42 protein-coding genes (2 of these 42 cut by a window edge) are annotated in these 57,671 nt (G+C 41.6%); 30 read left to right on the top strand and 12 right to left on the bottom strand.

Annotated features, from left to right (window positions below):
* Together xrtN and ACFS6H_RS07045 are read right to left on the bottom strand one after the other, a co-directional pair.
* On the bottom strand, positions 1-1,157 hold the 5' portion of the coding sequence (gene xrtN / locus ACFS6H_RS07050) for an exosortase N (RefSeq protein ID WP_386097235.1). Its footprint begins 187 nt before the window's first position; only the first 1,157 of its 1,344 coding nucleotides appear in the window; its start codon is at positions 1,155-1,157; its stop codon lies off the left edge, out of view.
* 74 nt (positions 1,158-1,231) lie between these two features.
* A complete protein-coding gene (locus ACFS6H_RS07045; protein ID WP_386096656.1) occupies positions 1,232-3,736 on the bottom strand; it encodes an XrtN system VIT domain-containing protein in 2,505 nt (834 codons plus the stop codon).
* Between the two features lie 208 nt (positions 3,737-3,944).
* On the opposite strand from ACFS6H_RS07045, the gene ACFS6H_RS07040 reads away from it, so the two are divergent.
* The 9 genes from ACFS6H_RS07040 to ACFS6H_RS07000 all read left to right on the top strand — a co-directional run bounded on the left by ACFS6H_RS07040 (position 3,945) and on the right by ACFS6H_RS07000 (position 11,776).
* Positions 3,945-4,547: a hypothetical protein gene (locus tag ACFS6H_RS07040; RefSeq protein ID WP_386096654.1), complete on the top strand. Its 603-nt coding sequence runs from the start codon at positions 3,945-3,947 to the stop codon at positions 4,545-4,547.
* 37 nt (positions 4,548-4,584) lie between these two features.
* Positions 4,585-4,731 (top strand): hypothetical protein, encoded by a 147-nt coding sequence (locus ACFS6H_RS07035; protein WP_386096652.1) that lies wholly within the window; start codon positions 4,585-4,587, stop codon positions 4,729-4,731.
* Positions 4,732-5,134: 403 nt separating this feature from the next.
* Positions 5,135-5,491 (top strand): 30S ribosomal protein S6, encoded by a 357-nt coding sequence (gene rpsF / locus ACFS6H_RS07030; RefSeq protein ID WP_386096650.1) that lies wholly within the window; start codon positions 5,135-5,137, stop codon positions 5,489-5,491.
* A gap of 3 nt (positions 5,492-5,494) precedes the next feature.
* Positions 5,495-5,758, top strand: coding sequence for a 30S ribosomal protein S18 (gene rpsR / locus ACFS6H_RS07025; RefSeq protein WP_386096648.1), 264 nt, complete (start codon positions 5,495-5,497; stop codon positions 5,756-5,758).
* Positions 5,759-5,841: 83 nt separating this feature from the next.
* Positions 5,842-6,288 (top strand): 50S ribosomal protein L9, encoded by a 447-nt coding sequence (gene rplI / locus ACFS6H_RS07020; RefSeq protein ID WP_386096646.1) that lies wholly within the window; start codon positions 5,842-5,844, stop codon positions 6,286-6,288.
* Positions 6,289-6,604: 316 nt separating this feature from the next.
* Positions 6,605-7,000, top strand: coding sequence for an RNA recognition motif domain-containing protein (locus ACFS6H_RS07015; protein WP_386096644.1), 396 nt, complete (start codon positions 6,605-6,607; stop codon positions 6,998-7,000).
* Between the two features lie 193 nt (positions 7,001-7,193).
* Positions 7,194-7,766, top strand: coding sequence for an RNA polymerase sigma factor (locus ACFS6H_RS07010; protein ID WP_386096642.1), 573 nt, complete (start codon positions 7,194-7,196; stop codon positions 7,764-7,766).
* Positions 7,759-8,499 (top strand): tetratricopeptide repeat protein, encoded by a 741-nt coding sequence (locus tag ACFS6H_RS07005; RefSeq protein WP_386096640.1) that lies wholly within the window; start codon positions 7,759-7,761, stop codon positions 8,497-8,499. Before ACFS6H_RS07010 ends, ACFS6H_RS07005 begins: the two co-directional genes overlap by 8 nt.
* 1 nt (position 8,500) lies before the next feature.
* On the top strand, positions 8,501-11,776 hold the full coding sequence (locus tag ACFS6H_RS07000) for a CHAT domain-containing protein (protein WP_386096638.1): 3,276 nt from the start codon (positions 8,501-8,503) through the stop codon (positions 11,774-11,776).
* A 2-nt stretch (positions 11,777-11,778) separates the two neighbouring features.
* Here the strand turns inward: ACFS6H_RS07000 and ACFS6H_RS06995 are convergent, their stop codons facing one another.
* On the bottom strand, positions 11,779-13,287 hold the full coding sequence (locus ACFS6H_RS06995; protein ID WP_386096636.1) for a lipopolysaccharide biosynthesis protein: 1,509 nt from the start codon (positions 13,285-13,287) through the stop codon (positions 11,779-11,781).
* Positions 13,288-13,403: 116 nt separating this feature from the next.
* Here ACFS6H_RS06995 and ACFS6H_RS06990 point away from each other — a divergent pair, with 116 nt between their 5' ends.
* Positions 13,404-15,053 carry an ABC transporter substrate-binding protein gene (locus ACFS6H_RS06990; RefSeq protein WP_386096634.1) on the top strand — a complete coding sequence of 550 codons (1,650 nt, stop codon included), beginning with the start codon at positions 13,404-13,406 and terminating at the stop codon, positions 15,051-15,053.
* 159 nt (positions 15,054-15,212) lie between these two features.
* On the opposite strand, the gene msrA is transcribed toward ACFS6H_RS06990, so the two are convergent.
* Complete coding sequence (msrA, locus tag ACFS6H_RS06985) at positions 15,213-15,872, bottom strand: peptide-methionine (S)-S-oxide reductase MsrA (RefSeq protein ID WP_386096632.1); 660 nt, start codon at positions 15,870-15,872, stop codon at positions 15,213-15,215.
* 227 nt (positions 15,873-16,099) lie between these two features.
* On the opposite strand from msrA, the gene ACFS6H_RS06980 reads away from it, so the two are divergent.
* From ACFS6H_RS06980 to ACFS6H_RS06965, 4 genes are all read left to right on the top strand, one after another.
* Positions 16,100-17,344 (top strand): ROK family protein, encoded by a 1,245-nt coding sequence (locus tag ACFS6H_RS06980; protein WP_386096630.1) that lies wholly within the window; start codon positions 16,100-16,102, stop codon positions 17,342-17,344.
* Positions 17,345-17,380: 36 nt separating this feature from the next.
* A complete protein-coding gene (locus tag ACFS6H_RS06975; protein ID WP_386096628.1) occupies positions 17,381-20,797 on the top strand; it encodes a SusC/RagA family TonB-linked outer membrane protein in 3,417 nt (1,138 codons plus the stop codon).
* A 19-nt stretch (positions 20,798-20,816) separates the two neighbouring features.
* Positions 20,817-22,415 (top strand): SusD/RagB family nutrient-binding outer membrane lipoprotein, encoded by a 1,599-nt coding sequence (locus tag ACFS6H_RS06970; protein WP_386096626.1) that lies wholly within the window; start codon positions 20,817-20,819, stop codon positions 22,413-22,415.
* Between the two features lie 157 nt (positions 22,416-22,572).
* Entirely contained in the window at positions 22,573-24,678 is a 2,106-nt protein-coding gene (locus ACFS6H_RS06965; protein ID WP_386096624.1) for an endonuclease MutS2, read from the top strand.
* 10 nt (positions 24,679-24,688) lie between these two features.
* Here ACFS6H_RS06965 and ACFS6H_RS06960 read toward each other — a convergent pair whose 3' ends face one another.
* Positions 24,689-25,702, bottom strand: a complete 1,014-nt coding sequence (locus tag ACFS6H_RS06960) for a bile acid:sodium symporter family protein (RefSeq protein WP_386096622.1) — start codon at positions 25,700-25,702, stop codon at positions 24,689-24,691.
* A 144-nt stretch (positions 25,703-25,846) separates the two neighbouring features.
* On the bottom strand, positions 25,847-26,581 hold the full coding sequence (locus ACFS6H_RS06955) for a C40 family peptidase (protein WP_386096619.1): 735 nt from the start codon (positions 26,579-26,581) through the stop codon (positions 25,847-25,849).
* 449 nt (positions 26,582-27,030) lie between these two features.
* Between ACFS6H_RS06955 and ACFS6H_RS06950 the strand changes: the two genes are divergently transcribed.
* The gene (locus ACFS6H_RS06950; protein ID WP_386096617.1) at positions 27,031-28,347 is read left to right on the top strand and encodes an OmpA family protein; all 1,317 of its coding nucleotides are present in this window, start codon (positions 27,031-27,033) and stop codon (positions 28,345-28,347) included.
* 97 nt (positions 28,348-28,444) lie between these two features.
* Here the strand turns inward: ACFS6H_RS06950 and ACFS6H_RS06945 are convergent, their stop codons facing one another.
* Entirely contained in the window at positions 28,445-28,744 is a 300-nt protein-coding gene (locus ACFS6H_RS06945; RefSeq protein ID WP_386097233.1) for a GIY-YIG nuclease family protein, read from the bottom strand.
* Positions 28,745-28,886: 142 nt separating this feature from the next.
* Here ACFS6H_RS06945 and ACFS6H_RS06940 point away from each other — a divergent pair, with 142 nt between their 5' ends.
* The 3 genes from ACFS6H_RS06940 (at position 28,887) to trxA (ending at position 34,226) form a co-directional block, all read left to right on the top strand.
* Entirely contained in the window at positions 28,887-29,684 is a 798-nt protein-coding gene (locus ACFS6H_RS06940) for an alpha/beta hydrolase (RefSeq protein WP_386096615.1), read from the top strand.
* A 371-nt stretch (positions 29,685-30,055) separates the two neighbouring features.
* Positions 30,056-33,733, top strand: coding sequence for a DNA polymerase III subunit alpha (dnaE, locus tag ACFS6H_RS06935; RefSeq protein WP_386096613.1), 3,678 nt, complete (start codon positions 30,056-30,058; stop codon positions 33,731-33,733).
* Positions 33,734-33,908: 175 nt separating this feature from the next.
* Positions 33,909-34,226, top strand: a complete 318-nt coding sequence (gene trxA, locus ACFS6H_RS06930) for a thioredoxin (protein ID WP_386096611.1) — start codon at positions 33,909-33,911, stop codon at positions 34,224-34,226.
* 82 nt (positions 34,227-34,308) lie between these two features.
* Here trxA and ACFS6H_RS06925 read toward each other — a convergent pair whose 3' ends face one another.
* Positions 34,309-35,625, bottom strand: a complete 1,317-nt coding sequence (locus tag ACFS6H_RS06925; RefSeq protein ID WP_386096609.1) for a nucleoside permease — start codon at positions 35,623-35,625, stop codon at positions 34,309-34,311.
* A 232-nt stretch (positions 35,626-35,857) separates the two neighbouring features.
* On the opposite strand from ACFS6H_RS06925, the gene ACFS6H_RS06920 reads away from it, so the two are divergent.
* Complete coding sequence (locus ACFS6H_RS06920) at positions 35,858-39,907, top strand: choice-of-anchor J domain-containing protein (protein ID WP_386096607.1); 4,050 nt, start codon at positions 35,858-35,860, stop codon at positions 39,905-39,907.
* Positions 39,908-39,999: 92 nt separating this feature from the next.
* On the top strand, positions 40,000-41,178 hold the full coding sequence (gene mqnE / locus ACFS6H_RS06915; RefSeq protein WP_386096605.1) for an aminofutalosine synthase MqnE: 1,179 nt from the start codon (positions 40,000-40,002) through the stop codon (positions 41,176-41,178).
* A 362-nt stretch (positions 41,179-41,540) separates the two neighbouring features.
* Here mqnE and ACFS6H_RS06910 read toward each other — a convergent pair whose 3' ends face one another.
* Positions 41,541-44,318, bottom strand: coding sequence for a 2-oxoglutarate dehydrogenase E1 component (locus ACFS6H_RS06910; protein WP_386096603.1), 2,778 nt, complete (start codon positions 44,316-44,318; stop codon positions 41,541-41,543).
* Positions 44,319-44,636: 318 nt separating this feature from the next.
* On the opposite strand from ACFS6H_RS06910, the gene rpsT reads away from it, so the two are divergent.
* Positions 44,637-44,891 carry a 30S ribosomal protein S20 gene (gene rpsT, locus ACFS6H_RS06905; protein WP_386096601.1) on the top strand — a complete coding sequence of 85 codons (255 nt, stop codon included), beginning with the start codon at positions 44,637-44,639 and terminating at the stop codon, positions 44,889-44,891.
* A 116-nt stretch (positions 44,892-45,007) separates the two neighbouring features.
* On the opposite strand, the gene ACFS6H_RS06900 is transcribed toward rpsT, so the two are convergent.
* The 3 genes from ACFS6H_RS06900 to ACFS6H_RS06890 all read right to left on the bottom strand — a co-directional run bounded on the left by ACFS6H_RS06900 (position 45,008) and on the right by ACFS6H_RS06890 (position 47,988).
* On the bottom strand, positions 45,008-45,769 hold the full coding sequence (locus ACFS6H_RS06900) for a DUF6515 family protein (protein ID WP_386096599.1): 762 nt from the start codon (positions 45,767-45,769) through the stop codon (positions 45,008-45,010).
* Positions 45,770-45,837: 68 nt separating this feature from the next.
* Complete coding sequence (locus ACFS6H_RS06895) at positions 45,838-46,338, bottom strand: hypothetical protein (protein ID WP_386096597.1); 501 nt, start codon at positions 46,336-46,338, stop codon at positions 45,838-45,840.
* 471 nt (positions 46,339-46,809) lie between these two features.
* Positions 46,810-47,988 carry an acyltransferase family protein gene (locus tag ACFS6H_RS06890; protein ID WP_386096595.1) on the bottom strand — a complete coding sequence of 393 codons (1,179 nt, stop codon included), beginning with the start codon at positions 47,986-47,988 and terminating at the stop codon, positions 46,810-46,812.
* Positions 47,989-48,121: 133 nt separating this feature from the next.
* On the opposite strand from ACFS6H_RS06890, the gene ACFS6H_RS06885 reads away from it, so the two are divergent.
* The 9 genes from ACFS6H_RS06885 to ACFS6H_RS06845 all read left to right on the top strand — a co-directional run.
* Positions 48,122-48,703: an acyltransferase gene (locus ACFS6H_RS06885; RefSeq protein ID WP_386096593.1), complete on the top strand. Its 582-nt coding sequence runs from the start codon at positions 48,122-48,124 to the stop codon at positions 48,701-48,703.
* A 355-nt stretch (positions 48,704-49,058) separates the two neighbouring features.
* Complete coding sequence (nusG, locus tag ACFS6H_RS06880) at positions 49,059-49,589, top strand: transcription termination/antitermination protein NusG (RefSeq protein ID WP_386096591.1); 531 nt, start codon at positions 49,059-49,061, stop codon at positions 49,587-49,589.
* 18 nt (positions 49,590-49,607) lie between these two features.
* On the top strand, positions 49,608-50,399 hold the full coding sequence (locus tag ACFS6H_RS06875; RefSeq protein ID WP_386096589.1) for a polysaccharide biosynthesis/export family protein: 792 nt from the start codon (positions 49,608-49,610) through the stop codon (positions 50,397-50,399).
* A 5-nt stretch (positions 50,400-50,404) separates the two neighbouring features.
* The gene (locus ACFS6H_RS06870) at positions 50,405-52,819 is read left to right on the top strand and encodes a GumC family protein (RefSeq protein ID WP_386096587.1); all 2,415 of its coding nucleotides are present in this window, start codon (positions 50,405-50,407) and stop codon (positions 52,817-52,819) included.
* 8 nt (positions 52,820-52,827) lie between these two features.
* Entirely contained in the window at positions 52,828-53,796 is a 969-nt protein-coding gene (locus ACFS6H_RS06865) for an SDR family oxidoreductase (protein ID WP_386096585.1), read from the top strand.
* 165 nt (positions 53,797-53,961) lie between these two features.
* On the top strand, positions 53,962-55,023 hold the full coding sequence (gene rfbB, locus ACFS6H_RS06860) for a dTDP-glucose 4,6-dehydratase (RefSeq protein WP_386096583.1): 1,062 nt from the start codon (positions 53,962-53,964) through the stop codon (positions 55,021-55,023).
* Positions 55,024-55,039: 16 nt separating this feature from the next.
* Positions 55,040-55,897 carry a glucose-1-phosphate thymidylyltransferase RfbA gene (gene rfbA, locus ACFS6H_RS06855; RefSeq protein ID WP_386096581.1) on the top strand — a complete coding sequence of 286 codons (858 nt, stop codon included), beginning with the start codon at positions 55,040-55,042 and terminating at the stop codon, positions 55,895-55,897.
* A gap of 4 nt (positions 55,898-55,901) precedes the next feature.
* Entirely contained in the window at positions 55,902-56,900 is a 999-nt protein-coding gene (locus ACFS6H_RS06850) for an NAD-dependent 4,6-dehydratase LegB (protein WP_386096579.1), read from the top strand.
* Positions 56,897-57,671: the 5' portion of a LegC family aminotransferase gene (locus tag ACFS6H_RS06845; RefSeq protein WP_386096577.1), read on the top strand. Its footprint extends 395 nt past the window's final position; only the first 775 of its 1,170 coding nucleotides appear in the window; its start codon is at positions 56,897-56,899; the stop codon falls past the right edge of the window. The genes ACFS6H_RS06850 and ACFS6H_RS06845 overlap by 4 nt, the downstream gene beginning before the upstream one ends.

The raw sequence follows: 57,671 nt of genomic DNA, 5'->3' as shown, positions 1-57,671 counted from the left end.
CACGCGGTATATAATTGATGATCGCCCTGCTGTAGTTCGCCTGCATAGATATCTATACCGTTAATGTTTTCTTTTTTTATATTTTTAAAGTCATATCCACTCCCCTGCCAGCATATAAAAGGGCTGTGATCCGAATTATAAAAGTTAGCAATACCTTTTATATATATCAATGCTCCGGGAGCATGTAGCTGCAGAATTTCCTTATTAACCCAATTAACATGATAGCCTGTTAGTTCAGGAATAGTCCCGGGAATTATTTTGTCACTTGCCGTTTTACTATTAACCTTATTAATAGCTATACAAAAACACAGTACCAGCATACTATATATAGCCCATTGATATCTCAATGTACTCCTATTAGTTTTCCCGACAATATGACTTTTGTCTTTTTCAGGCCCTACATCAGGGTTAAGGCTGGTAAGTTGCTGCTTCTTTAACATCCACTTTACCAAGCCCAATGCCGGTAACAAAAAGTAAACGATAAAACAAATGATACCGATTACTTCATGCATTACTGTTCCGGGTAAAAACCGGAATTGTGTTAATAATACAATCCGGAGAATATTAGTTATCAGGAGACACAGCAGTAAAAAAGCAGTAAATAAGATGGTGCGAACTATCGAAATTTTGGTTTTGGTATGCTGTTTATAATAGAACAATAGGCTCACACCAATTAATGCGCCTATCCCCGCCATACTCATACCCATACAGGCGTCATCCACGCTAAAGTCGTTACCACTGATACGGATAATATTTCCGACCGCCTGCACATCCCTGTTAACAAGAGATAATAAAAATGCAGCAGCCTGTGATAGTTGCAGTTTAATGGGAAAGGTAAATACGGTAAATACATAGCTAAACAAAGGAGAAATTACTGCCATAATTAATAAAGGCAGCACCCCACATTTCCCAATAAACCTCTCAATGCAAAACAGTAACCCACAGGCGAGTGAAAAATACAGGAATGTACGCGCCGGCACTAATAATGTCAATATTAGCAACGCCATAGTTGGCCAGATAAACCGGTTAGTTTTTTTGTTCCTGTCGATACCAGTATATAGTATGTATACCAGTAACACCAATCCTGTTATAGACTGCGTATCATTCCAGACAAAATAATTTTGCCAGCCAATGATCATCATTGTTATGTATAACATTAACATAAGGATGATCTGCCATTGACTGGTAACGGCATATTTCCATTTTGTAAAATTTATTTTTGCCTGCCCGATCATATTGCTTTTTTAAGTCGCCTTTTTTTGTGTAAATACCATAGAGAGACCAGGCCGGTTATGATCAAAGCCCATTCGTGCGGTTCGGGTACGGCTCCGGATTTATTATGGGAGGCATTTTGTAAATTATCCTTGCTGTCTTTTATATTGAAACGCTCATAATCAGCCTGTGACTCCAGTACGATGAGGCTGGAAACCGGGGTAACAATATAAGCCTGTTCCGCTTCGGCTACCAGGCTTACCGGGTCCTGCAGTGTATCATTACGATATTTACCAAACTGGCGCATGATATTGTTATAGGCAAACAACCTGTATAGATGATCCGGCGCATTACCGACATCGCCGCTATCGGACCTTTTAATAGTTATTCCGGCATCTTTTAATACTACCTGGTCTTCCGTTTCCTGACTTATCGGGAAGGCATGATCATCTGCTATTTTTTTCAGTAAGGACCAATCAGCTTTTTCATAATTCAATGCCCTTTGCTCGATAAGGGTTTTAAAATAGGGTGAAACAGCTTTTCCCAGGTCAAGTACTTTTAACTGTTTATCCGTTTTAAAATATTTCCTTGTTTTAGTATCAAAAGGGGTGTCCTTTAAATCTTTTAAATTAGGAGCGGCTGTGTTTCCTTTTGTAATAACCAGTGCTTTAGCTGCATCTTTTATGGCATATAACGGAAATAATGAAAAATGCTGTTTACTTAACAGTTTAAATAACTCCTCCGCATTTTGCTCTGTTGTTTTTACCCATCCGTTCTGGTATACCAATATATCTTTATGTCTGAATAATTGCATGATATCATCAAATTCTTTTTTCTCCCATTCACTATTAATATCTACATATACCTGCTCTATGGCATAGGGTATTAATTGCTGATCATACCTGGCAATTGAATAAGCTTTTCCTTTGTAAACAAAACTCTGCGGGTTGATATCCTGCGCTTTAAAGCTGAATTGCCAGTCAGGTTTGTATTTGCCATCAAATGCAAATACACGCTGATCGGTTGACCGCAGGAAGGATGGCTTATTGATTATTTCGGATTTATCACTTATTTCCAGTTTAATTGTTTCGGTAGCTTTACTGCCGGAGGGACCGGTGAAGAAAATACTCTCATACACTATTTCATTTTCGTATTTACGTAAAGGCGTAGTTACACCAATTTTAAACAGGCGCTGATCATCCGGCATTACCGGAAATACACGCACACTTACCTGGTTTCCCTCCTGCCAATGAATAACGGACGGATCACGTTTTTCTACTCCTACAATATTATTGTAAGCCGTAGTGGCTTTTTCCTTAGTGGTTAAAATACCTTTTTCTTCTACACCGTTTACCCACAGCGATAAAGAACTCACAACAGAGCCCTCGGGTAAAGTAAACAGGTAGATCGCTTCTTCCTGCCCCCGGAACCTATTGGTGCCGCTATTCAGGACAGCGATTGTTTTTTCAGTATAAGCTATTTGCCACTCGGGCCATATGCGAATATGTGTACTTATATTTTCTGTTGTTAAATTATCACCGTCCCAGAGACGCTCCTCTGTTGCATAACGATTATTGTAAGTGGACTCCAGTATCCGGATCTTTTCATCACTCCCGATTGCAGGCTTACGGAACAGGGACGCAAGCCCTATTAACGGATCATGTTTTTTAGGTTCGTTATAACTGAGTGATGGCATGCTGAAGCCCCATTCATCCCAGTTTCCTCCCGGTTCGGTATAGACCAGTCCCAGCTTTAATGCTTTTTCTGTCACGGCGTCTGGTGATACCTGTTGTGCAATTTGCACCCAGGCTGGTATATCCGGGTTGTCGGTTATCCTGCTTTGCCGATACGCTTTGTTAAGCTCCTTAACTGCTAATGCCCATTGTATACAGAACAAAACAGTTGCGATGAACGCAAGTGACAATCCTGCAAAAAACGAATACCGGTATGCTTTCCGGTAGCGGCACATTTTTTCGACTAAAACTATTGTGGTAATAGTTATGAATAAGGGGGCAAAACTGTGGAGTGAAATACCCAGGGCAGGAGCCAGGATAATACCGAAAATATATAAAGGAAAAAGATAGATCGACATATATAGGAATAACAAGAAGCCTATACCAAGTATGCCGATACCAATATGGTTGACAAGAGGAGGTAAATACCGGAAGAAACACAGGGTGATCAACGCCACCACAACGGCTACCTGTACGATTGACATCCATAGTACCGGTGATTGAAAGATGGACATGGAATGGTTAAGAGCCCAGGCACTTACCAATAACAAGGCATATAATAAAATGCGGTGAGCCTGTTTCTCGGCCGGGTGAATGTTTTTCCGCCCAAACAATAAGGCCAGGGCATACACAGCGGTAATACAGAAATTCATAATAAAGTAGTCCCCTGAGCGATTTTCAGCCTGGTTGTAAACTCCTGATAATATTGCATGTACCAGAAATGAAAACACCAATAAAACAAAGCCCAGCCACCATAACTGATTTTGAAGTTTAATGATTCTTGTAAACATGGTTACTAATTTTAAAAGTACTTTGAATTACAAAGTAAATGAAAAATATTACATTTTTTAGAATCTTATTTCAGATTGTAAGATTTTAGTTAACTTTTAAGGGTAACTATCCATTTACAAAAGCACCAGGTCGAAAACATGTTATAGTATGAAAAGAAGTAAAACGAGAGGAGAATAATTTGGTAAAATGAAATTTAAATAACTTAGTATGTTATTAGGATCATATTTAGACGGTACCGAAATAAAAAAATATTTATTCGGCTATAACCGGGAGTACTTAACAACTTTCAAGGATCCATGCCAGGCGTATAAGAGTGTTTTTGATATCAAAAAACTGCCAGAAGACTTTAAAATGCCAAAAACAAATAAAGATTTCTTTCGAACCTTGGATAGTATTATGTTGGTATCATCCAGGGTAATTCGGTTTTGCGTTGATAATGGTTACAAAAATATCAGTTTTATCAACTTACCAGGGACTGATTACCATTGGTTAATACCAAAGAATACTGTTAAGTATGATTACAAAACAAGAGATGTGCTTTTCCTAGATTATAGCCGTAAGTGTAAAGCCTATAATCAAATATTGGGCCCCACTCCTGTTTGCCTGGTTGATAAAACTCCCTTAGGCGATAATTTTTACCGGACTGATCTTTCCTTCGGATCATCTATCGTTGCATTGCACCCATTAATCTGTATTGGTACAACAACTAAGGAAAAAATTAAAGCCGCCGGGTTAACAGGCTGTACATTTAGACAGATTTTTGATAAGTATGATCAATTACCGGATTTACGTGCTCAATTTAAATTATAGAAATAGTTTTAACCCCTAATAAAGCTATTTATATGTTGTGCTTGGCCCCTTTGCCGGTGGTTATGGCTTTGGCGCCCGTACTACCTTGTTAGGTTATTTCCTGCGGGTGGATGCAGCCTGGGAAATGAACGGCTTTTTCCATACCAAGCCGAAATGGTATTTTGGTATCGGGTTTGATTTTTAATGATAGATGATCCATATTATTGTAAAAGTGCCTTCGGTTTCGAAGGCACTTTTATTATAAACAGAACTGGATTTATCGGGCTTTACCTGTATCATTAAAGACTTCCGGGTGATCTTCTCTTTAAATTATGTAGTAAATTTGATCTGAAAGCCTGTACCGGGGCTGGCAAAGTCATTCGAATCATATTCATAATAACCTGATAGTTAATTAATTAAATAATAGCTGTGCCAGGTTATCAGTATATTTGCTGTTCCCCTCCCGGAGACAAGCCAAAATCTACCCGGTTTCTCATATAAAACTCCTATCTTTGCCGCCCCAAATCTGTGTTCGCAGATTCTTTTTCGTGGTAACACATGAAATTGTCCAATGGGTAAATCGAATTTTTAATCAAAAAAAACAGGTAATGAACAATTACGAATTAATGGTGATTTTTACCCCTGTTCTTAGCGATGACGATTTTAAAGCCGCACAAAAAAAGTTTGCCGGATTGGTAACTGAAGCGGGTGGTTCAATCGTTCATGAAAACGCCTGGGGACTGAAATCTTTAGCCTACCCTATCCAGAAAAAAACAACTGGTTTGTATTGGGTATTAGAGTACACTGCAGCTTCTGACTTTAACGAGAAGTTGAAAATTCAATTATTGCGTGACGAGAGTGTATTACGTCACCTTTGCACTAAACTTGATAAATACGCCGTCGAGTATAATGCTAAAAAGAACAGTGGTGTTAAAACAGGAACAGAAAAACCAGTGGGGGCTTAAGTCATGGCAAAAAATGAAATTAAATATCTTACCGCTATTAAAACTGACAAACATGTTAAGAAGTTCTGTCGTTTTAAAAAATACGGTATTCGTTATATTGACTACAAAGACATTGAGTTTTTGAAAAAATTCCTGAACGAGCAAGGTAAATTATTACCCCGCCGTTTAAGCGGAAACAGCCTGAAATACCAGCGCAAAGTTTCTGACGCGGTGAAAAAAGCCCGTCAAATGGCATTATTGCCTTATGTAACAGATCTTTTAAAATAACCTCACCCTAACTTCCCGGTTGTACCGGGAAAGACAGTTGACAAATTATTATTACAACTGGGCTGGTGAACAAAAAGAAAAAAATGGAAATCATTTTAATACAAGACGTTGATAATTTAGGTGGTAAAAACGAGGTGGTAAACGTAAAAAGCGGTTATGCCCGTAACTTTTTATTACCCCGTAAATTAGCGGTTGAAAGCAGTCCTTCTAACAAAAAACAGTTAGAAGAAAGGCTTAAGCAGGTAGCTAAAAAAGAAGCTAAAATGTTAGCTGAAATTAAGAGTGTAATTGCCAAATTACAGGAATCACCGCTTAACCTGGGCGCTAAAACCGGTACTTCCGGTAAAATTTTCGGTAGTATTACTTCTTTACAGATCAGCCGCGCTATCCGTGAGCAAAAAGGCTACGAAATTGACCGTCGCAAGATCACTATTACGGAAGAAGTAAAAGAGTTAGGCACACACAAAGCTTCTATCGATTTTGGTGGTGGCCACTCTACAGAGATTGATTTTGAAGTAGTTGCGGAATAATTATCCCCACATCTACCCGTTTTACACCGTAATTGGTATAAAACTAAAATATATAAAGCCTCCCCTCCGGGAGGCTTTTGTTTTTTCCGGAAACCCGGAATCAGCTACATTTTTGCTCACCAAAGCCGGTATGTATTAAATAAAATTTTACAGATAAAAAAGTTTTTTGGGGCAATGTCAAAAAAAAAACGTTTATTTTGTATTGATTTGGTGATCTGTACAGTCGAACAAGTCCTGAACGTTAGTGTTAAAATCGTTAAATGTTCATCGGTAACTGGTAACTGTTAGCACTTTTATTTTTTTAAAATTTCACAAAATGAACATTTACGTAGGAAACCTTAGTTGGAACCTGAAAGACCAGGACCTTCAAGATTTATTCGCTTCTCATGGCGAAGTATCTTCAGCAAAAATTGTGTTGGACAAATTCACCAACCGCAGCAAAGGCTTTGGCTTTGTTGAAATGACTAACGACGATGAAGCACAAGCAGCTATCTCTGCCTTAAACGGTACAGAAGTTGACGGCCGTAACATTGTTGTAAACGAAAGTCGTCCTAAACCCGAAGGAAGCGGTGGCGGAGGATTTAAGAAAAGAAGCTTTGGTGGCGGCGGTGGCGGCTACAAAGGCGGCAGCGGCGGCGGTGGCGGCTTTAAAAAAGGCGGCAACGGCGGCGGCGGTTATCGTGACCGTGGTGGCTATAGCAATGATTATTAATAAAAATGCTATTTATACCAGAGGGGCTCAATTGAGCCCCTTTTTTATTTTGCCTGTTTTTGATGACATATTATCCTGCTTACCGATGTATATAAAAGTGACACCGGTTTGGTATAAATGGAGGTTCGTTATTGTTGGGAGAGAACAGGCAGTTTTATAAAAAAGAAGTATCTTTTGGTATCTTTAAATCACCATGCCTGCAGCAACTCCTAACCACCATAGTACACAAAATGAACTGGTAGCCGCTTTTAAGAAAAATGACCCGGTGATACTTGAAAGCTTTTATGCCGACAATTACAGTAAGGTAGAATTGTATATTATCCAAAACAATGGTGATACTGAAAAAGCGAAAGACATTTTCCAGGAAGCTTTTATAGCCGTTTGGCAAAATATTAAATCAGACAGGTTTACTCCTGCAAATGCCACGGCCCTGTCCGGTTATATTTACCAGATAGCAAAAAACAAATGGATCGATTATTTACGCTCGGCTTATAAGAAGAACACTTTACATACAGAGAGTATGCCATTGGTAAAAGAGCCTGTACCGGAGGCAACAGCAGAACAGGAAGAACAATTACAACAGATGAAAACGCATTTTACCAAACTGGGCAGTACCTGTAAAGATGTTTTGCTACGGTTTTATTATAAAAAAGAATCGTTGAGAAATATTGCAGCGTCACTCGGATGGACAGAAGCAACAGCCCGGAATAATAAGTACAGGTGTTTACAACAATTAAAAGGATTAATGAAAATACCAAATGAATAACCAGCCTATCCATATTACCCTTGAAGAGTGGGAACAAATTGAAGCTTTTTTAAATGGCTCGCTTACTGCTGAAGCAGAACAGGCTTTCCGTTTACAATTGGAAAAGGATAGTGTACTGGCAGCAAAAGTGGAGCAGGTAAGGCTGAGTATATTAACGGTGGAAGAAGCCGGTTTAAGGGAAGATATGGAAATCTTTCATGCCCGTTTACAACAGCAGCCTGTTATTGCCATTGAAGCGCACCGCAAAACGAATGTAAAAAAATGGCTGGCTATTGCCGCTGTGTTTATAGCCGTATGTATAGCCACAATGCTTTATTTACAACAACCGTCAAAAAATGAACGCCTGTTCAGTACGTATTATAAAGCTGATCCGGGTTTAAGTACCACCATGTCGCAAACAGATGATTATGCTTTTGAAAAAGCGATGGTGGAGTATAAAACAAAAAATTATACCAAAGCAATAGATAGCTGGCAATTACTGCTAAAGGATAATCCCGATAGTGATACACTTAATTATTTTATTGGCAGTGCTTACCTGGCTTTGAATAAAACAGCAACAGCCATACCCTATTTTGAAAATATTACCCTTAAACCCGGAAGTGAGTTTGTAAGTGATGCCTGCTGGTACCTGGGCCTGGCTTTAATTAAAACAGGTCGTGTGGAAGAAGGTAAAAAGCAGGTTGCAAAATCGGAAAGACCGGAAAAAGACGAGCTTCTTCAGCAAATTCATTAATATGATCTTTTGTCGATTTTTACTGGCAAGCTTCCTGTCCGGTTGCCTGTTTACCCTAAGCTATGCCCAGCAGGTACCGGGGCTGATTGCAGATATGGATAGTTTGCTTATGGCTAAAAAATATACACAGGCCGATGTTTTACTAAAACAGCGCATCCCAATATTATTAAACCATCAGCCACCCGATACACTGTCAGACTATGTAGAGTATATTGGAAAAACAGCCCTGGCATTAAGGGGAAAAACAAAGGCCATTGCCGAAGTAAAACAATATATACAAACCGTTAAAACAAAACACCCTTACCAAGAAGTAGTATCGATCTGTTATTTCGGCGCAGCTAATTTTATCAGCAAGCAGGATGATCATTTAATGGCCTATGAGTTGTTGCAGGAAGCTGATATTTATTTTAAACAAAACACTTCACAGGTTTCGCATAAACTATTCCGGCTTTACCTGAACACCGGTACCTATGCTATGCGTTTAGGCAAATATGCACTGGCCACCACTTTTTACCGGCAAGCTATTCATAACCTGCAACAGGCAGGAAATATGGAACCGGAAGATCATTTTATAGTGAATAACTCCATGGGCATTGCCATGTGGTATGGGTCCAAGCTGGATAGCTGTTTGTATTATTTTAAGAAAGCCGAAAAGGTTTTACAGGAATCCCCTGATGGTACCCTGAATAAATATTACCGGATGGGCATGATACAAAATAATATGGCAAATGTATATGCGGAACAAGGCCAAACCTCCGCCTCTATTACCGCATTGGAAGCAGCGATATTGAATTATAAAAAATTTATCAATACCCCCGAAGCCAATGCCAAAAAGGAAGATGCCTTAATAGAACAATTCCACTCGATGGATAATTTAGCCAAAAGCTACCTGGACATAGGGGATATATCCAAAGGACAACATTTATTGCAATACGCTTACCAGCAAAAAGTAAATGCTTTTAGCGAAAATAATTCGGAAGTATATAAATCGCTTATCTATCTCGGAGCGCTCTACTACCGACAAAAAGATTATTTAAAAGCAATCAATACTTTAACCAGAGGGCTGGCTATAATATATGCCAACGCCACCGATAACAATAGTATCTGGGAGGCGGAAGCCTATGCGTATTTAGGTTATTGTTATTATGAAACCTTACAAACAACTACGGCGCTGAGTTATTTACAAAAGGCTGATGGTATTTATAAAAAAATGATACAGGAAGATTACAGTACCGAGTACCTGTATTTTTTGGGCAATGCCGCTACTATTTATGCGCAGACGGGGCAACATGCCTATGCATTAAGGCTTGCGGGTAATGGCTTATCCTATGTAAAGGAAACTAAAGGAGAAAACTCTTTACTGGGTGTGGCTCAGCTGATAACCCTGGCGCAAATAAATTTTACGATCAAAGATTATAAACAATCACTGGCACTGAGTAAACAATGTATTGCCCTGATTGACAAAGTTGCTTCGGGTAGTGAGTTGCTTTTAGATTCGATAAGAATAGAGATAGATAAGCCCAGGGCCATTTTGTTAAAAGTAAAATCGGAGTATGCATTATTACCTGCCAAAACCCCGGAAAAGATCAATGCCTTACTGGAGGAGTTAAAAACCTCTGTGGCCATTATTGAGAAAAGGAAATCGGTACTTTCCGAAGAGAAAGACATATCTAACCTCATTTCCGGTTATATGGATGTACTGGATTTTGTGAAATACCTGGAACTGGAATTGTATAACCGTACCAATAGTAAGACCCGGCTGGATATTATTATGAATATACACGAGTCTGCAATTTATACCAGGATCAGGTCACGGTTAAATAAACAACATAACAACTTACGGTTTGCCAATATCCCGGAAAGTATTATACAGCAGGAGACCTTGCTGCGTAATGAATTATATCAATCCTTACAAAACAGCCGGTCACATGACAACAATGTGAATGCCTATTTATCCGCTTCCCGAAAATGGTCAGCTTTCCAGGAAGAATTACGTACCCGGTACCCGGCCTATTACCAGTTAAGGTATGCCGCTAACCCTGATTTTTCGATAGATTCTTTAGCTATCCCGACTTTGAAGGATTTTAGTATTACCCGTTTTTTATTCATTCAGGAAAAACTGTACTGCCTGGTAGTGAGCAATGGAAAACAAAACTGGGTTCCTTTAGATGTAACGAATGTAGCGCATTATATAAAACAGCTATCCAGTCCCACTGTTACGGCCGGAGAAACCTATACCATTGCCCATGCGCTGTATAAAAGTCTGTGGCAACCGCTGGAAAAGTATATCAATACTAAAAGGGTGATCATTATACCCGATGGTATATTGTATTACCTGAGTTTTGATATGTTAACGCCTACAAGATGTAAGACCAATGCTGATTTCGCCTCCCTGTCCCTGCTTGCCCGCTATGCGATCTCCTATCATTATAGCCTGCCGGCTTTATTACAGCAAACAAAATATAATCCACAAAAAAAATCACCGGGTTTTGCAGCTTTTACCCCGGGTTTTAATGATGATATAAAAAAACAATACCGCTCGGCACTGAAAAAGGATTCACTGAATATTGATAATGCCTATCTCTCTTTATTACCTCTCCCCTTTTCCGTTAGTTTAGCACAAAAAGCTACCCAATTGTTTCCTGGTCACTTGTACGCCGGCGCCTCGTCAACACAATCCAGTTTTAAACAACATGCCGGTAACCATGCCATCATTCATATCGGTACACACGCTGAAGCAAATAACCAATACCCGGAGTATTCCCGGTTAATTTTTGCAAAAGATCTTGAAAATCCTACCAGTGATAATTCCTTATACCTGTTTGATATTTATAATTATGATCTGCGTGCCGACCTGGCCGTTTTAACGGCCTGTGAAACGGGTAAGCCGGGCTTTTTCCCTGGTGAAGGCATGATCTCCATGGCACATGCTTTTAATTATGCAGGCAGTGAAAGTATACTGACCGGCCTGTGGAAAATTGACGAACAGGCATCGACCATGATCACGCAGTTATTTTATGATAAGCTGGCAGAAGGCATGACAAAGGACGAAGCATTACGGCAGGCTAAATTAACCTACCTCTCAACTGCAGAAGGGCGTATGCTGGCACCCCAATACTGGGCAGGCCTGGTAATTATGGGAGATACCTCTCCTATTGAATTAAAGCAACAAAACTGGTGGAAACGGTATTGGTGGGTACTGGGTTTATTTTTTATTTCCGGTACTGCCATTCTATGGTACTATTACAAACGCAGAAAAACTAAAGCCCTGTCCTGATCTTATTTTCGCATTTGTTGCAGCCTGTTGAGCAAGGTTTGTAACACGGGGCGTACATCGGGCGATAAATTAAACCGCCAGATACAAATAACAAATAAAACCAAAGCTACAGTGCTACGTAAAATAAGGCCTGGAAATCCGTGTATACCCGAAAAGGCAAAATGACAAATGGCATACACTATTGCCCCCACCAACAACGCATACAATGAGTTTTTACTAAATGGCTGTAATTTAAATTTATGCCATAGAAACCAAATGCGAACCCCGTTATAAATAGTAAAGGATATAAGATTAGCAATGCCCGGGCCGGTGATGTCGAATTGTATGGTTAAAAAATAATTGAGGGGTAACATACAGGCCATTAAAATAAAACCGGTGATCAGCTCAAAGCGCCAGTAAATAGAGGTAGCAATTATCTGTGCATTCACTCCTGAACCCATATCCACAATTCGCGTAAGTCCCATAAACACAAATGCGTAAAACCCCATCTTGAACTCCGGCTTTAATTTTAACGTATCAATTGCTTCAGTATAATTTAATGCCAGTAATACAAAAATCACTACTGAAAAAATAAGCAGGTTAATAGATGATCGTTCGTAAATATGTTGCAGGGAGCGGAGATCCTTGCCCTTCCATGCGCGGGAAAGAGAAGAGATAGATGCGTTGATCACCCCTCTTTGCGGGGCCTGTATAACGCTGGTTAGTATAGTAGCTAAACCCAGGATGCCGGCTTTTGCCAGGCCATCATCTAAAACAGAAGCAACTACCAGCGTATCAAATACCGCAGCCACACTGAATACTATGGTACTGGAATAAACAAAAAAACTGAAGATGGCTATTTTTTTAAAAAAGCGCCGGGTCACCTTACTGATGGAGAACGTAAAAACAATTTGTTTGGTCACTACCAGGTAAATCAAAATGGACAAGGCAATTGCCGGATAACTGAATGCATAAATTTTAATGAACAGATCAAAATCCTTCACTACTCCCAGCATAAACAAGACTAACAATACAGTAGTAAACAAACGCCATTCCACTTCCTTAAAGAAACTCATCAACACAGGCTTTCGTAAGCCCAGTGCAAAAGCTTCCAGTACGGTATAAATGGTTAATCCGAAAGACAAAGGAAAAAGCCAATAATAGTATTGAACAAATAAAGCGGAGTTTTCAGAATATTTACGAACGATGAGATTCTCAAAAACAAGGCCCGCCGTTAACACCAGTAAAAAACCAGCAGTACTTATCAGCAACGCCCAGCTGATCATATCGTTTTTACGATGTGGTAAATGATCTTTATAGTAATGAAAGAATTTGTAGATAAATGCCGGCATGGCAAAAGTGGCCAGAGAAGAAAACAGCACGGCCAGGGCATTAAACAGGCTATATAAACCATATTGCTCCGTAGTAAAGTACTCTTCCCTTCCAAAAATATACGTATTTAACAAGCCGATAGCAAAACCAATATAGATGACTATGGACGATAAAATACTTTGTTTACGTATGGTGCTCATGCCTTGTTTTAAGTTTATGAAACCGGCCGCAATTATACACAAAAGCAGCAGGCTTTTTACTTTCCGGGTATAAAATATACTTATCGTAAGTTTTTGCGTCGTAAATTTAAGCTTTCATGTTTATACCACACTTTAAAATACATGAACGCCTGGTAATCTGTATAGCCGTAATATCCGGACTGGCTATATTATATAGCTGCGGAGGGCGTGAGGGCAAATACCGGCATATATTTTATTATAATGAGCAGGCAGGCATCGCCTCTCTGGACCCTGCATTTGCCAAGAACCAGTCCACCATCTGGCCTGCCCACCAGTTATTTAATACCCTGGTTGAAATAGACAGCCGGCTGAACCTGGTACCTTCCCTGGCAACGCGATGGGAAATAAGTGAGGATGGTAAAAGTTATACCTTTTTTATACGCCCGGATGTTTATTTTCATGACGATGCCGCTTTTGCCGGTAACAAGGGCCGTCAACTCACTGCCGCGGATATAGTTTATAGTTTTAACCGGCTAATAGATACCAGAACGGCCAGTCCCGGCGCCTGGATATTTAATGGCAAGATTGATACATTACAACCATTTACCGCTATTAATGATACCACGTTCCGCCTAAAACTGCTGCGCCCCTACCACCCTATCCTGGGCATATTATCCATGCAATATTGTTCCATTGTACCTAAAGAAGCGGTGGAAAAATATGGCACCAGTTTCCGGCGTCACCCGGTAGGTACAGGCCCTTTCCGTTTTGTGGCATGGGAAGAAGGCCAGGCCCTGGTACTGGCAAAGAATGACCGGTATTTTGAAAAGGACAGCAGCGGCACTCGCCTGCCCTATTTAGACGGCATCAAGATCAGCTTTTACGAAAGCAAGGCCACCGAGTTTTTATTATTCCGCCAGCAGCAGCTGAGCTTTATCAATGATATTGAATCCTCTTTTAAAGATGAAGTACTGACCAAGAAAGGAACCCTGCGTAAAGAGTGGGAAGGGAAAATAGAATTGAAGACCAGTCCTTACCTGAATATTGAATACCTGGGTATACTGGTTGACACCAATAATACACTGGTAAAACAGTTACCTACCAAATTAAAAAAAATAAGACAGGCCATTAATTATGGCTTTGACCGCGAAAAGATGGTATTGTATTTACGTAACTCTTTAGGCACTCCCGCCCAATCGGGTTTTGTTCCTGCCGGATTACCCTCTTTTAACGACAGTGTAGTAAAAGGTTATTCCTATAACGTAAAAAAAGCAACCCAATTATTAACTGAAGCGGGGTATCCCAACGGTACCGGGTTGCCGCAGATAAAACTACTGACCATTCCTATTTATGCTGATATGGCCAACTTTATAGCCAAACAGCTGAGTGAGATCGGTATCAATATACAGGTGGAAGTAGTACAAAAGGCATTATTACTGGAACTTACCTCCAATTCGCAGGCCGCCTTCTTCCGTGGCAGCTGGATAGCCGATTACCCGGATGCAGAAAACTATTTATCAGTTTTTTATTCCAAAAACCCTGCGCCTCCTAACTACACGCGGTATAAAAATAAAAACTTTGACGCTTATTTTGAGAAAGCCATTGCAGAAACCAATGACAGCATACGTTACGACCTGTACCGAAAAGCCGATCAGCTGATTGTAGAGGATGCACCGGTCGTGCCTTTGTGGTATGATAAGGTAGTATGGCTGGTACAACCCGGTATAAAAGGCTTTTCACCAAACGGTTTAAACCTGCTGGAATTAAGACATGTAAAACTTCCGTAAGAAGAATCCCCTGCCCGGACTATAAAGTCATTAATATTGGGTAGTGCTGCATATTGGACGGAACGATAAACGGAGCGTCGCAACAAAAGCTGCCATCAGCACTGCAGCTGGTTAACAAATAAAAAACAGGCAGTGAAGATGCTGCCTGTTTTGTGTATGTTAGTTATCTTTTTTCAACTTATCCTTAAATACTTTCTTAAACTTATCCACCTTGGGCCTTACTACCATTTTGCAATAAGGATTCTGGTTCTCATTATTTTCAAAGTAGGCCTGGTGATAATCTTCGGCCGGATAAAACACGCTGAAAGGTTTTATTTCCGTTACAATGGGGTTATCAAATGCACCGCTTTTATCCAGCTCCGCTTTATACTTTTCCGCTTTCTCTTTTTGTTCCGCATTGTGATAATAAATACCGCTGCGGTACTGTGTGCCCACATCCGCACCCTGGCGGTTTAAGGTAGTAGGGTCATGGGTTTTCCAGAACACTTCCAGTAACTCGTCAAATGTAATTTTTTTAGGGTCATACACAACCTGTAAACACTCGGCATGACCGGTTTCTCCGGTGCACACTTCTTTATAAGTGGGGTTCTGCACATGTCCGTCCGTATAACCGGAGGTAGCGCTGATCACACCTTCCAACTGTTCAAAAATGGCCTCGGTACACCAGAAGCAGCCATTAGCAAGGGTAGCCGTATCCGTTAAAGCCTGATTCCCGGTGGATGTTACCGGGTTATTGATCGTATCTGTCATATTTGTTTTTTGTGCCGGTTTTTGTAAACAGGACATTAATCCCATGGCAATAATAAGTAAAGTATTCATATGCTTGATCATAGTATTTTACCTGTACGGCAATCTTACTAAGAAATAACAGATAAGTAAAAAAATAGTTCTAGTGAGGTATAAATCAAAGTTTTAGAAGCCAACTAAACCTATTTTTTGCAAAAGTTGCAAATACTTTTATAATTTTTTTAAAAAGTTTTGCTGTTTTTTTAAAAAGAAATGTATTTTTAAGGTAGAAACGATTGTATTACACGCAAAAAACTGCTATGGGAAAGAAGGAGAACTATAAAAACCTGATCTTAAGTACCTTTTATTTTTCGGGTAAACAATCCTGCGCGGATATCAGTGACAGCATTGGGAAAAGTCTTCCTTTAACCATGAGCTTACTGAGCCAGTTAATGGATGAAGGTTATGTGTCTGAATCGGGCTATGCGCCATCCAGCGGGGGAAGACGGCCGGTTACCTACAGCCTGAATGCGGACATGATCTATATTATGTCTGTAGCCATGGACCAGTTGGTGACCCGTATTACCATTATGAATGGCCGTAACGAGTTTGTTATCCCCGTAGCCAAATATGAACTTCCTTTAAATAATAATACCAACGCCTTATCGCAACTGGCAGTGTATATGGAACAAACCATTACCCAATCGGGCATTGACCGCAGGAAAATAGTTGGTGCAGGTATTGGTATGCCCGGCTTTATTGATCCGGAAAAAGGAATTAACTACTCTTTTCTGAACACAGGCAACGCTGTTTCAATTACGCAGTTTTTACAGGACCGGTTAAAGATGCCCATTTATATAGATAATGACTCCAGTTTGATTGCGCTGGCTGAATACCGTTTTGGCAGTGCAAAACTCCACAAGAACGTGATGGTGGTAAATATTGGCTGGGGCGTGGGCCTGGGTATGATACTGAATGGCTCACTGTTCAGAGGTACCAATGGTTTTGCGGGTGAGTTTAGCCATATACCCTTCTTCAACAACAACAAACTATGTAGTTGTGGTAAAAGCGGGTGCCTGGAAACAGAAACTTCCTTAAAAGCCATTATCGAGAAAATGGCCGAGGCATTAAAAACAGGCAGGGCCTCCCTCTTAAACAAACATTTTCCAACAGGGCACGAAGAAAACGACTGGCAGGAAATTGTAGCCGCTGCAGTAAAAGGCGACAAATTAGCCATTGAAATATTATCCAATACGGGTTATGAATTTGGTCGTGCCGTTGCTATCCTTATACACCTTTTGAATCCTGAAACGGTTATACTCAGCGGCCGCGGTGCACTGGCCGGCAAAGTATGGCAGGCCCCGGTGCAGCAGGCATTAAATGAACATTGTATTCCACGCCTGGCAGCCAATACTACACTGGGCATATCCACCCTTGGTTACGATGCAGAACTTATTGGTTCCGCTGCATTGGTAATGGAAAACAAACTGAAGGGAAGCCATATCCATACAGGACCGGAAAAACCATCAAGACGCCATATCAAGAAGACTAAAAGCCACAAATAAAAAATACTCAAATTTTTAATTTTAAAACAACTGCAAATGAAAACAAGACGATTGTTACTCTTATTCGTTTCCATGCTGTTTAGCCAACTCTTACTGATGGCCCAAAACAGCAGAGTAATTACCGGCGTTGTAAAAGACAACGATGGTAAACCGGTGCCGGCCGCCACGGTTAGTGTGAAGGGAACCACACAAAATGTTATTACAAATGAAGATGGTCAATTCACCATCTCCATTAACAGGGCAGATGCCACTATCATTGTGTCTGCAGTGGGTTTTGGCACCAAAGAAATAAAAGTAGGCGCTCAGTCAAACATCGACATCAGCCTGGAAACGGCAGCTTCTGATCTATCAGAAGTAGTGGTAACGGGACTCGGTATTAAACGTGAAGCTAGATCCATTGGTTATTCCGCTCAAAAGATCAATAGCGCTGACATTACTAAAGCCAGTGCGCCGGACCTGGCCTCAGGCTTAATGGGTAAGTCGGCCGGTTTAAATATTTCAATGCCCAATGGTATACAGGGCGGATCGCAGAGAATAGTGATCCGTGGTAACAACAGTATACTAGGCAGTAACCAGCCACTGATAGTAATTGATGGTATTCAGGTTCAAAATGATCCTGTGGGTGGTTCAACTTCTACTGCGGGTACCAGTATTGAGAACCCGAAGGACTGGGGTTCTTTCTTAAACTTTTTAAACACCGATGATATCCAGGATATCACCGTATTAAAAGGAGCCACTGCCGCTGCATTATACGGAGCAAGAGGTTCAAATGGTGTATTATTAATTACCTCCAAAAAAGGTATTAAAAAACCAGGTATCGGTATTGATTATAATTTCTCCACCTTATTCAGTAAAGCGGCAAGGTTTCAGGAGGTACAGAATGAATATGGTTACGGTGGAGCAAATGCCATGTGGTCGGCCACACCACAATTTCCTACAGTAGGCGGCGAGTTACGTTACCCGGGTAACTATCCCTGGGATGGTCAGCCGGTTGGTGATGCTTACCAGGCAGCAGGTACTATTCCCGGTGGTTATTCTACCTGGGATATATTCAGCTGGTATGGACCTGCCGCTTCATGGGGACATAAATTGGATGGCACTGAAATAGTATGGTGGGATGGTGTTAAAAGAAAATGGGATCCGCAACCGGACAACAGGAAAACTTTTTTCAGGACCGGTAATACCACTACACACAATTTATCATTCAGTGGCGGTGGTGATTTTGGTACCATTCGTGTTGGTTTAACCCGGTTGGATAACACGGCTGTATTACCAAACAGTCATTATAACCAGAACACCGCTAACTTAGGCGCTAACCTGAATATATCTAAAAAGCTGAAAGCAGAAGTAACGGCCAGCTATACCAATTACAACCGTAAGAACACACCTGATATTGGTTCTGAGAACTCCTGGGCCAAATTTATGATCCATGGTATGTCCAGGGATTATAAACCTTTAGAGTTTGATATGTACAAAAACGCCGATGGCAGTAAGAATATATTTGACCAGACAACCCCGTTTCGTTTTTATCCATACAATAATAACTCCTTTAAAGACCTGTTCTGGAATTTATACGAACATAATCAAGAGTTGACACGCAACCAGTTATTAGGTTCTTTAAAACTGTCTGCCGATTTTACTCCCTGGTTAAATGTAACCGGCAGGGCTTCTATGAACTATGCTACTACTGACATTGAAAGTAAATACACACCCATTGATGCAGGTGGTGTTCGTGGTCAGTATGGTTTAGAGAATACAAAAAATCAAAACTTTAACTTCGAGTTATTCACCACCTTACACAAGGAAAATATTATAAAAGATGTAAACGCCAGTTTATTGATCGGTAACGCTGCTTTACGCACCAGGATGCATAATTTAAGTGCCTGGAATAATGGTGAGACCACACCATTTACCTTACCGAATAAATACTTCCTGGCCAACACCACAGGAACTATACCTGCAGCCAAGGAACTGTGGGGCGATTATGACCTGAACAGTTTATTTGGTGTACTTGACCTTTCTTATAAAAACTACCTGTTCCTGCAGGTAAGTGGCAGGAATGACTGGTCATCGACCTTACCGGTTAAAACTGCTTCTTATTTCTTCCCATCGGGTAGTTTAAGCTTTGTATTTACAGAAGCGATTAAAGGCATGCAGGATATTAACTGGTTAAGCTATGGTAAATTAAAAGTATCAGCAGCGCAAAGTGCCAACGGAGCTTTACCTTATCAAACAAACTATACCTATAGTTCCTATGTAATCAGTAATTACCTGAATACGGATGAAATCAACTCCCCCACTGCCTTTGGTGGCGTACCGGTAAGACGCGTGGAAAAAATACTTCCGCCTGCTGACCTGCTGGTTCCGCAAAGAAACCGTTCTTATGAAGTTGGCCTGGAGTTAGGTTTTCTTAACAACCGTATCAATACCGAGATCACCTACTATCAAACAAAAGCCACCAGCCAGATCATGAGTGGTTCACTGGCCCTTTCGTCCGGTGCACAATCCATTACATTCAACAGCGGTGCTTTATCCAATAAAGGTGTGGAATTTATTGTAAGAGCCACCCCGGTTCAGAAACCCGATTTACGCTGGGACGTTACCTTAAATGCAGCACATAACAAAAACAAAGTATTATCCTTATCTGAAGGAATTGACCGTTACCCGTTACAGGACCTGTGGGCCAGCAATGGTGTACAGATGTATGTAGAGGTTGGCCAGGACTACGGAAGTATTTATGGCTATGATTATACCTATAAAAACGGGCAGAGAGTAGTTGAAAAGATCTTAGATAAAAATGATCCGACTAAAGTAGTGGGTACCCGTTATGTTACGACTACCGATCCTGTTGTAATTGGTAATGCTACACCTAAACTTACCGGTGGCCTGGGCAATACCCTGAGATATAAAAATTTCAGTCTGTACGTGTTGACCGATTTCAAATTAGGCGGTGATATTTATTCTGCTGACTATGCAGCTGCTATGGGCATGGGCCTTTCTCCTTCCACTTTATCAGAAAGAGACGGTAACGGTTTGCCTTACACTTATCCTGATGGAACTAAAGCTAATCATGGTGTGATCATCGATGGTGTATTTGCAGATGGTACAAGAAATACCGACGTGGTTCATTATATGTATAAATATGCAGGGGCGTTCCAGGGTTGGTCAAATGTAAAAATGCCACGCAGCAATGCTGTATTTGAAAACACATGGGTTAAAATGCGTGAAGTAGCTTTAACTTATTCTATCCCAAGCAACCTGGTTAAAAAATTAAAATTTGTACAGGGTTTAGACCTTTCACTGATCGGTCGTAATTTATTCTACATCTATACTTCATTACCTGAAAAATTAAATCCTGAAGCCATTAACGGTATCGGTAATGCGCAGGGCATTCAGTGGGCACAGTTCCCGATGATGAGAGATATGGGTATTTCACTGAAAGTAAGATTGTAAACCTTAAATTCTAAGAACAATGAGACGCATAACAAATAAAATATACGTTGCCCTTTTTGCTGCGGTGCTTATTCAAACCAGCTGTAAAAAAGGATTTGAAGAGATCAACACACCAAAAGATAAAGCATCCACGGCTTCCACACCGGAGATGTTCAATGCCATTGTGAGCTCGCTGCCCCTGACAGCAGGCGAACAGTCTGTTTTAAATTCCTGGATATACCCCATCACACAACAGGGTATTGTAGTATCCGGCGCTTATCCTTACGATAATGCAAAAAATGCCGTTTGGGAAAACTATTACCTCACTTTAGGCAACTACCGGGTACTGGAAGACAGGATCAACAAACTGGCCGATAAGGAAACCTACAACAATATATTCGCCATGTTAAAAACCGTGATGGCGTATAAAACGTTGAAGACGACCAATTACTATGGCAATATGCCCTATACCAATGCAGGTTTTGCACCTTTATCGGATGTTACAAGATACAAGGCTACTTATGATAAGCAGGCTGATATATATCCTGCTGTAATAGCTGATTTGAAATGGGCTGTTGACAACCTGTCTACAGCAGCAACCCAGGTATCTTTAGGTGCATATGAAACGCTGTTGAAAAATGACATACCACTCTGGATAAAATTTGCCAACAGTCTTCGTTTACAGGCGGCAGTTACCATGTATGATAAAAACCCAACCTTCGCCGGTCCCCAGATCGCTGAAGCTTTAACCAAACCTTTATTGGTAGAAGGTGAAGACATCGGACTGTGGCCTACAAAAATTCCTAACCTGAAATTTGAATGGCGCCAATGGTCATTCTCCGCTAACTGTTATTTACGTTTAGGCAGTACCATGTGGAGCTACATGTCAGCTAATAACAATACCGATGGTAGTGGTATTTTTGATCCCCGTTGCAAAATCTTTTTTGAAACCAATAATGCCAATCAATGGGCAGCTTACCCGCAAAATCCTTTAACATCTACTCCTTCAGAAGGCGGTGCCCCTTATAACCTGGAAAACCGTACAGCCAGCTGGAGTAATAAAGGAACAGGCAACAATATCTCCAATTTCAATTTTTACTTTGAAAAGGATATGACCAATATCCCGGAATTAATATTAACCGCTTCGCAGGTACATTTATTAAAAGCCGAAGTGTATAACCGGGGTATGGGCGTTACGGCCAATGCCGCTACTGCCAAACTGGAATATGAAGCTGGCATTAAAGCATCGGTAAACATGTGGACCAAAATAGCATTTGATATGCCGGAATGGACCGTTAATAAACCGGCAGCAGCTACTGTTACCGCCGGCGAATTAAATACATTGTTGACCAACCCTGTTGTAAGCTATAGCGCTACTCCCGCTACGGCACTCAGCCAGATCTACGCACAATACTGGGTAAGTACCTATAAACAACCATGGGATGCCTGGACACTGTTAAGAAGAACCGGTGGAAAAACCCCAATGTCTTCTTCCAATACAGCGTATTATACCAATAACTATGCTATTTACAACAGGTTTGTTTATCCTGATAATGAGTTCAGTTACAATAATGAGAACTGGAAAGCCGAAACAGGCTCAACTGATTTGCCGTCCAAAAAAATATGGTTACAACCATAATCGCCTGTTAGTAGTGTTGAATAAAAAGCCGGTTTAATACCGGCTTTTTTTATGGCAGGGGCCTTCCTGGCTTGTTCCCGGGAGATCAAAAATGCCATTTTATTAAAAATGTGTAGTTACCTTTGCCCATTGAAAAAATAAGTGAACAGAAAAGAGGATGAAAACTTACCCCGAATCGGCTGTCGTACAGCTGGAGTTTGATAAAATTAAGGACCTGCTGGTAAATTATTGCCAGACCGAGCAGGCCAAAACACGTGCACAACAATTACGCATACATACCCGCAAAGATTTTATTGATGTTGAATTAAGGCAAAGCCATGAATACCGCCAGCTGGTGGTAAATGGTATTTACTTTCCCAATGATCATACCTTAAACCTGGGCCGGCAGTTAAAGCTGTTGTCCATCCCCGGCGCAGTATTGAACGGGGAAGAACTAATGGATATCCGCAAACTGGCCGAAAACCTGGAGAAGATATTCCGCTGGTTTGATGCCGAAAGAAAAACCTATTATGGCTCACTGGCCAGGGTGATTGAGAATAGTTACTACGAAAAAAATATCATTGCTTTTATTGATGAAGTGCTGGATGAAAGCGGGCAGGTAAAAGATAATGCGTCGGAGGACCTGCAACAGATACGCATGAGTCTTTACCGCAAACGGAATGAGTTGCGTAAAGTATTTGACCGCATTGTTTCCAAACTGAGCAAGCAGGGCTACCTGGCCGAAATTGAAGAAAGTTTTATGGGCGGTCGCCGCGTTATCGCGGTTTTTGCCGAACAGAAACGTACCGTAAAAGGAATTTTGCATGGCGAGAGTGACAGCCGTAAAACAGCTTTTATCGAGCCGGAAGAAACCATTGAACTGAATAACCTGGTACATGAACTGGAGAATGATGAACGTAAGGAAGTGTACCGCATCCTGCGCCAGTTAACAGCAAGACTATCCGCTTATGCCGATCTGCTGAAACAATACCACAGCATATTAGGCGAATACGATTTCATAAGGGCCAAAGCAAAACTAGCAGCTGATTATAACGGCGAGTTCCCCGTAGTGATAGATAAAGCCCATGTACACCTGGTAAATGCCTATCACCCGTTGCTGTATATCTATAACCAGCGGAATAAAAAACCAACCATACCACTTACCATTACCCTTGACGATTCGCAACGTATCCTGGTGATCAGCGGACCCAATGCCGGTGGTAAAACGGTGAGCATGAAAACCATCGGCTTATTGCAGATGATGGTGCAAAGTGGTTTACTGGTGCCGGTACACCCCTCTTCGCAGTTTGGTATTTTTAAGCAACTGATGATCCATATCGGCGATACACAAAGCCTGGAATTTGAGCTGAGTACCTATAGCAGCCACCTGATCCATATGAAACATTTTATGGAACATGCCAATGGTAAAACCTTATTTTTTATTGATGAATTAGGGGGCGGTAGTGATCCCAACCTGGGCGGCGCTTTTGCCGAAGTAATTATGCAGGAGCTGGCCCGCAAACACTCCTTTGGTATTGTAACCACGCACTACCTTAATTTAAAAGTAATGGCAGGTAAAACAGCCGGCATCATTAACGGTGCCATGGCTTTTGACGAAAAGAACCTGCAGCCACAATATAAACTGCTCATCGGTAAACCCGGCAGCTCCTACACTTTTGCCATTGCCGAACGCATTGGCCTGGATAAAAAACTCATCAACCGTGCTAAAGAGCTGGTAGATGATGACCAGTTCAGGCTGGATAAATTACTGAACCGCACGGAACAGGACCTGCGCGACCTGGAAAAAAAGGAAGGCGCTTTACACAAGCTGGTAAAAGAAAATGAAAAGCTGAAAAAAGAGATGGAACAGGTGTTGCATAAAGAGAAACACCGCCAGCAGGTAGAACTGTTAAAAGAGCAGAACCGCATTTCCGAAGAGCGTATTGCCTACCTGAAAGATATGGAACGCAAACTCAAACAAATGGTGTTGGAGTGGCGTAAAACGGAGGACAAGAAAAAGGTGATCAAGGAAATGGAAGGCCTGCTGTTTAAACGTGACGAGAAAAAAACAGCCAGCAAAATGCAGAAAAAGCTGGACAATAAGTTTGACGAAATAGGTGGCGATATACAACCCGGCAGCCAGGTAAAAGTAAAACGTAATCACCAGGTAGGTACTGTACTCGAGCTGCGTGGCAAAAAAGCCGTGGTAAAGATCGGTTTACTCCCTATGCAGTTTGATACCAGCGACCTGGTAGTAGTGAAAGAAAAAGCACAGGAGCAATAGTGTGCTGCCTTTACGTCCCTGCCTGAACAACGTTTTCGGGTCCGGACATTTTACGGTTAGCCAGTCTTTGTGCAATAATACCGGAAGCAATTAGTTGCAGTGCATGGTACAACATCAGCGGCATAATAATAATGCCCATAATGGTACTGTTGGGAAATAATATTTTCGACATTACCGTTCCATGTACCAGCGATTTTTTCGAGCCGCATAACATTACCGTTATACTATCCTCCATATTAAAACCCAATAATTTGCTGATGGTATAAGTTATGCCCAGCACTGCCAGGAAAAGCAATAACATACCCCCCATTAATAACAGCAAAGTACTCATGGCAAAACCATCAAACAGGTGCTCGGCAAATGAATGACTGAAGGAGGTATAAATGATCAGCAATATGATACTCTGGTCAAACAACTTCAGGCGTTTACTGTTCTTTTGTGCAAAGGCCCCAAAACGGTGATGCAATAACATACCAATAATAGCCGGCAATAATACCTGTAACGCCGATTTGATCACCACGCTGCTTACATCAAAACCACCAACATCCGATGCTATGAACAGGCCGGTCCATAAAGGCGTAAACACAATACCCAGTAAACTGGAAATAGTAGCATTAAAAATAGCAGCGGGTATATTGCCTTTGGCAATAGATACCATCACAACCGAAGAGGAAACAGTGGAAGGTAATGCCGCCAGGAAAAATGTACCCAGCCATATTAATGATGCCTGTTCCGATACAAACAAGGGTTTAACCGCAATTACCAGTAAAGGGAAAAATAAAAAAGTGGTAACCTGTATCAGTAAATGCATCTTCCAGTTTACCAAACCGGCTTTCATTTGTTTCGGGCTGATCTTGATACCATAAAAAAGAAAAATAATGGAAACACCATACCCGGCTATTTCTTCCAGTGATACAGGACTGGTGGCAATACCCGGCCCCGGAAAAAAATAACCCAGCAATACCATACTGATAATGCCGATCAAAAAACCATCTATCCCGAACTTTGCTAAACTTAATTTCACCCTTTTACTTTGCCGGTTTAGTAAATTAAAAACTGGTACAATATTAAATATTCAATTTTAAATTAAATATCACCTGTAAATAAAAAACGCATAATGTGATCAGCTCATCATTATGCGTACTTATAACTTTATTTATTTTATTATTTACTTCAACATAGCTTCCTGCTTTTCTATCCTGCCTGCGCCCAGATAACGTTTCAGGTAGTAACTTTCATACATATCACTCACCACCACACCCTGCGATACCGATGCATGAATAAACTTATTATTGCGTAAATAAATACCAACATGCGATACACCGCGGCCTGTATTAAAAAACACGAGGTCACCTTCCTTTAGTTCGGTGGTCGATATTTTACGGGCATAAGCATGCTGCTCCCTGGCTGTACGGGGAACCATTAAACCAAAGGCAGATAAATAAACCGCCTGTACAAAAGCCGAACAATCTATACCCGCTTTGCTCGTGCCACCCAACCGGTAACGGGTACCATACCATTCGTCTACATGGTCCAGCAGGTTCATGCCTACCAGGTTTTCCACTTCCATATCCAGCAGTATAGAATACTTTAATTGTACATCTGACACTGACTCCACCGCGGCAGTTTTGTCAAACGCGCCGGTCAGCTTCATTCTTTCTTTGGCCGATGTACCCGCATTAGAGGTGGGAACTGTTTTAGCTTTTGTATGCGAAGGCACTGCAGTGGTACTAACCGTACCCGAACTCACATTAATATCGTTCAGAAATTTTACTTCTTTGGTGGGCTTTGTTTCTTTTTTCTCAGCAACTGTTCTGTTATTGTTGGCATCCAGGGGGCGCAGCGTACTACAACTTGCCAGCGATACAATTGCTACTAAAGGAATGATAATTTTTTTAATCATGTTTAGTTGTTGAGGGAGGGCAACAAAAATTACCCCAACGAGTTAATAAAATAGGATATCAGTCCATCTATACCTATGCTTAAACGCAATTCGTGCAAATTAATTGTTTTCAACTACAAATCGTTGAAAATTAAACAACTAATTTAATTTTAACGGTTTTATTACAGGTTTTCTCTTACTTGTTACAATACAGTGCAGCTAACTGTTTATAAATTAGGGCTTTCGGCTGTACCACACTCTTCAGCTGCAGTCCCGGCTTTTCGTTACTACTCCGCCTCACAGCCACCCACAACCCTTCAGCGGGGTATCCACTCCAATCCGGCAGCCCTTCACCTGCAATAACACTACTCATGCTTTACATAATCCACACACTTATACATCTTCATGCGTAATAACAGGTCTTCTCACCGCAATAAATTTGTGTACACTATTCATTACAACCTACAGTTATGAAGCAAATACTGTTCAGCTTTTTATGTATCTGTCCCTTCTTTTCATTGCTGCAAGCACAGGTACGTAATATGGATAAACGGATAGAAAGAAAAGTAAACGACAGGATCAACCGCAAAGTGGACCAGGGTATTGATAAAGGCCTGGATGAAGTGGAAAAAACTGCCGAAGGAAAAAACAAAAAAAATGACCCGCAAAAGGGTAAAAAAGTAACGGATGCCCCCACTGCAACCGATGTTGTTAATAATACAAACCAAAGTAAAACCTTCAGTGCTCAATCCAGGTTTGATTTTGTAGCGGGTGATAAAATTATGGCTGTTGAAGATTTTTCACAGGACGCCACCGGCGATTTCCCTGCCAGGTGGAACACCGATGCCTCCGCAGAAATTATGACCATTGATGGCGAAGAAGGAAAATGGCTGGCCCTTACCCGCTCAGGCGCACTCACACCAGAATTCATTAAACAATTACCTGAAAATTTTACATTGGAATTTGATGTATATGTATCCCCCACCTATAGTTATTACGATGCATCATTGGGTATTGCTTTTGCCAAAACAAAATCGGCCAACGATTTCAGCATCTGGAAATTATATGGTGATAGTAAAAGAGCCGGTCATACCGGTGCTATTGTGTGGCTGCATCCGCAAAATGCAGGCGCGGTTAAAGCAGGCCATAGTAATGTGGAAGTATGGGAGGCAGGTAAAAAAGTTATAAGTAATACTGCCGGTAATATCAGTTCCTTTAACCTGGTTAATAACAAAACGCATGTGGCCATCTGGCGGCAAAACCAACGCCTGCGGGTATACCTGGGCGAAGAAAAAATATGGGACCTGCCCAAAGCATTTGCACCCGGTACCCTGTTCAATAGCCTTGTGTTCAGCCGTTACAATGCCAAGGACGATCATAACTTTTTCATCAGCAACCTGAGGCTGGCCGCAGGTAATCCGGACACAAGACATAAACTCATCAATGAAGGCCGTTTCTCTACCTCGGGTATTTACTTTAACACGGGCTCAGCACAAATAAAACCCGAATCACACGGTGTAATAAAAGAAATAGCTTTGGCATTAAAAGAAAATCCCGATGTAAAAATTGATATCATTGGACATACCGACAATACCGGCAATGCAGCGGCCAATCAAAAACTATCCGAACAACGCGCCGATGCCGTAAAACAATACCTGAACAAAACGTTTGGTATTGATGCCGGTCGTATAACCACCGGTGGTAAAGGTTCCACACAACCCCTGGCCGTTAATACAACCAGTGAAGGCAAAGCGCAGAACCGGAGGGTGGAGTTTGTGAAGAAATAATGATACATGATACCAGGTAATGCAAGGTTTGCAGTGCAGTATTTCACAAACCGGTAAAAGGACTCGTCATCTCTCCCTGCGGTCGAGGTCTCCTGCTTTAGAAATACAGCAAACTATAGACACCTTTTTCTATTTCCTCATTAAGAAAGGTAAACATTGGGTTCTTTGTCAGTATCAGCTGTTCCTTTTTACTTCGCCGCCACTTTTTTAACTCTTTCTCTCTTTCAATAGCAGTTCGTATATCATCAAACCACTCATAGTAAATTAAAAACTCAACATTATACTTTGCCGTAAAACTGGTAGAAATAATATGCTGTTCGTGTTCCCATAGCCTTTTGCTGAGGTTAGCAGCCGGAAGGCTGCCCGATGCACAGGGGTTTGTAAAGAAATAATAAATATTATACTTTACCGGCGTACAATTCTATCACATCGAATCAATAGAATAAACTCCTATTTTTAGGTTACCGAAAGTGTAACCACATATGATGCCATCACACAGTAATACTAACAAAGCATATTTCAAACTACTGGTGTATGCCTTGTCAATTCTACTAGTACCCGCGCTATTGCTGGCCTGTTCCCCCAAAAGAGACTTCACTTCTCAAACTATATTTTCCGATCTGGTGAAGGACAGCTTTGAGCTATACATTGACCTGCCGCCCGGCTTTAAACAGAGTAAAGAATATAGTATTGCTTTATACATGGATGCCAATCTAAAAATGGGCAAAGAACTAAGGGAACAAATTAAATTACCCGTCTACCAGCAAAACCTAGAAAATGTAATTTTTGTCGGTATAGGTCATATTGGAAACTACAGGGTATTAAGACGTAGGGATTTTATACCGCCCGTTGTGGAAGACGGTGATACAACGATTAATAGTGACGAAAATTTTGGTCATGCAGATGTTTTTTACTCATTTTTATCACAGGAATTGATTCCTTTGCTGGAACAACAATTTAATACCAATAAACGGTACACCATCATTGGTCATTCCTTTGGTGGCCTTTTCAGTTTTTATTGCTTATTAAACCAACCCGCCATTTTCACCAACTATGTGGCGTTAAGCCCTTCTCTATGGGCAAACTATCGCAATTACTTTGAGCAGGAAAAATTGTTTTACCTGCAAAACAAAAAAATCACTGGGAATTTGTATCATTCCTGCGGGACCATGGAATGGATAAACAAAGTACTATACAGCTCCCGGGATATGCGGGATAGTATCAATAGCAGAAATTACAGAAATTTACGATACACATACCAGGAACACCAGGGGAAAAATCATAATGGCGTTGTTCCTGTTTCCCTTGAATACGTATTGGCCAATCTTCCGTTCTGAAGGTTATAGTTTTTACCAGGTAAGTGCGTCTTTCTCGGTTTCAGCCTTCCCAGTGCAGGAGATGCTTCCTTAGGTGGCATGATATAACCCCGGATAATATTTGATATACAGCCCAAAGGCTGCCCGATGCGCAGGGTTTAGTGCGCAGCAACGCGAAGCACCGGAGCGTCAGCGGAGCCCGGAGCAGCGGGAACTGAAGCTGACCGGAGTTACCAGTGCCGGCAGCCCCTTTTAAGTATAAAAACATACAGATAATCTACAAAATTTAAGCACATCCTGCTGTATAACTTTTGTTGCCAAACCAATGATAAAAAATGAACTTAGCACCGGTTTTTTTGTCATTATATAGATCGATTTTGTAAGATTTTTTTATGCAATTTTCTCATTTACACGTACATACACAATATTCACTGCTGGACGGTGCAGCATCCATTGATAACCTGTATAAAAAGGCCATTGCCGATGGCATGCCCGCCCTGGCCATCAGCGACCATGGTAATATGTTCGGCGTTTTCCAGTTTGTATCCGAAGCCTATAAACATAAAAATGCCGATGGCAGCCTGAAAGTAAAACCCGTAGTAGGTTGCGAGTTTTATGTTACCGCCGACAGGCACGTTAAAACCTTTACAAAAGAGGTAAAAGACAAACGTTACCACCAGATCTTTTTGGCCAAAAACGAAATTGGTTACCGTAACCTGACCAAACTTACCTCCTATGGTTTTATTGAAGGTATGTATGGTAAGTACCCGCGTATTGATAAAGAACTGATACTGGAATACCACGACGGCCTTATTGCCACTACATGCTGCCTGGGCGCCATGGTGCCGCAGGCCATTTTACGCGGCGATATGGAAGAAGCAGAAAAAGAGTTCAAATGGTGGCTAGATATTTTTGGCGAAGATTTTTATGTGGAACTGCAACGCCATGGTATGGCCGAACAGGATAAAGTAAATGATGTACTGGTAAAATTTGCGCATAAGTATAATGTAAAAATTATTGCCAGTAACGACTCGCATTATGTAGACCAGGATGATTTTAATGCACACGATATTTTATTGTGTATTAATACCGGTGAAAAAATTAACACACCGGCCATGCGTGAGTTTACGGATGACGATATGCAGATGAAGAATAAACGCTTCGCCTTTCCTAATGACCAGTTTTATTTTAAGAATACCGCCGAAATGACGAGTATTTTTAAAGACCTGCCGCAGGCCATTGATAATACCAATGAAATTGTTGGCAAAATAGACCTGCTGAACCTGAAGAAAGATATTCTGCTGCCGGCCTTCCCCATTCCCAAAGAGTTCCAGTTACATACTACTGCCGAAGTGATAGGGAAAGATATTATTACCCCCGAGGTTAATAACCAGTGGGAGTATTTAAAACATATTACCTACACCGGTGCTAAAGAAAGGTATAGCGATCTTACCCCCGAGATACAGGAAAGGATAGACTTTGAGCTGTTCACCATTAAAACCATGGGGTTTGCCGGTTACTTTTTAATTGTGAGTGACTTTATTAAAGCCGGCCGTGACCTGGGTGTATTTATAGGCCCCGGGCGTGGATCGGCAGCCGGATCGGTAGTAGCCTATTGTATTGGCATTACCAATATTGACCCGGTAAAGTATAACCTGCTTTTTGAAAGGTTTTTAAACCCCGACCGTAAATCAATGCCGGATATTGATACCGACTTTGATGATGAGGGCCGGCAGAAAGTAATTGACTATGTGGTGGACAAATATGGCAAAAACCAGGTGGCACAGATCATCACCTATGGTACCATGGCCGCCAAAATGAGTATCAAGGACGTAGCCCGTGTAATGGACCTTCCGTTGAACGAATCCAATGCCCTGGCCAAAATGGTTCCGGAAAAACCGGGTATTAAACTGCACCGTGTATTGCATGCGCCTTTACGTGCGAAAGACGGGGAAAAATCATTAGAAGAAAAAGATGGTTTGCAAAGTGAAGATATTGAGATTGTTAAAAAATTAAGAGAGGTTTATAACCAGGAAAATACATTAGCAGGCAGGGTATTACATGAGGCCGAAAGACTGGAAGGATCGGTACGTAATACCGGTATACACGCTGCCGGTATTATCATTGCACCAAAGGACCTCACCGATCTTTTGCCCGTAGCTACGGCCAAGGACTCATCCTTATGGGTAACACAGATCGAAGGTAGTGTGATTGAAGAAGCGGGTGTAATTAAGATGGACTTTTTAGGGCTTAAAACCCTTACCATTATTAAAAACGCACTGGCTTTAATTAAGCAGAATCACGGTATTGAGATAGAGATAGACAATATACCCTTAGACGATGCGAAAACTTTTGAACTATACCAGCAGGGTGCGACCATTGGTACTTTCCAGTTTGAGAGTGTGGGCATGCAGAAATACCTGCGTGACCTGAAGCCCGACCAGTTTGCTGACCTTATTGCCATGAACGCCCTGTATCGTCCGGGACCGCTGGCCTATATACCCAACTTTATTGACCGTAAACACGGCCGGGAGAAAATAGAGTATGACCTGCCGGAGATGGAAGAATACCTGCAGGAAACCTATGGTATTACCGTATACCAGGAACAGGTAATGTTGCTGGCACAAAAACTGGCCGGCTTTAGTAAGGGTGATGCCGACGTATTACGTAAGGCCATGGGTAAAAAACAAATTGCGGTACTGGACAAAATGGAAAAGCAGTTTGTGGAAGGTGCCACGGCCCGTAACCATCCTGCGGATAAGCTTACCAAAATATGGAATGACTGGAAAGCCTTTGCCCAGTATGCCTTTAACAAATCGCACAGTACCTGTTATGCCTTTGTAGCGTACCAAACAGCTTACTTAAAGGCCCACTACCCCGGTGAATATATGTCGGCCGTATTAAACAACGCCGGCGATATTACCAAAACCACCTTCTTTATGGAAGAGTGTAAACGTATGGGCATTAAAGTACTGGGGCCTGATATTAACGAGTCCTTAAAAGGTTTTGCCGTGAACAAGGCAGGCGAAATACGTTTTGGCCTGGGCGGTTTAAAAGGTGTGGGCGAGGCAGCCATTGAAAGTATTATTAACGACCGTGAAGCAGGAGAATACAAAGATATTTTTGATTTTATTACCCGGGTTAACCAGCGTACGGTAAACAAAAAAACACTGGAATGCCTGGTATATGCCGGCGCTTTTGATTGCTTTACTGATGTACACAGGGGACAGTATTTTCATACCGGTGTTGGCGAATCGGTAAACAACCTGGAAAAAATTATTAAATACGGGCAGGTTTTGGCCAATCAGCAGGCCACTACCACCAATACCCTTTTCGGGGATATGGACACGGCAATGGATATACCCCAGCCCAAACTATCGGATTGTGCCCCCTGGTCGTTAACCGAACAACTGGATTATGAAAAAACAGTGACCGGTATGTTTTTAAGCGGCCACCCGCTGGACCATTATTTGTTTGAAAAACAACACTACGGCATTACCAATATTGTGGACCTGAACGAGTTCAGGGATAGTATTTCCCTGCAAAGCAATAAGGGAAAGCTGTTTAAACTAATTGCGCTGGTGGTAGGTGCCGATCACCGCGTAGCACAAAACGGGAATAAATGGGGACGTTTTACCCTGGAGGATTATTCGGGTAAAACGGAAATTGCCTTATTCCGGGAAGAATACTTAAAGCTGGCCCCTTTCCTGGAGCAGGGTACCGCCGTATACATCACCGGCTTCTTTAAATCGAGGTTTAACCAGGAGCAGTACGAGTTTAAGATCAATACCATTAGCCTGGCGGAAACATTAAAGAAAACCCAGACCAAACAAATTAATATATCAGCTCACCCGCGGCATATAACCCGGGAGATGGTTGATTTTCTGGTAAATAATCGGAGACAAAACCCGGGCTCGGCCAGTTTCCAGTTTTACATTGCCGACCCGGCCGCAAAACTGAAGATATGTTTGCTGAGCGGTAGTAATGGCCTGGATATGAACGATGAGTTCATCAGCTTTATCCGGGAGAACGATTACCTGGATGTACAAATAATTCCCACGCCGGTTTAAACGCGGCAGGGTAATATGTTAAAAATTAAAGTTTTACACGACAGGTTAACCGCTAAATGAAGGTATTACGTGCAATAATGACAAGTTTTACACAACTTTCTGCCAACTATACCTGTTATTAATTACGGAATTAAATTTGTACTTCATTTACAAACAATAAAACAAATATTATACAATGGCTAAGGAATTTAACGATGCTAACTTTCAAACCGAAGTATTGGCATCTGACAAACTAAATGTAGTTGATTTTTGGGCAGAATGGTGTGGCCCCTGCCGTGCAATAGGCCCGGTAATTGAGGAGCTTGCCAAAGAATACGACGGTAAAGTAAACATTGGTAAGGTAAACGTGGATAACAACCCGCAGATATCTGTTGATTATGGTATTACCTCTATTCCTGCCATCTTATTTATAAAGAACGGTGAAGTGGTAGATAAATTAGTAGGTGCACAGCCTAAAGGAAATTTTGTGAAAAAAATTGAAGCACATATCTAATTATCGCTGTTCAATATATTTAAAAAGCTACTGGTATCCAGTAGCTTTTTTATTTGCAGTTGACCATGCTGAAACAGACCGGTTAATGCGAGAAATTCTTTGCAGCATCTACGTTGTGTTTATGCTTAAATAATATAGCAAACAATACAGCAATCACCAATGCATATACAGTAAACACCAGCCAGATACCATGCCAGTCCTTGCCAGTTGATAAAGTAAAATACCGGTCGATCATCCATCCGCTGACGATACTTCCCATAATAGCGCCAAAGCCATTGGTCATCATCATAAACAAGCCCTGGGCCGATGCCCTGATCTTTGAATCGGTAGTTGTTTCAACAAACAGGGAACCGGATATATTAAAGAAATCGAAAGCCATACCGTACACAATATTGGAGAGTATGATCATCCACAGCCCTGTTTCCGGGTTGCCAAAGGAGAACAGCCCAAAACGTAATACCCATGCAAACATGGAAATAAGCATTACCTTTTTAATACCATACCGCTTTAAGAAAAAAGGTATGGCCAGGATGAACAATGTTTCCGATATCTGCGAAATGGATATGATCATCGTGGAATATTTTACCACGAAAGAATCGGCGTATTGCGGAATATTTTCAAAATCCTTTAAATAAGTATCACCATACATATTGGTTAACTGTAAGGCGGCACCCAAAAACATGGAGAATAAAAAGAAAAGCAACATTTTATAATTGCTCAGTAAGCGAAAGGCGTTCAAGCCTAATAACTCGGCTAATGATGCATTCGGATTAGCTTCTTTTTTGGGAGGACATTTGGGTAATGTAAATGAATACAGGCCTAATACCAAAGCAAAAGTGCCCGCAATATAAAACTGGTTGGCATTGATGCCATAGCCGGTGATTGCCGCAATTTTTTCGCCCAAGGCTTTACCAATTTCCAGTGGTGATTGTGGATCGCTCACTAAATTGGTGATCCACATGGCCGCTATAAAACCGATGGTGCCCCATACACGTATAGGTGGAAACACTTTAATAACATCATAATGATTATCCTTCAGTATGCGGTAAGATAAAGAGTTGGATAAAGAAATGGTAGGCATGTAAAAACACATGCTCAATAACAACATCCAGAAAAAAGTATTGGGCACATCAATAGCCGGTAATACAAAAAGCGTAACGCCGTATAATATATGTAAGATACCATATAACTTTTCGGCATTCACCCATTTATCAGCAATAATGCCGATCACTGCCGGCATGATCAGTGAACCAATACCCAAGGTGGAAAATACTGCACCGAATTGTTCGCCCGTCCAGGACTTATACCCAAATCCATAAGAACCCAGTGTGGTAAGCCAGGCTCCCCATACAAAAAACTGGAAAAAACTAAGAAAAGTCAGGCGGTATTTAATATTCATACATGTTTTTTAGCTGTTAATCAGGTATATATGTCAAGCAATGGTTAGCGAAAGATAGGAAAATGTATCAACCTGAGAAAAATTGAAAATCTTATCATACAAAGGCCGCAAAAAGCTGCAAAAAACCAGGTATTATATATGAATATAATTTAACATTTTTTTCGGGTTGTTTTTTTATTTCAGTATTATTGTGATGCTTATTAGAATTTTTTGTAACCTAAACTATACTGCTTTGAAAAAATTTACCCTTTTACTAGCGGCAGGATTTTTGTTTTTTGGCATGCAGGTGACTTTTGGTCAAACCACACCAAAAGCACGTATAAGTGCAGAAGAGAAAAGTGCTGTTGTTGCATCAAGGAATACCCCTCCCGGTACTTTGCAACGATGCGGTACCACTGAAGCCTACGAGCAACTATTCAAACAAAACCCTGCCTTTAAAGCACAATTTGAAGCCAACCAGCGCAGGCTGGCCGAAATTTCCAGGCAAAGAAGGGAAACCTCCCGGGTTACAGCCCTGGAAGATACCGTAGCAGTGGTAATACACGTTATTGGCAGTGCCGCTTTACAGGCACAGGTAACCGATGCTATTCTGCAATCGCAAATCGATACCCTGAATGTTGACTACAATGGTAAAAATGCTGACAGTGTTCGTATACCTGCTGCCTTTAAACCTGTGTATGGCAAAATGGGTATTACTTTTATTTTAGCCAAAACCGATCCCAACGGCTTTCCAACAACCGGCATCGAACGCAGAACCAATAGCATTACGTTCAGTTCGGGAACTGCCGATAATGCAAAACGTACGGCCAACGGTGGTTTAGATGCCTGGGATGGTACTAAATATTTAAACCTGTGGGTTGCTGAACTGACCGGCGGTTTATTAGGTATTTCGGTATTTCCCGGAGACCCGCGTCCTTTGGCCTTACACGGTTTTTTATGTGATTACCGTGCTTTTGGCTCAAATGCCAGTTATCTATATCCTCAATTTAATAAAGGCAGAACAACTACCCACGAGTTAGGGCACTTTTTAAACTTACGTCATATCTGGGGTGATGACGGCACCGGCGCCAACTTTGATCAATGTACAGCAAATAGCTGTAACGGTAGCGACCTTGTAGCAGATACCCCCAACCAGTGTGTGATGAATTTTGGCAATCCCGATCCTACAGGGGTAGGTGTTGTTAAGACAGATGTTTGTAGTCCTGCTGCACCAGGTGTAATGTACCAGAATTTCATGGATTATTGTGATGACATAGCCCTGGTAATGTTTACCCAAGGGCAAAACACCCGTATGGAAGATGCTTTCAATTCTCCAGACCGGGGTCCGTTACTGAGCTCATTAGCGTATAATCCGCCACCACCAGCTGCCGGAAACGATGCCCGTATTTCTGCTATTATTACACCTGCCAACGGTTCTACTTTTGCCTGTGGTACAACAGTAGCACCCCAGGTAACTATTATGAATATGGGTAGTAATGCCTTATCCAGTGCCGCTATCGTTGTAAGGGTAAATGGCACAGCCGTAGGCTCTCCTTTTGCCTGGACCGCAGGTACACCTTTAGCCCAGGGACAAACAGCCAATATTACTTTACCTGTAATAACATTGCCCAGCGGCACCTCGGTAATTAAAATTCATTCTACCTTACCCAATAACCTGGTAGATGCCAACCCGGCCAACGATACGTCCACCGTATCGGTAACAAGGGTAGATCCACAGACATTACCCGCTTCCAATGATTTTGAGACTGTCTTTTTAAACCCGGGCTTCACGATCAGCAATCCTGATAATGATGCACTGGAATGGATATGGGCTACACCAGGTACAGGAGGTACAGGTACCGGAGCTGCTGCTGCTGATAACTATAATCAAGACGCAGTTGGAACTTTTGATGATCTTTTAACACCCACCTTTTTAAATACAGGCCTATTAGCCACCGATTCTATTTACCTGTCATTTGACCTGGCCTATAAATTCTATGCTGATATTTTTGGCAGTATTTCGGATGAATTACAAATACTGGTAACCAACAACTGTGGTGCAAGTTATACTACCCTTTTCCAGGGTACAGGTAATGCCATAGCCACAGGAAGTAGCGGTAATATTTTTATACCTACACCCGCCGATTGGAGAAGAAGAACATTTGCTATCGGGCAAAATATTTTCTCAGGCGGTAATTTCCAGTTTGTGATCAGGAATGTAAATAACTGGGGTAATGTAATGTGGATTGACAATATTAATGTTGCCTTAAAACCACGTAAGGACCTGCAGGCAAGTGCCATTACCAGGCCGGCGGTTACGGAGTGTACGTCTAACTTCTCTCCTACATTTACAGTACGCAATAATGGCGGACAAACCATTACTGCCTTTAAAGTAGGTTACTCCTTAAATGGTGGTACCGCAGTAGAAGTTGCCGTAAACCAGACCCTGGTTCCCGGTGCATCATATACGCATACCTTCCCGGCTATTACCTTCCCTACCGGATCCAACAGCATCCGTTATTATGGTATAGATCCTTTATCTGCTGAAGGCGGTACTGATGGTACACCGGCTAATAATGAAATAACAAGAAGCTTTGTTGTTCCGGCCAAACAGGTAAATGTTAGCGAAGGCTTTGAAGGCACTACCTTCCCGCCTGCCAGCTGGCTACGTATTAATGCCGATAATGGTGTTACCTGGCAGAGAGTGAATTATGGTAAATCGAGCAGTTACTCGGCCTCGGTAAACAACTATAATTACGCAACAAATACTTATTTATTTGACCACTTACAAACACCGATCGTAAAAACTGACGGGGCCGACTCTGTAATTATTTCATTTGATGTTGCCCACCAGCCTTACGAAGATGAAAATGGTATATCAGTAGATAACCTGGGTGTACTGGCCTCCCGTAATTGCGGCACCACGTTCTCTGTTATTTACAGCAAAACCGGCGAAGACCTGGCCACTGTACTTCCGGGTACTGAAGATCAGTATTTACCTAGCCCCAACGACTGGAGAAGAGAAAGGGTTGTATTTGACCTGACCACTACCGCAGCCACTGAAACTATATTCCAGTTCAGGAACGGTAATGCCTATGGTAATGATATTTATATTGACAATATTAATATTGAACCTAAATTCAAACGTGATCTAAAAGTTGAGTCCATTGAACCGCCTGTAGCCTGCGGAACCAATTATACGCCTACAGCCATAGTGCGTAATAACGGTACCAATACAATTACCGGCTTTAAAGTGGCTTATACGGTTAATAACGGTACACCTGTTGTAACAACAGTAACCGGTGTTACCTTCCTTAAAAATACTACCATGAATGTGGCGTTAACCGCCGCAACACTGAATGCGGGTAGCAATACCATTAAAGTATACAGCTTTGATCCTATCGGAGCCGGCGCTATTGTGGGTGACCAATACCTGGTAAATGATACCATTACCAGGACAGTGGCCACTGCTACTACAGTACAAAACAGTATTGTACAGGGATTTGAAGCCACTACCTTCCCGCCAACAGGCTGGACCATCGGCAACCCTGACGGGGCACTTACCTGGGCAAGATCGGGCGCAGGCAATAACAGTACGGGTTCTGCATTCTTAAGGAACTTTACCTATTATAGCAATGGCCAGAGAGATGGTTTATTCTCTCCGGTACTGGAATACAGCCAGGCCGATTCATTAACCCTGACCTTCGATGTATCAGCTACTAAAATTGATTATGCTGATCCGGCAACTACCGCTTCGGATACCCTTGAAGTATTGATCACCAAAGATTGTGGTAACACTTATACTTCTGTGTACAAAAAATGGGGTAACACATTACAAACGGTAGGTAACGCCAATACCGGCGGGCAGTTTACAGAATACACGCCAAACGGCTCGTATTTATGGAGAACCGAAAAAGTAAACCTGGCACCTGCTGCCGGCGCTACAACCGGCAACCTGCAGGTAGTATTCCGCAACACCACCAACAACCGCAATAATATTTTTATTGACAATGTAAATATTACAGCGAGAACTTTACCGGAAAGATTAAAAGCTGACGGGTATATTGTTTCTCCAAGTCCGTTTACCACACAGTTCCGGGTTTGGTTTATACAAGCCCCTGCTGATCTGAAATATGTTTCGGTTTATAACTCCTCCGGCCAGCGTGTTTGGAGTAAAGAGTACAGTAATAACACGGCCAATGTTTTACAGGTTGACTTAACCGGAAAACCCGCCGGAACCTATATTGTAAGAATTGGGTATGGTGGTAAAGAGGTAGAGACCAAAATTGTTAAAACAAACTAATTAACCTTAGTGTTAATAGCAAAACCTCCCGAACTATCGGGAGGTTTTTTTGTTTTATGGGTGTACCTTTGCACCATCTATTTTTTATTCGTATGGCACAATTATCATCTGCAACAGACAATATAAACCTTTCCCTGTCACACCCCGGGCTATCCGCTATTGCTGCTAAAGTGGCACAAGGTACCCGTATTACCGATGAAGATGCTTTATTGTTATTTGAGGAGGCCAGCCTGCCTTTTGTAGGAAGCCTGGCTAATGCCATCCGTGAAAAAATGCATGGCGACACTACCTACTTTAACCGGAATTTCCATATTGAGCCGACCAATGTTTGTTTATATACCTGTCATTTTTGCTCTTATAGCCGGGTATATGCACACCGTGACGAAGGCTGGGAACTGAGCCTTAGCCAGATGATGGACATTGTAAAAAAATACGATGGCAAACCTGTTACAGAAGTACATATTGTGGGAGGCGTACACCCTAAAATGAACCTGGAATTTTTTGCTGAATTATTACGTATGATCAAGGCACACCGCCCTGAACTGCATATAAAAGGCTTTACTGCCGTGGAGCTGGATTATATGTTCAGGAAGGCAAAGAAAACGGTGGCCGAAGGCATGCAATATTTACACGAAGCAGGCCTGGATTCATTGCCGGGTGGTGGCGCCGAAATTTTTCATCCCGATGTACGCAACCAGATATGCGCTGACAAAGTGGATGGGGATGGCTGGTTAGCCATACATGAAGCAGCCCATAACCTGGGTATGCACAGTAATGCCACCATGCTGTTTGGCCATATTGAAAAATACGAACACCGTATTGATCATATGCGCCAGTTAAGGGATATGCAGGACAGAACAAAAGGCTTCAACACTTTTATCCCGTTAAAATTCAGAAATGGTGATAATGATATGAGCCATGTACAGGAAAGCAGCCTGGTGGAGGATATGAAGATGTATGCCATTGCCCGTATTTACCTGGATAATTTCCCCCACATGAAAGCCTACTGGCCTATGCTGGGTCGTCAAAATGCACAGTTATCACTTTCATTTGGTGTAAACGATATTGACGGTACCATTGACGATACCACTAAAATATATTCCATGGCCGGCTCGGAAGAGCAAACACCCGCCATGAGTACTGCACAATTGGTTACCCTGATTAAACAGGCCCGCCGCCGCCCGGTTGAACGTGATACCTTATACAATGTGATCAGGGATTATAATGACATTGATATTAAAGAAATTGAAACCAACCCTTTACTGAATTAATACAGGATACAGACTTGTTTAATGTTTAAAGTCTAAAGTTTTAGGTTATCGTAATAGTGTGTAGTTTTCTATATTGCTTTATCAGTAATTTAAAGCTGTATACTTTTTTTTGTTACCACCGTCCCTCCTTTGATTGAGCTTCCGTTGCGTCGCACACTTGTACGCCTTTCTGTCTATTCGTCAAACTGAATAAAACCACAACATAAAAAAAACAATACACAAAGCAGGCTGTAACACAATGCTGATTAACAAACGGAACGATGCAGTGTTCGCAACGACTGTTGATTAACGATATCACTGATTGATTAAAAATAAAAAAGCCGGACTTTAGTCCGGCTTTACATAAAAGTTGTGTTGTTCTATTAAATGCTGAATGCTGTTTCCACAATTTCTTCCTGCTCCTGTTTGTGAATTTTTGCATACCCGGTTGCCGTAGAAGCCGATGGCTGACGACTGATAACACCGTAGTTGATGCTCTTTAAATTCATCTGTAAGAAAGAAGCTGCTCCCATATTTAAAGGCTCTTCCTGTACCCAGAACCAGGTGGCTTTATTGTATTTTGCCTGTAAAGCTTCCAGTTGTTTTACCGGTAAAGGATATAATTGCTCTACACGTACCAGGGCCACATCTTTACGGTTATCTTTTGCCTGGCGTTCGGCCAGGTCATAATATACTTTACCGCTACAGAATAATACCTTGCTTACATCCGCAGCATTATCTACAAAAGCATCATCAATTACTTCTTTAAAACCACCTGTTAAAAACTCCTCCTTACGGGAATAAGTACCAGTATGACGCAGGTTGGCTTTTGGCGAGAAGTTAATTAATGGCTTACGGAAATTCCAGGCCAGCTGGCGACGTAACGCATGGAAGAAATTGGCGGATGTAGTAATATTGGTGACTACCATATTATATTCGGCACACATCTGTAAGAACCTTTCCATACGGGCACTGCTATGTTCAGGCCCCTGTCCTTCGTAACCATGTGGCAATAACATGACCACACCATTCATGCGGTTCCATTTTTGTTCACCGGCTGCAATAAACTGGTCAATGATAATTTGGGCACCATTGGCAAAATCACCAAACTGTGCCTCCCATATTACCAGCGCATTGGGGTTGGCCATACTGAAACCATACTCAAAGCCCAATACACCATACTCACTCAGGAATGAGTTAAAAATGCGGTACTTACCCGCGTTCTCGCCCAGGCGGCTTAAACGGTTATAATCCGTTTCATTATTCTCATCCACCAATACCGCGTGACGATGGCTAAATGTACCACGGCAAACATCCTGTCCGCTCATACGTACATCCTTACCTTCGGCAACAATACTGCCATAGGCCATTAACTCGCCTGAGGCCCAGTCCAGTTTTTGTTCGGTATCAAATAATTTTATTTTATCCTGGATAATTTTTTCAACCTTCCTTAATGGCTTGAACCCTTCGGGCCATTGCATAATACCGGTAAACACCTTGTTAAATGCTTCTTCGCTGATGGCCGTAACCGGTGATGCTTCAAAATCTTCGCCAGTTGCTTTTACCATATTACGCCACCACAGTTCCGGCTGCTGGTAAGTATAAGGCAAAGGTTTTTGTTTTACTTCATCCAAACGGTCCTGCAGGTCGGCCCAGAATTTCTTCTCCATTTCCTTAGCCAGTTCCTGCACATCTTTTTCCCCATGATCGATCAGGTATTTTACATACACTTCCCTTGGATTAGGATGTTTATCAATCAGAGAATATAAAGTAGGTTGTGTGAATTTAGGGTCATCGCCTTCATTGTGACCATGTTTACGGTAACATACCAGGTCAATAAATACATCGGAATGGAATTCGCTCCTGAAACGAGCAGCAATCTCGGCGCACTTCACCACAGCTTCAGGGTCATCGCCATTAACGTGTAAAACCGGGCTTTGTACCATAGCAGCCAGTGATGTGCTGTAGTCAGAGCTACGGGCATCATCAAAATCGGTGGTGAAGCCGATCTGATTATTAATAACAATATGTACCGTACCGCCGGTGTAATAACCGGCCAGTTTTGACATTTGTAATATTTCGTACACAATACCCTGACCTGCTACTGATGCATCACCATGAATTAAGATGGGTAATACACTTTCATACACTTCATCGTGTAAAGTGTTGGCACTGCTGCGGGCAAAACCCAATACAACAGGGTCTACCGCTTCCAGGTGTGAAGGGTTGGGCATTAATTTTAAATGGATGGTATCACCGGCAGGTGTTTCAATTTCGCTGCCAAAGCCCATATGGTACTTTACGTCACCGCTGCCCATGGTCTGGTCAACAGCACCGGTACCTTCAAATTCGCTGAATATTTGTGAGTAGGTTTTACCCATAATATTGGCCAGTACATTTAAACGGCCACGGTGCGCCATTCCAATTACTACCTCTTTTACGCCATTGGCAGCAGATTGATTGATCACCGCATCCAGAGCAGGGATAGTGGATTCACCACCTTCCAGTGAAAAACGTTTCTGGCCTACATATTTGGTATGCAGGAATTTTTCGAACATCACGCCCTGGTTAATTTTTTCCAGGATACGTTTTTGTTTATCAATTGGCAGCGGGTTAATGAAGTTACGCTCCATTTCATTGGTCAGCCAATCCACCTTTTTCTGGTCGCTGATATATTTGAACTCAATGCCCACATGTCCCGCATAACATTTTTGCAGGTGCGTTAAAATGTTCCTAAGGCTGGTAGTGCCCAGGCCTATCAGGTTACCGGCAAAAAAGTTTTTATCTAAATCGGCATCGGTAAAGCCAAAAAAGCTAAGCTCAAGATTTGCTCCACGGTCCTTACGCTGGCGAATGGGGTTGGTATCGGCCAGCAGGTGTCCTTTATTCCGGTAGCCTAAAATAAGGCGGTAAGCGCCCAGTTCCTTCTTCCATTCAACACCATCGGTAGTTAAAGCAGCGCCGCTGGCTGCCGGTGCGGCAGTTGCAGCATGGCCGTTCTGGCGGGCAGTCCCTTCCAGTCCCTGGCTTACAGCAAAATCAAAACCCTCAAAAAACTTGCGAAACTCAGCATCAACGCTTTCCGGGTTACTGGAAAACTCCTTGTACATGTTTTCAATAAAGGCCGGCGAAGAGTTGGTGATATACGAGAAATCTTTCATTGTGGAGCAATTTGAATAATATCAGTTTGTAACCTGCAAATATCGAAGAAATCTATTGCTTAAACAACTCTATAATAGTTAAATAGCCATTATTTTTTAACCTGTTTTCATCTTTTGGGAACGAAAAACCTTTGCAATCGTTCCCGAAAATTATCCCCGGAGTTTTGCGACTTCCAAATCATAAGCTTTTCATATCCATTGCTTAAAATGTTGTAATTTTGTGTATCTGGTGAAAATAAGGGGCCGGTGCAAAAAAAATGTACTTTTATTGTGGTATTCTGATAAAAACCCCTACCTTTGCCGTCCAAAATTTAGATTATGGCTAATCACAAAGCTACAAAAAAGGATACTCGTCAAGCAGCAGCGAGAAATGAGCGTAACAGATATTACGGTAAAACTACCCGTAATGCTATCAGGGACCTGAAAGCGGTTTCTGGTAAAGAAGCTACTGACAAATTACCTGAAGTAGCCAGCATGATTGATAAATTAGCTAAACGTGGCGTGATCCACAAAAATAAAGCGGCTAACTTAAAAAGCAAGTTAGCTAAACATGCTACTGCTGCTCAAGCTTAATCATTCTTGACCGGGTTAAAATATTAAAAGAGGGGAAATTCCCCTCTTTTTGTTTTTATTTTTTTTGAGTGCCTCCTGTTCGGTGCTTTACACTCCGGTAAATTATATTAAAACCTTTACTGGCCTACCAGTTCGTACACGATCTTCTCTCCCTCCAACACTTCTTTGTAATATTTGCCGTCTGGGGTTAAGAACAATTTTTCGCCTTTAATTACCACTGCTTTCGAGTTTTCGGGCAGGTCATTTATACGGTCGCCTATTTCCGGCTCGTCCACGGTTACGGCATCAGCAGCATCAGCCGCAGAAGTGCCGGTGTTCAATACCCCATCGGTGCCCACTACTTCGTACCGTAACTTCCCTTTATCATCAATATATTCGCTGTAATAAGTGCCATCCAGTTCATAATACTTCTCCCCGTTAATTACTTTAACAGCCGCTTTAGGTGGCAGTGCAGTAACTCTAGCGCCTAAAGGCGGTGCCACTACTTCATATTCATTATCCAATTGCCTGTAATACACATTATTATAGTAATAATAAGGAACCGTACCCATCATAAAAGTGCTATAGCCTACCGGCAAAATGCCTACCCTGATACCAAAGGGCGGTGTAACCACCTGGAAAGAGGTACCCATAGGACGGTAAAAATACCCGTGCTGGTAGCGGTAGCCCATACCCCCAAAATTGATGGAAACAAAGGGCCTGTTATAAGCATATATGCGCGGAGCATAATGCCGCACCATTACCGGCGGACGGTGATAAACCGTTACCCTTCCCCTGCTGCGGGGGTAATACCGGCGTTGCGCCTGGGCATCGGCAACAAAAAGCAATAAGGCCACGCTGAAGAAAACCGGCAGACTGTATTTGTAATTTTTTATCATAAATAAATAGTTTATTATTATGACGGCCAAGGAACAAAAAGTTTACAACAGCTTTCGTTAACGTTTAGTTATTTAACCAATGTTTTTGCCTGTGCGGCCATACAGGTGGCCAGGTCGAAAAACTGCTGTTGCTGGGTTTCGTTCAGGGTAATTTCTATGTCCTTACCATCGCGGCCTTTGATGGTAATTTTCTGTACTTTTTGTTTGGTAAGGCGTTGTAAAAAAGAAGGTATTACCGTAGCAGTATTGCGCCCAACGGCATGAAAATCGCCGTCGCAGTTCATGGTACCATTGTTTCGCAGGGTAAACTTTTGTTTGCCATCGGCAAATAAGATAACAGCGCTGGTATTACTGTCAAAACATTTATCCCCTTTGGTAGTGGTGATCAGGAAATCTATTTCGGTTTTGGTAGCATCAATGGTAAAAGTGGCGCCATTCACGGCAATAAAGCCGGTGGATAATTTTTCCTGTTTGGAGTAGGTATCCACATCCTTAAACAGGTTACATTCCTGTGCTTTTATACCTGTTGTCAACAGTACAGTTATTGCTAATAAGGCTATTTTATTCATGATCGTAATTTAAAAGGAAAAAACTTCTTGTTAAATGTAAAAAACAACTGCTGTAAATAAGACTCTCAACATGTATAAAAAGTTGTTTTAACGGCAATTTTACATTTGGGTGATTATTATGCTACCAACTCCGGCTCCCTGATTGAGCTGATGTTGCGACGCTCCGTTCATCTTTCTGTTCGCTCATCATCATCGTGTACTGTTTAGCTATTTAAAGCTATCTCATCGCAAATATTTAATCAACAATAGTATATCTTAAATCACTACAGCTGCAAATGGGTGAGGGATGGAAGCGGCATCCTTTTGCGCAGGGCAGCCTGTGCCGTGCGGGGCAAAAGATACAGCGGACAGCCCGGCCCCGTGCAGGCAATGGTGGGCAGGCCCAGTGCCCGGGATTGCCTGCACGGGGACACCCCACTACCTACACCTTTCCCCTCACACCTTATAACCTTATACCCTATCCCTTATCCCCTATACCTTAATATAAATCCGCTTTTTATCCAGCACATAACAGATGGCCCACATGAAGGTGATGACGCAAAGGGCATATACCAATGATCCGTTTTCGGGTGCACCGGGAATATGTACCAATACTTTTTTGTATAACCAGTTCCAGGGATTGGTACCATCCGGCAGTTTTATAAGTGCCAGTCCTTTTGGCAGAAAAGCGCTGAGGGCAAAAACAAACAAGGCATTTTTGCCGAACACATCAAAGAAACGGGCCAGGCCGCCTTTGATGCCTTTTACTTCTATTAAATAAATCATGGTAGCAATGGTCATAATTGCCAGGCCGGTAGTATAAATGGTATAGGAGCTGGTCCATATTTTTTTATTGATAGGGAAAACCGTATCCCAGCAAAAGCCGGTGACCAACAGGGCTACCGACATAACAAATAAGCCCGTTATCATAGGGTAAAGCTGGCTATTTCCCGATGCTGCCGCCTGTACCTGTTTTGATTTTTGCTGGATATAGTAACCCACCAGGTAACCAAACACCACCTGCACGACAGCGGGTAATGTACTGGCCAGTCCTTCGGGGTCAAAAGGCACCCCTTCTCCTTTATAGATATGTGCTTTGCCTAAAACAGCAATATCCCATTGCGTGCCAAACCAACCGGCCAGGCTATAGGGATCGGCCGGGTTACCATACATACATATTACCCAATAAGCCAGTAAAAGGATCATTGACACAACAAATACCCGGGCTGGTTTAATGTAGTAAACCAGGATGGCCGCAAAAAAATAACAGATAGCAATACGTTGCAGTACGCCCATGATACGCACCCCGCTATCGGGATTTTCAGGGTTTACCCATTGGCGAAAAACAAGTTCTCCCTCGGACCAGCGGAAAAAGGGCCACCAGTTTAAAAACAGCCCGATCAGGAAAATAAGCAGGGTTCGCTTCATTACTTTTTTCCAGAAGATGGCATCGCCCTGGGCCTGTAAGCGGGGCATAACAAAAGCCATGGCGTTACCCACGGCAAATAAAAAGAAGGGAAATACCAGGTCGGTGGGTGTTAACCCATGCCAGGGAGCATGTTCCAGCGGATCGTAAATATGGGACCAGCTACCGGGGTTGTTTACCAGGATCATCAGGCAAACAGTAGCGCCTCTGAAAACATCGAGCGAATAAAAACGTGGCTGTGGCATGGGGCAATTTTAAGTATTAAATGTAATACATTAAAACGCTAATTTTATGCTTATAATATTGAATTTTACTTATTTGCGGGTATTTGCAGCATGCCTTTACAAAGACTGACCAATACCCGCCAACCTCGCAGATATGAGCAATGTTTTTATACATCCCACTGCCGTAATTGACACGGGCGCCAGGATTGGTACCGGCACTAAACTGTGGCATTTTTGTCATATAAGCGGTAGCAGTGTATTGGGTAACAACTGTGTTGTGGGACAAAACGTATTTGTGGATAATGAGGTGGTGATTGGTAACGGGGTAAAAATTCAGAATAACGTGTCGGTATACAAAGGCGTAACTATTGAAGATGATGTTTTTTTAGGTCCCTCAATGGTTTTTACCAATGTGATCAACCCCAGGAGTTTCATAGAGCGCAAGCAGGAATTTAAACCCACCCTGGTACGCAAGGGAGCCAGTATAGGTGCCAATGCTACTATTATATGTGGCTGTACAATAGGCAGTTATGCATTAATAGGCGCCGGTGCGGTGGTAACACATACAGTGGCTGATTATGCCCTGGTGGTTGGTAACCCGGCCAGGCAAACGGGCTGGGTAAGCCAGGCAGGTGGCAAGCTGGATTTTAATGAGGCCGGAGTGGCTATTTGCCCACTAACTGGTATACAATATGTTATGCAAAACGGGACCGTTTGCATGAGTCAAAACCCCTGACAAAGAATTTATAATTCCTTCAAAATCTGTTATTATTATTATTTTACCAGTCACATACTTCACATATATTTGCACATTCTTAACCCAAGCTTATGCCTGGGCTATTTGTTAAACCATTATTTATTTTGTATCCAGAATTGATTATTCAATATGGGCCTCCACCTAAGCCCATTCATGTCCCGGGCACTGACACCCGGGGAATAATTAATTTTTACTCTGCCCCTCTTAATCTGCAACCGGATAACGCATGATATATTGCCGACCGCAACATATATGCATTAGTATTGCTATGTTAAAAAAGGAAGAGTAACTTACAAATAAAGTAATAAAAATTACTTGGTCGCAAAAAGCAACTGTGACTGAGGTGGCGAAGCTCTGCCACGATATAGCTGTGACAAAAAAATGGTATGCCATATATTGCCGTCCCAGGTGGGAAAAAAAAGTAAATAAATTACTTACGGAAAAGGGCATTGAAAGCTATTGTCCCCTGAATAAGATAAGACGCAAATGGAGCGACAGGATTAAGGTTGTAGAGGAACCCTTGTTTAAGTCGTATATATTTGTACAGGTAGATGAAACGGAGCACACTGATGTACGCAGGGTTTTGGGTGTTATTAATTTTGTGTATTGGAATGGCAAGCCTGCTGTGGTGAAGGACAAAGAGATTCAGGCGATTAAGGCTTTTTTAAATGAGCATGAAAATGTAATGATCACACCGCTGGAAATAGCGGTGGGGCAAAAAGTAAAAATCATAGCCGGGCCTTTAATGGATAATGAGGCGCAAGTACTGGATGTAAACAGGAAGACCGTTAAAGTAGCCATTAACAGCCTGGGCTATCAGCTGGTGGCATATATAGACAAAACCAAAATTGACAGCATTAAATAATCGTTGAAAAATATATACATGAAAAGTGTTTTTTACTGGAGTATGTTGCTGGGAGTTATATTCATGACATCCTGTAATGTTGAAAAACGTTTACCAAACTATTTGCAGCATGTGAATGATTCCACCATTTTGCGTGATGTAAAAATTCCGGAACTAAGGATTCAGAAAAACGACATGTTGAATATTATTGTTTACAGTTCCAGTACCAACCGGGAAGTGGCTGATGAGATTTATAATATCCCTAACCGGATTCAAAACCAGGGAGGACAAACTTTAGCTGGTAGCACAAATACTTTCCTGGTGGATGTATATGGCAATATCAATTACCCGGAAATAGGATTGATCCGCGCAGAAGGTCTGACACGATTACAGCTGGAAGACACTATAAGGACCAGAATAAATGCTAAAAAGGAAATGTTGAACAACCCCCAGGTTGCTGTTCGTTTTCAAAACTTAAGAGTGTTGATAATGGGAGAAGTAAAACAACAAGGCCCTATTTCGATACCTGGGGAAAGAGTAACTATTTTAGAGGCAATAGGTCTGGCAGGTGGTACAACCGATCATGCAGTACGTCAAAAAGTAAAAATTGTAAGAGAGATTGATGGTAAAAGGGAAATGGGCTATGTAGATCTCTCTTCCAATGATCTCTTTACCTCACCTTATTACTCATTAATGCAAAATGACGTGGTAGTGGTAGATCCGATCCCCAGGAAAACACGTAACCTGATACAGAGCGAAGTGATGCAACAACTTGGATGGGTGATATCTATTGTAACCACTGCTCTATTAATTTATAATGTTTTTAAATAACCCCAGTGAATCAGGACCCAAAAGATATCGTTTCATTACCCACAGATAACAGTGTACAGAAAGTAGACAATTCTTTAAGCATCAAAGAATTGTTTTATAAATACATTCGTTTTCTTCCTTTCGTTGTGCTATCCGTAGCAATAGCATTATTAATTGCGTACACTTATCTGCGCTATGCCCAGCCCATATATAGTTCTTCCGGAGTTATACAATTAGAGATAAAAACCGGCAAATCATCTGGAAATGATAAGGTAGAAGATTTATTGTATGGTACGACCAAAGTACAAAGCTTACAAAGCCAATTAGAGATCATTAAATCTAAACCCTTAATGGAACGGGTTGTCAATCGCCTGGGTTTACAGCTTAGTTATACGGCAATCGGCCGGATCAAGTCGGAGAACATCTATAAAAGAAGTCCTTTTAATTTAAACATTCATGCGCTTACCGATTCATCGGCCAGCTTTTCCTACCACCTGAAATTTACTAACAGCGAACAGTTTGAAATCGCTAAACTGAATATCAGTACTACAGTGGGTAAGCCATTTACAACCCCTCATGGCACTTTCAGTGTTGAGCTTCTTTCACCCGTAGCAAGTGGCGCCGAGTTCCAGGTGGACTGGACCCCCACCAAGTCTATGGCAGCCAAATATGCCAATGCGCTGATGGTTGCGCCGAGAACGGGTAGTAACAGCCTGGTATTAAGCCTGGAAACATCGAACCCCTTCCTCACTGCCGACATCATCAACAGTGCCATGGTACAATATGACTCGGTGACCATTGAACAGAATAATTTTTCTACGGATCAAATGATCAGTTTTATTGACATCCGGCTGGATACTTTAAAGAAAGAGCTGGATGAATTACAAACAAAAGTTATTGATTACCGGGTAAAAGCTAACCTCATAGTTGATGCCGACGCAATAACCACTAATTATTATGACAACCTTAATAAATCGCAGGAAAAAGTAGTGGAGGCACAGGCTCAGTTATTATCCATAGAAATGATTGAGAGTTACCTGAGTGATAAAAATAATGAATTTAAAAAATCAACAGCCCCTTCCTCCCTGGGGATAACTGACCCGACATTAAACAGCCTGATAACCAACTATAACCTGGCCCAGGTTGGACGCCAAACATTAATTGAATCAAATATTCCTGCCAATCACCCTTCCGTAAAAGAAGCAGACGGCCTGATTGAAAAAAACAGGACTATGATCCTTGAAAATCTGAAGAACTTAAGAAAAGCTATCAGCGGCAGAATAAGGGAAACAGAAAAATCAGACCTTTTAAACCAGAAACAACTGCATGAGTTACCTGAAAAGCAAAAAGATCTTTTAGGCCTGGAAAGACAGGTAACTACCAAGCTGGCGTTATATGAATTGTTGGAAAAAAGGCGTGAAGAAGCTTCTATCAGCAGGGCATCCACAATATCTACCTCAAAAATTATTGATGAAGCAGCTGTAGCATACACCCCTGCCAAACCCAATAAAACTACTATCCGGTTAATTGCCATTATTTTGGGTATTCTGGTACCAGTGGCCATTATTATATTACTGGAAATGCTGAATGACAAAATCAGCTCCAAAAATGATATTACCCGCGTAAGCAATGTACCTATACTCGGAGAAGTAGGGCGTTCATCTCTTGGGAAAACCCTGGTTGTAGGCAAGACCAGCAGAACCATGGTAGCAGAACAATTCAGAACTATACGTTCGAACCTGCAATACGTGATCAATAATATTCAGAAGCCGGTGATCATGATCACTTCTTCCTTTAGTGGAGAAGGTAAGTCATTTATCAGTACTAACCTTGGTGCAGTATTGGCACTCTCTGGTAAAAAAACGATCATATTGGAATTTGATATCCGCAAACCCATGCTATTAGCAGGTTTAGGTATGATCAAAAAACCTGGTATCAGTAATTTCATCGTAGGTAAAGCTCCCATGGAAACTTTGATACTGCCGGTACAAGACACTGATAACTTATTTGTGTTACCCTGCGGGCCTATCCCTCCTAACCCGTCTGAATTATTATTGGATACCAAAGTGGATGAGATATTCAGTTATTTGAAAAAACATTTTGACATTATTATTATTGATACAGCACCGGTAGGTATAGTGAGCGATGCCCTTACACTTGGAAAATATGCTGATGCATCGTTATATATTACCCGCCAGGGATATACCTATAAAAAGCAGATCAATATTATTAACGACCTGTATGAGAATAAGAAAATACCTAAAATGTCTGTTATCGTGAACGATATTACTTCTGGGCACGGATACGGCTACTATGGTTATGGCAAATACGGGTATAGTTATACGAAAAACGATTATTACACCCAGGAGGAAGAAAATAAATCATGGTTTAAACAGGTAATAAATTTCATCAACCCCTTAAAATGGTTCTCTAAAAAATAATTATAATTATGAATATCCTGGTTACTGGCGGAGCAGGTTTTATAGGCTCTAATTTGGTTAAAGCCCTTGTAGAAAATGAAACAGTGAGTTTGGTACGTATTTTAGACAATCTAAGCACCGGCTCTAAAGATAACCTGGCCACAGTTATCGACCACTCCAAGGTTGAATTTATTGAAGGCGATATTCGCGATTATGATACCTGTTTAAGGGCCTGCGACAATATACAGGCTATCTCTCATCAGGCAGCACTTGGCTCCGTGCCACGTTCCATACAAGACCCTCTTACCACTAATGCAGTAAATATTACCGGTACTTTAAATGTTTTTACTGCTGCTAAAGAAAAAGGTGTTGGCCGTATTGTTTATGCCGCCAGTTCCTCTACTTATGGTGATCACCCTGGTTTACCCAAAGTAGAAGATAAAATAGGGAATCCCTTATCACCTTATGCTGTGACGAAATATGTTAACGAGTTATATGCCCGTGTGTATGCCAGTGTATACGACCTGCCATCAATAGGATTACGCTATTTTAACATATTCGGACCTTTTCAGAATCCGAAAGGTCCTTATGCCGCCGTTATTCCTTTGTTTGTCCAGGCTTTATTGAACAATAAAGCGCCACATATTAACGGCGACGGTTCACATAGCCGTGATTTTACCTTTGTTGACAATGCTGTACAGGCTAATATACTGGCGCTTTTAACCAGCAATACACATGCGCTTAACCAGGTTTATAACATAGCCTGCGGAGAACAAACCTCCTTATTGGAATTATTTGACGGCCTGAATGCCGAAGCAAAAACGACTATAGTACCTACGCATGGCCCTGACAGGAAAGGGGATGTGAAACATAGCCTGGCCAATATTGATAAAGCAAAAACATTACTGGGTTATGCTCCCGTTATAACTGTGAAAGAAGGTTTGCAAAAAACTTTTAAATGGTATAAAGAAAACCCATCCTTTTTAAGTAAGGATTAGCCTGTATTATCCGTAGTAATATTATTCTCCGGATGTATATTTCAATCGAAATTACGCCTTAATGATACTCACAATAAGTAACATCCTATACATTCCTTATACTACTACCTGTCAGAATTCTGCAAAGGAGAAATCACGCATCATGCAGTTGATAAAAAAATAAAAATGACAAAAAAGACAATTATAATAACCGGGGGAGCGGGCTTTATTGGCTCCCATGTGATCAGGTTGTTTGTAAATAAATATCCGGAATATAAAATAATTAATCTGGATGCACTGACCTATGCAGGTAATTTAGAGAACCTGAAAGACATTACGGGAGCGGCCAATTACGGTTTTGAAAAAGTAAATATTGTAAACGCTCCTGAAGTAAATGCCGTATTTGCTAAACACCAGCCGGATGGTATTATTCATCTGGCAGCGGAAAGTCACGTAGACCGTTCTATTACATCGCCTTTGGATTTTGTGTATACCAATGTGGTGGGCACGGTAAACTTACTAAATGCCGCCAAAGAATTATGGAAAGATAATTACGAAGGAAAATGTTTCCACCACGTTTCAACTGACGAAGTATATGGTGCCCTGGGCACTACCGGTTTTTTTACAGAGGAGACCAAATATGACCCGCATTCACCTTATTCTGCATCAAAAGCGGCGTCCGACCATTTTGTATACGCATATGCGGATACATATGGCTTACCAATAGTACTGACCAATTGTTCCAATAATTATGGACCGAATCATTTTCCGGAAAAATTAATTCCGCTGATGATCCATAATGTAATTAATAATAAACCATTACCTGTTTATGGCGATGGCAAATATACCCGCGACTGGTTGTATGTAATTGATCATGCCCGTGCTATAGATACTGTTTTTCATAATGGGAAAAAAGGTGAAAAATATAATGTTGGAGGTTTTAACGAATGGCAAAATATTGACCTGGTCCATTTGCTTTGTACACAAATGGATGAGAAGTTAGGCCGCGAACCTGGTACAAGTGCCAAATTGATCACTTTTGTGAAAGATCGTCCCGGCCATGATTTACGATATGCGATAGATGCGACAAAAATCAATACGGAATTAGGTTGGAGCCCTTCGGTAACTTTTGAAGAAGGTTTATCAAAAACCATTGACTGGTATTTACAAAATACCGAATGGCTGGAACATGTAACGAATGGGTCATACCAGGCTTACTATGAAAGTCAATATTCTAATTCAATTTAAAAACCAATAACAAGTAATGAAGGGAATCATTCTTGCAGGAGGATCCGGCACCAGGCTTTACCCGATTACAAAAGCTATCAGTAAGCAATTAATGCCGATCTATGATAAGCCGATGATCTATTACCCGTTATCTACCTTATTAATGGCCGGAATACGTGAAGTTTTAATTATTACGACACCGGAAGACAATCAATCCTTCAAACGCCTGTTAGGTGACGGAAGCCAGATCGGATGCCGGTTTGAATATGCCGTACAGGAAGTTCCGAATGGCCTGGCACAGGCATTTGTAATTGGTGAAACGTTTATTGGAAATGACAAAGTGGCCCTGGTTTTAGGAGATAATATTTTTCATGGCACCGGGTTAGGTAAACAACTCCAAACCTTAAATAATATTGAGGGCGGTTATGTTTTTGCCTACCAGGTATCTGATCCGGAACGTTATGGCGTGGTAGAGTTCGATGAAAACATGCAGGCATTATCAATAGAAGAAAAACCCGCACAACCCAAATCGAACTATGCTGTACCTGGCTTATACTTTTACGATAATAGTGTTGTAGCTATTGCGAAAGCATTAAAACCTTCTCCAAGAGGTGAATTTGAGATTACCGATGTAAATAAGGAATATCTCCGCCAGGGGAATTTAAAAGTTGCTGTACTTGACAGAGGTACAGCCTGGTTGGATACAGGAACTTTTGATTCATTAAGTGATGCCAGTGAGTTTGTAAGGGTGATAGAAAAAAGGCAGGGAATGAAGATCGGGTGTATTGAGGAAATTGCTTACAGGAATAAATTTATTACCAAAGACCAGCTATATAATATAGCAGATGAATTAATTAAAAGTGGTTACGGTAAATATTTGAGGACAATCGTATAACAATATGGAATTAAAAAATAAACGGGTATTAATTACAGGCGCTGATGGATTTATTGGCAGCCATTTAGTAGAAGCATTATTAGCGGAAGGGTGCCGGGTACGTGCCTTTTGTTATTATAACTCATTTAACAGCTGGGGATGGCTGGACGGTTTTTCAAAAGAAACCCTGTCACAAATAGATGTATTTACCGGGGATATTCGTGATCCTAATGGTGTAAGAACAGCCATGAAAGATATAGATGTGGTATTTCATTTAGCCGCACTCATCGCCATTCCGTTTAGCTACCATTCCCCTGATTCATACATTGATACGAATGTTAAAGGAACTCTTAACATAGTACAGGCTGCCAAAGACCTGGGAGTAGAGCGGGTATTGGTGACTTCTACTTCTGAAGTGTACGGAACTGCTCAATATATTCCTATTGATGAAAAACATCCCCGCCAGCCTCAATCGCCTTATTCTGCATCAAAAATCGGCGCAGATTGTATTGCAGAATCCTTTTACCGGAGTTTCAATTTACCTTTAACAATAGTACGCCCCTTTAATACATTTGGTCCGCGCCAATCTGCACGTGCCGTTATTCCAACAATTATTATTCAATTGTTGAATGGTAAAACCGAGATAAAACTTGGTGACGTTACACCAACACGTGATCTTGTTTATGTAAAAGATACTGCCCGTGGATTTATAGAAATTGCCAGATCGGAAAAACTTATTGGCCACGATTGCAATATTGCCACCGAGTCGGAGATAAGTGTGGCCGACTTGGCGCGGGAAATAATTGAACAGATAAATCCACAGGCCAAAATTGTTACAGATGATATCCGTATGCGTCCTGAAAAATCAGAGGTATTCCGTTTATTTGGTTCAAAAGAAAAAATTACTACGCATACCAATTGGAAGCAACAATACAATTTAACCCAGGGACTTGCTGAAACTATTACCTGGTTTAAAAATCCCGAAAATTTAAAACAATATAAAGCAGATATTTATAACCTGTGAGTACGACAATTACAGATAATACCTTTATCGATATACTGAACTTCATCAGAAGCACTTTTAATAAACCGCAGGGATTTATTCCGCTTCACGCACCATACTTTGGTGGTAATGAAAAAAAATATGTCCTCGATACAATCGAATCTACTTTTGTTTCTTCTGTAGGAGCTTATGTAAATAAGTTTGAAGAAATGATGCAGGATATCACAGGTGCCAAATTCGCTATTGCAACCACAAACGGCACTGTCGCACTTCATCTTGGATTAATTGTTGTCGGTGTTAAGCCCGGCGACTTAGTTATTACACAACCACTAACATTTGCTGCTACCGCAAATGCGATTAAACATGCAGGAGCTGACCCAGTTTTTATCGATGTTGATAAAGACACAATGGGATTATCACCAGCTGCCGTAGCAGCCTGGCTTAAAGAAAATTGTTTTACAACTGAAGCAGGCACATTTTATAAAACAACCAACCAGCGTATAGGGGCTTGTGTTCCCATGCATACTTTCGGATTCCCTTTACGTATTATGGACCTGGCAACTATATGTAAACAATACCATATTCCTCTGGTGGAAGATGCAGCCGAATCACTGGGTAGCTATGTTGGAGAACAACATACCGGTACATTCGGCGATATAGGTATTTTTAGCTTCAACGGAAACAAAACCATCACTTCGGGAGGAGGAGGCGCTATCGTTGCCAATAGTGAACAATTAGGTAAACTGGCAAAGCACCTTTCTACAACAGCAAAAATGCCACATGCTTACGAGT

The sequence above is a fragment of the Terrimonas rubra genome (assembly GCF_042686025.1).
GTDB lineage: Bacteria > Bacteroidota > Bacteroidia > Chitinophagales > Chitinophagaceae > Terrimonas > Terrimonas rubra.
The sequence above is the reverse complement of the archived record's forward strand: the minus strand, read 5'-3'. Positions and strand labels throughout refer to the sequence as shown.

Bases quoted from the DNA above. Each gene is read 5' to 3' on its own strand.
- ACFS6H_RS07045 (WP_386096656.1), bottom strand. From the start codon at position 3,736: ATGTTTACAAGAATCATTAAACTTCAAAATCAGTTATGGTGGCTGGGC.
- ACFS6H_RS07040 (WP_386096654.1), top strand. From the start codon at position 3,945: ATGTTATTAGGATCATATTTAGACGGTACCGAAATAAAAAAATATTTA.
- rpsF (WP_386096650.1), top strand. From the start codon at position 5,135: ATGAACAATTACGAATTAATGGTGATTTTTACCCCTGTTCTTAGCGAT.
- rpsR (WP_386096648.1), top strand. From the start codon at position 5,495: ATGGCAAAAAATGAAATTAAATATCTTACCGCTATTAAAACTGACAAA.
- rplI (WP_386096646.1), top strand. From the start codon at position 5,842: ATGGAAATCATTTTAATACAAGACGTTGATAATTTAGGTGGTAAAAAC.
- ACFS6H_RS07015 (WP_386096644.1), top strand. From the start codon at position 6,605: ATGAACATTTACGTAGGAAACCTTAGTTGGAACCTGAAAGACCAGGAC.
- ACFS6H_RS07010 (WP_386096642.1), top strand. From the start codon at position 7,194: ATGCCTGCAGCAACTCCTAACCACCATAGTACACAAAATGAACTGGTA.
- ACFS6H_RS07005 (WP_386096640.1), top strand. From the start codon at position 7,759: ATGAATAACCAGCCTATCCATATTACCCTTGAAGAGTGGGAACAAATT.
- ACFS6H_RS07000 (WP_386096638.1), top strand. From the start codon at position 8,501: ATGATCTTTTGTCGATTTTTACTGGCAAGCTTCCTGTCCGGTTGCCTG.
- ACFS6H_RS06995 (WP_386096636.1), bottom strand. From the start codon at position 13,287: ATGAGCACCATACGTAAACAAAGTATTTTATCGTCCATAGTCATCTAT.
- ACFS6H_RS06990 (WP_386096634.1), top strand. From the start codon at position 13,404: ATGTTTATACCACACTTTAAAATACATGAACGCCTGGTAATCTGTATA.
- msrA (WP_386096632.1), bottom strand. From the start codon at position 15,872: ATGAATACTTTACTTATTATTGCCATGGGATTAATGTCCTGTTTACAA.
- ACFS6H_RS06980 (WP_386096630.1), top strand. From the start codon at position 16,100: ATGGGAAAGAAGGAGAACTATAAAAACCTGATCTTAAGTACCTTTTAT.
- ACFS6H_RS06975 (WP_386096628.1), top strand. From the start codon at position 17,381: ATGAAAACAAGACGATTGTTACTCTTATTCGTTTCCATGCTGTTTAGC.
- ACFS6H_RS06970 (WP_386096626.1), top strand. From the start codon at position 20,817: ATGAGACGCATAACAAATAAAATATACGTTGCCCTTTTTGCTGCGGTG.
- ACFS6H_RS06965 (WP_386096624.1), top strand. From the start codon at position 22,573: ATGAAAACTTACCCCGAATCGGCTGTCGTACAGCTGGAGTTTGATAAA.
- ACFS6H_RS06955 (WP_386096619.1), bottom strand. From the start codon at position 26,581: ATGATTAAAAAAATTATCATTCCTTTAGTAGCAATTGTATCGCTGGCA.
- ACFS6H_RS06950 (WP_386096617.1), top strand. From the start codon at position 27,031: ATGAAGCAAATACTGTTCAGCTTTTTATGTATCTGTCCCTTCTTTTCA.
- dnaE (WP_386096613.1), top strand. From the start codon at position 30,056: ATGCAATTTTCTCATTTACACGTACATACACAATATTCACTGCTGGAC.
- trxA (WP_386096611.1), top strand. From the start codon at position 33,909: ATGGCTAAGGAATTTAACGATGCTAACTTTCAAACCGAAGTATTGGCA.
- ACFS6H_RS06925 (WP_386096609.1), bottom strand. From the start codon at position 35,625: ATGAATATTAAATACCGCCTGACTTTTCTTAGTTTTTTCCAGTTTTTT.
- mqnE (WP_386096605.1), top strand. From the start codon at position 40,000: ATGGCACAATTATCATCTGCAACAGACAATATAAACCTTTCCCTGTCA.
- ACFS6H_RS06910 (WP_386096603.1), bottom strand. From the start codon at position 44,318: ATGAAAGATTTCTCGTATATCACCAACTCTTCGCCGGCCTTTATTGAA.
- rpsT (WP_386096601.1), top strand. From the start codon at position 44,637: ATGGCTAATCACAAAGCTACAAAAAAGGATACTCGTCAAGCAGCAGCG.
- ACFS6H_RS06900 (WP_386096599.1), bottom strand. From the start codon at position 45,769: ATGATAAAAAATTACAAATACAGTCTGCCGGTTTTCTTCAGCGTGGCC.
- ACFS6H_RS06895 (WP_386096597.1), bottom strand. From the start codon at position 46,338: ATGAATAAAATAGCCTTATTAGCAATAACTGTACTGTTGACAACAGGT.
- ACFS6H_RS06890 (WP_386096595.1), bottom strand. From the start codon at position 47,988: ATGCCACAGCCACGTTTTTATTCGCTCGATGTTTTCAGAGGCGCTACT.
- ACFS6H_RS06885 (WP_386096593.1), top strand. From the start codon at position 48,122: ATGAGCAATGTTTTTATACATCCCACTGCCGTAATTGACACGGGCGCC.
- ACFS6H_RS06875 (WP_386096589.1), top strand. From the start codon at position 49,608: ATGAAAAGTGTTTTTTACTGGAGTATGTTGCTGGGAGTTATATTCATG.
- ACFS6H_RS06865 (WP_386096585.1), top strand. From the start codon at position 52,828: ATGAATATCCTGGTTACTGGCGGAGCAGGTTTTATAGGCTCTAATTTG.
- rfbB (WP_386096583.1), top strand. From the start codon at position 53,962: ATGACAAAAAAGACAATTATAATAACCGGGGGAGCGGGCTTTATTGGC.
- rfbA (WP_386096581.1), top strand. From the start codon at position 55,040: ATGAAGGGAATCATTCTTGCAGGAGGATCCGGCACCAGGCTTTACCCG.
- ACFS6H_RS06850 (WP_386096579.1), top strand. From the start codon at position 55,902: ATGGAATTAAAAAATAAACGGGTATTAATTACAGGCGCTGATGGATTT.